The sequence below is a fragment of the Paenibacillus sp. FSL F4-0087 genome, from assembly GCF_038020215.1.
In the GTDB taxonomy this organism is placed as follows: domain Bacteria; phylum Bacillota; class Bacilli; order Paenibacillales; family Paenibacillaceae; genus Paenibacillus; species Paenibacillus taichungensis.
This window is the reverse complement of record NZ_JBBODJ010000001.1, coordinates 3,229,606-3,287,276: the sequence shown is the minus strand read 5'-3', so window position 1 is coordinate 3,287,276 and position 57,671 is coordinate 3,229,606. Positions and strand designations below refer to the sequence as shown.

The window sequence follows — 57,671 nt, the reverse complement described above, 5'->3', positions numbered from 1 at the left end:
GGTTGATTTTTACTTGACCCGTTTGTTTCTGCATTCCGCGCAGACACCTCCAAAGACCACATGAGCGTGATCAATCGCATACCCGGTCTCCTCCGCAACTTGCTTCATCCATTGGGGAGGAACTTCCGTCATGACTTCATCTACCTTGCCGCATACTTCACACATAATATGTTGATGTTCGTCCATGCGGGCATCATAACGACTGGCCGTTTCGCCCAACTTGAGCTCCCGAATCAATTCTTTATCTGTTAAATATCGGAGTGAATTATATACCGTACCATAAGCCAAATTATAACCTTGCTCCACCAGACGGTTCATCACTTCTGCTGCCGTTGGATGGTCTTCGGAATGACGGACTACATCGTAAACGGCTTGACGCTGTATCGTCAGATTTAGAGTTCTCACCAGCAATTCTCCTTTATTAACCCATTCAATAGTATATAAGATGACACAGCAATCTACTGATTGCTATGATTCCCTGAAACATCAAAATCAATTTTGATTTAGATTAAGTATAAATCTCATTGTATAATGAAGTCAATATCCGACTATTTTATTCATGAATAGTGATATCCAAACCATCTTCTACGTAGCCATCGCCCCTACTTGGGATAATATGGTTCGCTACTATACTGCTTTTCAGCTAAAATATAGTAATGTGCGCTAAAGGAGGGATGCTTGTTGCTAAGCACGTTTTTCGTCAATCTCTGTGTCATGATCACGTTCATGTATGTGTCCGGAATCATAGCCAAATTCTATCGTATCCGCGTTCCCTTTCCCTCGATGCGTGTTCAGATGATCGGTGGTCTGCTGTTCGGGATCTATGGAACGGTACTGATGAACTATTCCTTTCCTTTAAATGAAACTACCATTGTAGATTTACGTCATTTGGCTATTGTCACAGCCGCCGTATATTTAGGAGGACTGGCTTCGGTCATCTCGGGACTTGTCATTTCCATCCTGCGTATTATCATGTTTGGAATGTCATCCGCTGCCATCGATGCAGCATTCGTCATGACGATCATCGGACTGTCCGGTGTATATTTTGCCTATGCTCCCTGGTCGCGATTAACCAAAATTATTACCATGAACCTGCTGGGTATGACGCTGATCTTTGTGATCCTAATGCTGAATACAACCAGCATGAACTCACTATTGAAAGTATATCCTTTACAGATGACCATTTCTTTTGTCGGTGGAATCTTTATTTATTTCATCGCAGAATTCATTAATAAATCGAATGAGATGTTGTTTCTGCTCGAACGCAAAGCGACCACCGATCATCTTACCAACCTCAGTAATCGCAGACAATTTGAGAAATCACTTGAATTTGAACTAGAACGGGCACGTGAGTACAAACAAAAACTATCGCTGCTAGTCATCGACATCGACCGGTTCAAAAAAGTAAATGACACTTTCGGTCATACTTCAGGTGATGCGGTTCTAAAACAACTCGGACAATTGCTCATTGAGCATGCCCGCTCAGCAGATATCGTCTCTCGGAACGGAGGCGAGGAATTCGCTATACTATTGCTCGATTGTGGTCATCACCAAGCCATGGCCATTGCCGAGTCCATCAGACAATCGGTTGAGAAGTACCATTTCGCGCTGCCTGATGGCAATACGATCCGGCTGACTATCTCTATCGGGGTCGCTGTTTTTCCAGATCACTGTGACGACCGGGATGATAACGATTTCTTTGAACAGGCAGACCGTGCATTATATGAGGCCAAGAATACGGGCCGGAACCGGGTATGTGCCATTCCGTTGCGTTCCAGGTCGCTCTCCAGCGGCCAAAGCTCATTCTAATCTCATACTCAAAAAGGGATGTCCCCATAGCCTACAGGCTAGCCAGGACATCCCTTTCTTATCTCACATTTTGCATCCTTCGAATCAACTCGCTTATGGGTACAAGAACAACCTGTGGAGTTGAGTTTGCCTTAAGCTAAGATTTGTTCGATTTCTTCAACGATGGCAGCATCCAGCTTCACTCCGGAAGCGGCTGCGTTCTCTTTCACCTGTTCAGGACGGCTTGCTCCAACAAGCGCACTGGACACGTTATTCTGGCGCAGAATCCACGCCAGAGCCAATTGGCCGACTTTCAGGTCCAGTTTGTCTGCCACTTCAATTAACTGGCGAACCTTGCCGATCCGGTCAGCGTTAATCTTCCCTTCATCCCATCCCAGCTTCGCTGCCCGGCTGTTCTCGGGAATATCGGACACCGAAGTGTATTTCCCGGTCAACAATCCTTGTGCCAGCGGGGAGTAGACAACTTGTCCAATTCCTTTGCGCTCACCCAACGGGATGATTTCACTTTCGATGTAGCGGTCAAACATGTTGTACACCGGCTGGTTCACCACGATATGATCAAGCAACAGGCGATCAGCGGTACCCAACGCAGCTTCCATTTGTGCCGCGGTCCATTGACTAACACCTACGTAGAGCACCTTGCCTTGGCGCACCAGATCGTCAAGTGCTCGCAGTGTCTCTTCAATCGGTGTTTCGGTATGATAGCGATGGCAATAATATATGTCTACATAATCAACACCCAGCCGTTGCAAGCTGGCTTCGCATTGTTCCTTAATATGTTTACGGGATAACCCTTGGTCATTTGGACCGTCACCCATTTTACCAAATACCTTGGTTGCAAGGACATAGGAATCGCGGGAATACGCTTTCAACGTCTGCCCCAGCAGTTCTTCTGCTGCACCCCGCTCGTACACATTGGCTGTATCAAAAAAGTTGATGCCTTCATCGAATGCGGCTTCAATTGATTTCACCGCGTTTTCACGTTCCACATATCCTCCATATGTCAGCCAGCTTCCCAGGCTAATCTCGCTTACTTTCAGTCCGCTTCCACCTAATCTACGGTATTCCATTGAATGCACATCCTCCTCTAAACTGATTAATGATGAAGTTCCCTTTCTATTGTATCGTATTCGGCTCGGATTAAAAGGGCTTTGGAGCAGAATTTGGGAAATAGATAGGGGTGAATATGAAAAGCTCCGCTAAATAGCGGAGCCACGATACAAGTCACTATGTTACGGTTACTTCATATTATTTATGACTGGGCGCTAGTTTGTCTTAGTTAGCTGTTACGATAAATTGTTCCCATGCTCCGCCCACAGCGTTACGATTGGCATACAGCACGCCTCCGTTATTCAGATCCGCACTGACATATTTACCGTTCGCCACGGATTTGAAGGCAACCAGTCCTCCGCCCAATTCTTCTCGGGTAAACTTCTCCCATGTAGATGGGTATGTGGCCGAGGCGATCAAACGCCCGCCATTATTCAGATCGGCTTGCACATATTTAATATTGCTCATCGACAGCAAAGATACCGTACCATCCGAATTCTGGATGATTTTGAACCTTTCCCAATGTCCGGCAGTATCCCGATTGGCTACCAGCGCATCTGCACCGCCATTCTCTGCGCTGACAAAAGTGCCATTGGCGTTGGCTTTTAGATTGGACCATGTCTCTGTAAAGGAAGCCGTTCCCGTATGTTTCTTGACCACATTCTGGAACGAGGTATTAGAGGCAAAGTTCGCCGTAGTGAACTTGCTCCATTTTGAAGCAATTGTTGGCGCGCTGTCGGTATTCAGGTTCGGCGCCGGGTTGTTGTTATTATTGTAATAGCCCCAAGTTCCGCCCCCTTTGACCTTATAACTCCAGTTCGTCCATGAAGCATTCAGTGAATTCAGACCGGATAGCCACTTCTCGGTCAGATCATCCTGACCAAACGAGAACTCGCCCGCTAACACCGGAACGTTCCAATTCTTCTGATAGGACGCCATATCTTTCAGCCAGCGATCCATCTCCGAATTGGTCAAATCCCAGTTGTTATAATCCGTGAATTGATAATGGTGCGTCTGATACATCACATTCGTCCACCCATAAGTCGTTGGTGGAGAAGCTGCCCACCAGTCGAAGAATGCCGCGATGATGATCATGTGATCGGCATCCTTGGCACGGACGGCTTTGTACATCCGGTCATAGAAATCCATCTTTTGCTTGATTTGAGCAGCATTTTCACCCGTTCCCATGGTCACAAGAGGTTCATTGAGCAAGTCGTACGCAGCAACGGTTGGATTGCCTTTGTAACGTGTTGCCATCCGTTCCCAGATCTGAATAGTCCAGTTCTGGTATGTAGAATTGGTCCACAGTTGGTTGGAATTTTCCTGACCGCAGGAATGCCATGGACAAGCTGCTCCCGGTGCACCGTGCAGATCGAGAATGACATACAGGTTTCGTTTGCCCGCTTCATCAATCAGCCAATCCAGTTTGCGGAACGTAACCGAATCAGGCTTCATGACACCGCTGGTGTTCATAAAATCCTCCCAATAGATCGGCACACGCACAACGTTCATGCCCCAGTTCTTGATGTTATCCAGATCACCAGCCTGTATCCAGGTATCCTGATATCCATTGATCAGACTCTGTGCACCCGATTCCCCAAAACGATTCGTCAACGTGCGACGCAGCGTGTACTCATCTACCGCTCCAGAGGGCGTCATCCATTCTTCCTGCAGCAGCCAGCCACCCAAATTTGTTCCACGCAGATTTACCACATTGCCTGTTCCCGAATTATTGCGGACAACCGTCCCGTTAGCCTTCAGGAAATCCCCTGATCCAAAAGCCGCACTGGCCTTCGGTGAACCTACGGCCGAAGCCAGCAGGCCCAGCAGCAGACAGCTGCACAACAGCATGATAGTGCTCTTCTTCAACATGTTGACGCCTCCCTTAAATGGTCATATCTTGAGGTATGACTGAACCAGGATGCAGCACTCACGACGGGTAACGATAATGCTATATAAACAGCGGGTATACGGGGGGTACGATCCATGGATGTCCGCTATTTATCACAAGTGAAGGGGTGGTGAAATCGATTACATTTTATTGAATATTAAACCCTTTATCTCTCCACTATCCCCAATTATTGTTTCAAACGGTTATAACTTGTAATCGTTTTCAATTGGAATTATAATGAATTTGAATTAATTGTCAATCACTTATTTGGAGTTGTGAAGAATATGGATGTCAAAATCATTGATGTAGCTGCCATTGCAGGTGTGTCCCCGGCAACCGTATCGCGGGTCATTAATCAGCACAGCAAAGTAAGCACCAAGACCAAAGATAAGGTGATGCGCGCCATAGAGCAACTGGGGTATCACCCCAACGCAGCAGCCAAGAATCTTCGTTCACAGAGAACCATGACGATTGGCGTCATCGTTCCGGATATTAACAACTCCTATTATGCCGAAATTATTAAAGGCATTGAGAACATCGCCTACGCTCGCCATTACAAGGTCATTATATGTGATGCCCATAACCTGAAAGAGCGAGAAGTCGATTATCTTAATTTGCTACTCGATCGGACCATTGACGGTGTCATCATTATCACGCCCATGCTGGCGGATGAGGAATTATTCCAGCTTGCAGATAAGGGATATCGTATTGGCATCGTTGGTAAATACATCGAACATGATCAGATCCCGTGTATATATACGGACAACGTGAAATTTTCCCAGGAAGTTGTTCAGCATCTCGTTGAGGCGGGACATCGGAATATCGTTTTCCTAAACGGTTATCCTGAAGCGATCGACAGCTATGAACGGCTAGAAGGCTACTTGAAGGCCCTGCGCAATCATCAGATTCCGTTCCGTCCCGAACTGATCGAGAATGGGAACTTCAATGAGGAAGGTGGGTACGAGGCTATCAAAAGATTGTTTAACAAAGGCCTGTCCTTCTCCGCTGTATATGCAGCAAATGATGAGATGGCGCTAGGTGTATACAAAGCATGTACGGAATACGGAATACGCATTCCCGAGCAATTGGCTATCGTAGGTGTAGATAACAATCGAATCAGCAAATACATCCATCCTACGCTAAGTTCGGTGAACCAGCCCAAGTATACGATGGGGGCCATTCTTATGGAGAAGATGATTGATACGATGAATACGAATGAATTTCAGGATAAACGTGTATTTAAAGTCGACTCGGAGCTGCTTGTCCGAGCTTCATCTTCCTTCAAAATAACAACATAAAAGCGCACCTGTGACAGGTGCGCCTAGTTTAATATATTTTCTCATGTTCTTAATGCACAATGATGCTTAACGCATTCAACAAATCAGCCTGCTTCACCGGCTTGGTCAGGACCGCATCAAAGACTTCCGCTTCATGCGGATCGATATGCATACCATACGGAATCAGAACAATGACCGGTGAATCTGTAACCAGGCGCTTCAGCTTGTGTACAAAATCCACAGCACCGCCCTCCAGAAGTCCCATATCCACAACGGCCACGTCTGGCTTAAAGCCATCCTGTATCCAGTCGTACGCTTCTGTCGTAACCGAGGTCATATGCACATCCATCTCCCATCTGCGCATCAGGGACGAGGCCCCTTGCAGAATGTCAGGGTCCTTGGCAAGCAGCACCTTTTTGCCCTTCAGTCGATGCTGTATATTGGCAAGCTGAGGCAGTTCCCAATGTCTGCGGAGCGGTAGGCAGATCTCGAATTCTGTCTCCTTGTCTCCCATGCCATGCACCTGAATACGACCATTCATAAGGATGGCGAGGTTTTGGCTGACCGCCAGTCCGAGATTGGTTCCAACCAGCTTCTGTGTACTTATATTTCCGTCCAAATTGTTAATTGCTCTAAGCTTATTGTCCGAAGACAACATGCGTCCGGTGTATTTCACTTGGAGTTGAAGGATACCCTCATCCTCTGCATCTCCACCATCTACGGTTGCCGTAATCAATACCGAGCCTGTCCGTGTTGAATCTATAGCATACTGAATGACATGGGCCAATAGTTGCCCGATCTTGATTTCATCCCCAACAAAAACCTGGGACACATTCAAATCAAGGTTCAATCCCAGCTCAATGTTCTTGCTCAGCGCCAGTCCCGCATAGAGATAAACGGTATTCTCAATCGTCGCTACCAGATCAAATGGATCATCATGTACGACCGTTTTGCCTGCGTCATTGACGTTATTAAAACTCATCATGTTATTCAACAGGGAAAGCAGAATGTTACCGCTGGTTTCAATCATATTCACATATTCTGTCTGCTCGTCCGACATATCCGGTGTACGCATCAGGTCGGTTAATCCCAGAATGCCGTTCAGGGGATTACGAATCTCGTGGCTCATCAGCGACAGCATCTGCGTCTTGGTCATCGCCTCAGACTCCGCACGTTCCTTCTCTGCCTGCAATTGCTCTTGTAATTGCTCCGAATCATTCAGCTTCTGTTCCTGAACTTGAAGCGTATCTTCCAGATCCACCACATACCCGAGAAAAACGGCCATGGCTTGCAGTGTTTTCATATCCGTTTCACTGATCACATAATCAGGATTATCCATCAGACAGATCGTACCGAACGTTTCCCCGGACCTCCGCATGATGGGAATCCCCACAAAGAAACGATTGCCCAGTCCGCTTGTTACGTCCATTGATTTCGTAAGAGGATGTTCACATGTATCCGTGATGATCAGACTGCTGCCCTTATCTCTTAATACCAGGCTGCAATATGAAGCTTCAAATGGAAGTTCACTACCTTTGGCGATCAACTCTTCCTCACGGTTAAAAGCCTCGATAATAACATTGGTCACGCCATTATTCGTGGCAACGAAGATGGTATTCACCTTTAAGATTCCGCTTAATACGTCAACAATATGGGACGCGGCTTCCTGTATATTTTCATAGAAGCCCCTTGTAATGCTTACCGTTCCCATGACTCACCCCTCTTGTCTTAGCTGCATTTCAAATCCGTATTCCACAGTATGATTCAATCGATTAACGAGGGTTCAAATATTCCGAAACAGCTGTCACAAACTATTCATATATGAAGTTTTCTATCCTTTTTTTTCAAGCATCGTCAACTGAACTTGCACAGTAAATAGAAATTATACGCTTACCCTCCAGCTTTGAAAACCTTTATCATTCAGGGCTATAAATCATGACCGTCAATCAGCCTCTCCCATGTGATCATTATCACACCTAAATAACAATATATAGTTTATAAATGGATAAAGAAACTCTACATGTAGTGTTCAATGAATGGACATTATCCCATACATTTCAATTTTATTATTTAGGAGGAACTGATATGAACATGCTTGAGTATGCCTCTCCACCGGCATCCGATCTGCTATCTGACCTGGGAAGACGAATTATTGGTGCTGAAGATGCCGATACGCTGAGGGAGAATGCCAATCTGAACGGAGACTCATTCAGCGGCAAGATGAGCAGGCTCGGTTCGGAGACCGCGAAGTGGCATGCTCTGCGACATGTGCTGCCTAAGGAGCTCGCTCTAGCTGTGGAGAACGGCGATCTGTATGTACACGATCTGGATCAGTATGCTCTTGGAACGACTAATTGTATCTTTATTCCGTTTGACCGGCTGCTGGCCTCCGGATTCAATACCGGCAACGGTTCGGTTCGTACACCACAGACAATCATGTCTGCCATGGCATTGGTAGCCATTATTTTTCAATCCCAACAGAACAGCCAGTACGGCGGGGTATCCGCCAATAAAATCGATTGGGATCTCGCACCTTATGTGAAGCGTTCGTTCCGTAAGCATTACCGGAAGGGACAACGGCTGTTTGGGGAAATCACCTCAATTGAGGATGAGCAACTGCATCTGGATAGCGATGAAGCAAAGGAGAATTGTCCTCGAGCCTTTGCCTTTGCCTGTGAAGAAACGGAACTGGAGACCGAACAGGCCGCCGAATCCCTGATCCATAATCTGAACACCATGAGCAGTCGTGCTGGGGGACAGATTCCGTTCACTTCGCTGAACTACGGACTGTGCACTTCAGCCGAAGGTCGACTCGTGTCTCGGTCTTTGCTGGAAGCGACCATTCGGGGACTGGGTAACGGAGAAACTCCCGTGTTCCCACAACATATTTTCCAGTGCAAGCATGGAATTAACCAATCTGAAGGAGAGCCGAATTATGATTTGTTCCGGCTTGCTGTGACCTGCTCCTCACGGCGCATGTATCCGAACTTTGTCAATGTGGATGCTTCCTTCAACCTGCCCTATTATCAACCGGAAGATCCCGATACGATCATTGCGACGATGGGATGCCGGACACGCACACTGGCTGATCGCTTCGGACGCAATCGTCAGAGCGGCAAAGGGAACCTGTCTTTTAATACCATCAATCTGGTCAAGCTCGGCATTCGATACGGGATCTGCCAGGGAGCAAGAGCCATTGCTGACCGGGCTGGCTTCTATACTGCGCTGGAATCGGTCATGCACAATGCTACGGACGGTCTGCTACACAGGTATCGAATTCAGATGAACCAACCTGCCAAAGCATCGGACTTCATGATGCGGGAAGGAGTATGGGAAGGCGGTGAACAATTGGCTCCGAATGAACCGGTGGCCGATCTGTTGAAACATGGTACGTTATCCCTTGGTTTTATCGGACTTGCCGAATGTATGACCGCTCTATATGGCCGTCACCATGGACAAGACATCCATGTACATCGAGAAGCCTTGAATATCATTCGTACGATGAGAGAATTCTGTGACCGGATGAGTGAGCAGCATAACCTGAATATCACCTTGTTCGCTACGCCCGCTGAGGGCCTATCCGGCAAATTCACCAAGATCGATCGGGAGCGATACGGCAACATCGCAGGGGTCAACGACAGGGAATACTACACCAATTCATTTCACATTCCGGTCTATCATTCGCTTCCTGCCTATCGCAAGATTGAACTGGAAGCTCCCTTCCACTCCCTATGTAATGCCGGAGCGATCTCATATGTCGAACTCGACGGGAATGTAAGGGCCAATACCGCCGCTTTCCAACGAATCGTTCAATACGCGCTGGCCCAGGATATCGGGTATTTCTCCATTAATCACCCGATTGACCGTTGTCCGTCCTGTGGCTATGAGGGCGTTATTGGAGATGTATGTCCCGGATGTGAGGCTCATGAAAACCATGTGCATTTCCAGCGACTGCGCCGGGTTACGGGTTATCTGACCGGTGACTATAAAGTGCGCTTCAATGGCGCGAAGCAGGCCGAAGTGAGAGACCGGGTGAATCATCGGTGAATCTGTATGGTTACATCCCGGAATCAGTGAATGAGGGGCCAGGCCTGCGTGCCGTGTTGTTCATTAGCGGATGCCGCCACGCTTGTCCGGGCTGTTTCAGCCCCGGCTCATGGAGCTTCCGTGCAGGCGAACCATTTACGGAGAAGCGTCAGCAGCAGATTTTGCATGAAGTGACCTCACACCCCTTGCTGGAAGGGGTAACGTTATGCGGAGGTGATCCTTTTTTCTCTGCCACAGAATGCGCCTCCTGGGTTCGGCAGCTTCGGGCTACTCGACCTGATCTGACTGTATGGGCATACACGGGGTTTGTGTATGAGGAACTGATTACAGACCCGTCGCGGGCGGAGTTATCCCGGCTATGCGACGTCATTATCGATGGGCCTTATATTGCAGCTGAGCGTGATGTGTCTCTTCCTTTTCGCGGCAGTCGTAATCAGCGCATCGTTAATGTGGGTGCAACAATGGCAGACCAGACAATCGTTACCATGCAGTTAGATGCATGGTAACGTTTTTTTTATTTAGGGGAACCAAGCACAGCGTGGGCGATGATTTGCTTCATTTTAAGGAGCCAAATCTACCAATAAATCAAGGTTTAATAGAACATTATTTTATTTCCGATCGGATTAATGATATATGTTGCAAGCCCGTTGGTTATCGTCTATGATTGGTAGCAGAAGAGCAAGTATACGACGATTACATCATGATACAATCTATCATCTATGCTTGGTCGCCAATTTCATAGCCGGAGATGTGTACGCACATTTCCGCACACGGAAACAGGTGCCGACCGCGCTACATGCGTGGTCAGGCTTAAAAGGGAAGCACGGTGTAAGTCCGTCGCGGTCCCGCCACTGTATACGGGGAGTCTATGCATATAATCCACTGGTATAACCACCGGGAAGGAATGCATATGGCCATGATCCGCAAGCCAGGAGACCTGCCTGTTTCGACAGCATCGCATGACCTACGGAAGATAGGGAGGTGTTGGAGCAGCCGCTACAACTACTTATAGCAGGTGTTCTTTCCCATTCTATCTTTGTGCACAGTCGTCATTCATGATGCCTGTTTCTCGGGGTATGGAATCGGAAGGAATGCCTTTTTTTGATGCTTTCAAAAGAAGCACACCACAATAGCTTCAACTTGATGGGTTCACTTATTATAAATGAGGAGGAATTTTACATGTCGCAATCACAGCAACAACAGCCACAAGTACTGACAAGCAACCTCGGTTACCCCCGCATCGGTGCGGGACGCGAATGGAAAAAAGCACTGGAGTCCTTCTGGGCTGGCCGAATCGATGAATCTACGCTTCATCAGGAGCTAACCACGCTTCGGTTGCAGGATCTGAAGAAACAGCAGGCACAGCAGCTCGATCTGATTCCTGTGGGCGACTTCTCCTACTATGATCATATTCTTGACGTATCCGCGATGTTTGGCGTCGTTCCTGAGCGCTTTAACCATTCAGGCGGACCCGTATCCGTATCTACTTACTTCGCCATGGCCCGGGGTAATGATCAGGCAACAGCCTGTGAGATGACCAAGTGGCTGAACACGAACTATCACTACATCGTACCTGAGATTCATAATGATACTGCATTTGCATTGCTTGAAAATAAACCCCTTGCCGCCTATCGCGAAGCGAAGCAGGAGCTTGGGCTGGAAGGTAAACCAGTCGTTGTCGGTCCGTACTCGTATGTACGATTCGCCAAAGGCTATGACGCGGAACGCTTCGCAGAAATCGTCACTCGCCTCGTTCCCGTATACGCCCAGCTTCTGTCTGAGCTTCAAGCAGAAGGCGTACAGTGGGTACAGATCGACGAGCCTGCTCTGACGCTGGCCGTCTCTTCCGAAGATGAAGCTTTGCTGCAACAGGTGTATGCTGCCTTGGCAAAAGCTGCACCGGAGTTGAAGCTGCTGCTTCAAACGTATTTCGAATCGGTGGAAGCTTATCCGGTCGTGACAGCTCTGCCTGTTGCCGGAATCGGCCTGGACCTGGTCCACGGCTATGAAGGCAACCTCGCCAGCCTGCGGGAGCATGGCTTCCCGCAGGATAAATGGTTGGGCGCCGGTGTCATCGACGGGCGCAACATCTGGCGCGCCGATCTCGCAGAAACGGCGAAGCTGCTGGAGCAGGTAGCTGAATTCGCAGCCGAAGGCAAGCTGATCATTCAGCCTTCCTGCAGCCTGTTGCATGTACCGGTTACTGCCGCTCAAGAGAGCGCGCTTGATCCGGTACTGCGCAATGCCCTGGCCTTTGCCGACGAGAAGCTGGAGGAAATAGCGACGCTCGGCACGTTGTTGTCCGGCGGTGCAAAGCAGGCGGACCAAGCAGCGGCTTTGGCTGAAGCCAGCCGCCGCGCCCAGGCAAGCACCGAAGCGGTGCGCCTGCTGAGCGAGTCCGAATCACGGACACGCCTGAGTGGCGCGCCTGCAGGGGTGCACGCTGATGAGCAGCTGCTTCGTAACGCGTCATTCCAAGAGCGACGCGAATTGCAGCAGCAAAAATGGTCGCTCCCACTGCTGCCAACAACAACCATTGGCAGCTTCCCGCAAACGGCGGATGTGCGCAAAGCACGTGCACTCTTCCGTAAAGGGGAGTGGAATGCGGAGCAATATGATGCCTATGTTCGTGAACAGATCCAGGAGTGGATTACCATCCAGGAGGAAATTGGTCTGGATGTGCTGGTACACGGTGAGTTCGAACGTACCGATATGGTCGAGTTTTTCGGTGAGAAGCTGACCGGATTTGCCTTCACCAAAAATGGCTGGGTACAATCCTACGGCTCACGCTGCGTGAAGCCACCTGTAATCTATGGAGATGTGCTGTTCAATGAACCGATGACGGTAAAAGAAACAGCCTATGCCCAGACACTGACCAGCAAACCGGTAAAAGGCATGCTCACAGGTCCGGTAACGATCCTGAACTGGTCCTTTGTCCGCTCGGATATACCACGCAGTGAAGTATCCTACCAGATTGCTCGCGCCATTCGGGACGAGGTTGAAGCGCTAGAGCAAGCAGGCATTGAGATGATTCAGGTCGATGAGCCAGCTCTGCGTGAAGGACTTCCTCTCAAACGAAGCAAGTGGGATGAGTACCTGCAATGGGCCGTGGAATCCTTCCGTTTGGCTACTGCAACCGTAAAACCAACAACGCAGGTGCATACCCATATGTGCTACTGCGAGTTCGATGATATTATTGAAGCCATCAGCGACCTGGATGCAGATGTGATCTCGATCGAAACATCCCGCAGCCATGGGGAACTGGTAGGCAGCTTCGAGCAGAATACGTATGACAAAGGCATCGGACTCGGTGTATACGATATCCACAGTCCGCGTGTTCCAGGCAAGGACGAGATGTTGAATATGATTGAGCGTGCACTTCAGGTGCTGCCAGCAGATCTGTTCTGGGTGAACCCTGACTGCGGACTGAAAACACGTGGTAAAGCCGAAGTTGTAGATGCATTGAGCATCATGGTGGACGCTGCTCGTACAGCAAGAGAACGAGTAACCGCTGATTCCTCAATCTAAACGAAGCTTGTGAATGCAAATAAAAGCCTCCGAAATCCTTCGGAGGCTTTTATCATTTACCATCATTCTATTTGTTTATCTTGAAAGGTCTTTTTATCCGACTTAATGAATCTCGAAATGACTGACACGTACTCCTGCGGACAACACAAGGTATACATCCTGTTGACCTGATACGCCTTTCAGGTCTGCCTTAACCGTGGACCACTGCTGTGCCTCACCATGTGCCAGTTCCACGCGTCCTGCCAGTGTACCGTCAGGTGCGCTCAATCGAACTTCCAATACCGCATCTGCCTGTTCTGATGATACACGTGCTTCAAGCGCTGCTGCATTGCTGCCCAGATCTGCATCTTTGAAGGCAATCCAGCCTTGTTCACCAATCACACGGACAGAAGTTCCGCCTTCCTTGCTCTCATCCAGATCTACACCGAAGTATGCATCGTAATTCTCGGCGCGCGTAGCCACACCCAGATTACGTGCAGGAATGGTCTCCCCTTGTACTGTCAGGTCAGCAACAAGCTGAACATCGGCAGAAGATTTGCCCACCATAATGGAGTAGGTGCCGCTTTCGACCACATAACGATCACGGGTTACATCCCAGATCGCCAGTTCCTGAACTGGCAGTGTGAAGCTGACTTTTACTGTAGCTCCAGCTTCAATATGAAGACGACGGAAACCTTTTAACGTTTTGAGTGGACGTTTCACACGGGACTGTCCGGCACGCACATACAACTGTACAACCTCATCACTGGCGATCGTACCTGTATTTGTCACGTCCACATGCACAGTAATGATCTCTTCGACTCCAGCTTGGGCCGGGTTCAGCTCCAAATTACTGTATTTAAACGATGCATACGTTAATCCATGTCCGAATGGATACAGTACATCACCTTCAAAATACTGATACGTACGTCCGGATTGAATGATATCGTAGTCTCTGATATCAGTTAGCTGATCTGCGGATTGTACCCATGTCATATTCAGGCGGCCTGCTGGTGCATAACCGCCATATAATACGTCAGCTATAGCGTTCCCCAACTCTTGTCCTGCATGGGATGTATACAATACAGCCGGAATGTTCTCCTGCACCCAGTTGGACGTGAACGGGTAACTTCCCACGATAACTACAACGGTATTTGGATTCGCTGCATACACGGCTTCAACCAGACGCTGCTGGGATTCAGCCAGGTCCAGACTTGGGCGGTCGATCTCTTCTTTACCATTTACAAGCGGATTGTTGCCGACAAATACAATCGCCGTCTCCGCTTCCTTCGCGGCCGCAACCGCTTCTTCCAATCCATTCACCACAATATCCTTTTTGAACGTTTCCGTAGCACCGAAAGATTTTAACTCTTCGGATACCGCAAACACATCGTTTCCACCATTGGGTGCCGTTACTGTTTTACCGTTCCAAGTCGTCAGCCCCACGCTTCCGTCTTGTTGTGGCAACAGATGGAATACTTCCTTCACAAACCAGCCATATACTTCATCCGCTGATGCCGTAACCGTTTCTTCATCCGTCGTCAGGTATTTCCCATTACTGTTTGCCTTCAGCGTGTAACTGCCAAAGCCCCAGTCACTTAGTGTAAATGTCTCCGCATTTCCCGAAGCAATGATGGATGATTTCTCATCCTCAGCCAATCCGACAGCCTTACCGCTTGCCACTGAAGTCAATGTAATGCGGTCATTGCCATCCTTGAATGCAACCTTGTCGCCGCCTACTTTGCCACTGATCGCTTCAAGCGGGGATACGCTATATGGCATGGTGCCTGCATACCAGTCACGATAGACTGTTCCGCCCAGTTGGCCAATCACAGCCACTTTGCCGGATTTTGTTTTATCCAGCGGCAGCGTGCCTTTATCATTTTTAAGCAGTACCACTTGTTCTCTTGCTGCTCTCAGTGACAGGGCCTTCGCTTTCTCCGTCATCATTGCTTCTTCACCAATCGAAGCATATGGATTGCCCTCAGCCGGATCGAATTCACCCAGACGGAAACGCACACGGAACGTATTGAACAACGCCAGATCGATGTCTTCCATTGTGAGTGTGCCTTGCTCCAGCCCTTCACGCAGTGCCTTTTTCGAAAGATCCGCATCATCGGTAATGCTGTCAATTCCGGCTTTGACGGACTCTACTGTTCCTGGTGTGTGGGAATCATAGTATTTATGATCGTTCTTGATCCCCATAACATCCCCTGCATCACTCACGATGAAGCCATCCATGCCCCATTCGCCCTTCACAATCTCGTTTACAAACGGATGCAGCAATGCTGGTGTACCATTAATTGAGTTGTACGCGGTCATCATTGACTGTGCGCCGCCCTCTTTAAACGGTTTCTCGAATGCCTTCAGATAATATTCACGCATGTTGCGTGGATCAATGCTCGATGAACCACTGCCACGGTCCACTTCATTATTGTTAGCAAGGAAATGCTTCAACGTGGCAACTGCCTTGTAATACTTCGGATGGTCGCCCTGAATTCCCTTAACCAAGGCCGTTGTCAGCTCAGCAGTCAGTTCCGGGTCTTCACCATAAGCCTCTTCGTTCCGACCCCAACGTGGATCACGCTCCATATCAACCGTAGGTGCCCACAGAGTCAGACCGTTTACTGCTGGATTGCGTTTGTAAAATACACGTGCCTCGTCTCCGATCACGGAGCCGATCTCTTTCATCAGATCCGCATCCCATGTGCATGCTAGCCCTACCGGCTGCGGGAAGGAAGTCGCTTCGCCAAGCCAGGCCAGACCATGAGCTGCCTCTGTACCGTGTTTATATGCTGCGATACCCAAGCGTTCCACTGCGGGTTGATATTGCAGCATCGATTCGATTTTCTCATCTTCCGACAGACGGGACACGAGGTCCTTTACACGTGTATCCAGTTCGAGCGTTGTATCCTGGAAAGGATATTTCGTTTGGTTGGTCATTAATATGGAATCTCCTTTGGTAATTCATTGATTTATTTAGAATGATAGCGGATACATAACCGATAAATTAATACGATGTAATTCTTGATGTATCCGACCTCAAAATTCGAAGATTTAACCTTTTAGAATAAGCACTTTATGAGTCATCGTTAACTCTTATTTTCGTTTACTAAAACGGTTTCGGTAAATCTATCATATAGCATGTTTAGTAAAAAAGACAGGGGGGCTTCACAGGAAAATGTGAACTTTCCTCAGGAAAGTATGCGGGCAATCGTTTTATTCTGGCACAGTATGGTAATCATGGATAGGAGTATAGATATGACGTACTTATTGAGCTAGGCGTAGTCCTCAATGAAGAAGAATATTGAAGGAGGAAAATCGAGTGAGTGACCATCAACAATCCCCGTCAGGTTTGCCCTCCATCCCGGAATCGCTGTGGAGAGCAACAAACCCATTCAATGAATATCCGAAACTGACAGAAGATACAACCGCCGATGTAGCCATTATTGGTGCAGGAATTGCAGGCATTACAACAGCCTATTTGCTGGCCCAGAAGGGCATGCGCGTGGTCGTGCTTGAAGCCGGAAAAGTACTGGATGGCACAACAGGCCATACAACGGCCAAGGTATCGGCACAGCATGGCGTGATATTTGATGAATTGCTTCATCATTTTGGAGAAGAACAGGCCCGCATGTATTATGAAGGCAATGCAACGGCTGCCAAGTGGATGCGCGACCTAGTAAAAGAAAAACAGATTGATTGCCAGTGGGCTGAGGAAGATGCCTATGTCTACATTCAATCCGAGGAAAATCTCAAGAAGCTGGAGATTGAGCTGACAGCCTATGGCAAGCTGAATATTCCTGGTCAATGGGTTGATCCCCTTCCCATCCCAGTTCCGTCCAGGGCAGGGATTAAGATGCCGGGACAAGCTCGCTTTGACCCGCTCAGTTATTTGCATTACTTACTGGAATCCGCAGTCAAGCAAGGTGTACGCATCTACGAACATACAACGGTAACCGATGTAGAGGAAGATGCCTCGCTACATGTGCGTACATATGAGAATGGTCCATCCGTAACAGCCGAACATGTCGTTGTTGCCTCCCATTTTCCGGTCTATGACCCCGGATTTTATTTTTCACGGCTGCACGCTGAACGTTCCTATGCTGTCGTTGTAGAACCTCAGAAACCTTTCGCCGGTGGTATGTATATCTCTGACGATGAACCCTATCGATCCCTGCGTACTGTCATTCATAAAGGGAAGGAACACATCCTCTTTGGCGGGGAAAATCACAAAACCGGACAGGGCATCTGCACTGTCGGTCATTATGAAAATTTGGAGCGCTATGCAGCAGAAACATTTGGCATTCGCAACATCCCTTTCCGCTGGTCAGCCCAGGATCTGATCTCCATCGATAAGGTCCCTTACATTGGGCCAATTACAGGACGACATGAACGTGTCTATGTGGCTACCGGCTTTGCCAAATGGGGCATGACCACAGGAACGATGGCTGGTCATATCCTTACGGACCGGATTACCGGACGCGACAACGCTTACGCTGCTGTATTCGATCCTGCAAGATTCAAGGTAGACCCTGGTGTGAAAAACTTCCTTGTAGAGAATGTCAATGTAGCCGCGGAGCTGATCTCTGGCAAAGTCGGCATTATTCACAAGAACACGGGAGAACTCGGCAACGATGAAGGGGCCGTTGTTCGCCATGATGGTAAACGTGCTGGCGCCTACAAGGACCCGACGGGGAAACTCTTTCTGGTGGATACCACCTGCACCCATTTGGGTTGTGAAGTGGAATGGAATGCTGGGGAACGTTCCTGGGATTGCCCATGCCACGGCTCACGCTTCGATTACGCAGGCAAAGTCATTGAAGGCCCTGCTGTTAAAGACCTTAAGATGCTGGAAGCACAAGAATAAACTAAGCTGATACCCCCATCGTTGTATACCTTCATCCCATAGACCCGGATCGGAATCCGTCTTCAGACGGAAGTAACCGATTCGGGTTTTGCGTATGCTGATCTATAGATTAATTAGCGAGAAAACGAAGTTAGTCCAACTCAGCGGGACATCGTGATACGGAACTATTTTAAAATCACTATCTTGCATTAAACAGTACCGGGTGCTATGATGAATTCACGACTACTGAACAATACACACTAGTGATTGGATAGAGCAACAAGGAGGAACCCAAGTGAATGTTAATATTCAATTCAAAAAAGGGGTGCTGGAACTATGCGTCCTCGTGCTGATCAACCGCCAGGATCGTTACGGCTACGAACTGGCTCAGGCTGTATCCCAGCATATTGAAGTGGCGGAAGGTGCGCTGTATCCCCTTTTGCGGAGATTGGTCAATGACGGCTATTGTACGACTTACCTGCAGGAATCCAGTGAAGGCCCACCACGTAAGTACTACAAACTGTCTGATACCGGCCGTGACTATATGAAGACTCTCACGAATGAATGGAATAGTTTTGTGCGCAATGTCGCAAATCTTATAGAGGAAGGTACCCCAAATGAATAGACAACAATTCATGCAGGCAATGGAGATTCATCTAAGACCGATGGACCCGCTGGAACGGGCCGAATTGCTCGCTGATTATGAACAGCATTTTGAGATGGGATTAAGAGAAGGAAGACTAGAAGAAGAGATTGCACGGGAACTGGGGCATCCGATCGAGATTGCCAAAGAAGCGTTAGGTGACCGATATGATGCACACACGCCAGGATCTGATCCGTTTTATGCGCCAACATTCGAAGAAATGCGTTCACAGCAAAAGAAGGGGAATCGGGCTGCACGCAACTTCTTCACGGCCATCGGACTTTTTTTCTTGAACATCATACTCGCGATTCCGCTAGGACTGACTCTGTGGTCGGTATGGCTCACCATTGCCAGTTTGTCGCTGCTGGTAGTAGCCCCGGTCGCTGCTGCTGTGGATTTCTTATATCTCGGCCATTTTGAGTATTCTGAATTGTTCGTTTCGATTGGAGTATTCGGCGTAGGCATTCTATTCGCCATTGCAACAAAATCGGTGTTTAAAGCCTTTAAGTCAATCACTCTTCAGTATATAAGATGGAATCAAAAGACGATGAAAGGGGATGTCTAGTCATGAGCACCAAAAAATGGATTGCTTTAGCCATACTATGTATCGGTATCGGTTTGCTCGGAACCTCCATTTACGGAGTTCAGTTCGGAGACAAGAGAGAACCCTACTCCAAACGTTGGGAATTCAAAAATGATGAGCTGCACAATATCATGATGAATGCCAACTTAAGCGCAGATATTGAATTCATTGTCAGTCCGGATTCCAATGGCTACATTGAAGTCGACGGAAAGTGGGACCCGGCCGTAATTGAAGGTTTTAAACAGGCTTCGATCAAGGGTGGAACCTTTACGTTAAATCAGGAAGAGCGTTTGCGTTTGCAATTTTTCACCCTTTATTGGAATAATCAGCAGCAAACGATCACAGTAGCGTTACCTGAAGGACATCAGCTGGATGAAGTTAACATCGTCTCTTCTTCCAGTGACCTGGATCTGAAGGGTCTGCATGCCAATACCTTGGACCTTAACACTACGTCTGGAAGCATTCACCTTCAGGACATTACCGCACCAACCATTCAACTCGATCTAACTTCAGGAGACATTAAAGCTGCAGCAATTGCAGGAGATATGGAAGTCAAACAAACTTCCGGAAGTTTCACGCTGAATGGCATTGATGGCGATGTGACCCGAAGTGTACAGTCGGGAGATACCAAAATTACGCAATTGAACGGTGCAGCAAATGTTAAGTTCACTTCCGGTAGTGTGAAAATTGAGCAAGAAGTTTCCGGTCCAATTGATGTATCGGGACAGTCAGGAGATATCTCCATACAGGCAGCGCCTGATTTTGACGGCATTTACGATGCACAGGCCACATCCGGTGATGTGAATATACCTGATTCACCCATGGTAAGCCGCGAAGTCATCAAAGCTCGCACTACCTCAGGTAGCATCAAAATCAAACAATCATCATAAATCATGATGAAGCAAATATTCGAACTGTGGGTAATATAGTATAATTAAATGCTAGTCCAATTATAAGGAGGAGTTACCCACATGGAACTTAAAAATAAAACGGCTGTCATCACTGGCGCCGGTAAAGGTATTGGCCGTGCCATTGCTGAAGCACTTGCCAAGGAAGGTGTGCATCTCGGACTGATCGCTCGGACGGCCTCCGATCTGGAGGCTCTCCAGCAATCGCTGAGCCAGGAATATGGTGTAAAAGTAACCAGTGCCATTGCGGATATTTCCGATCGTACTCAGGCTGAAGCAGCCGTAGCTGCGATTGAGATGGAGCTTGGCGCAGTCGACATTCTGATCAACAATGCAGGCATTGCAAGCTTCGGCACACTGTTGGACATGGACCCGGAAGAGTGGGAACGTATCCTGCATGTTAATGTCATGGGTACATATTATGTAACTCGTGCTGTACTGCCAAGTATGATTAAGGAAAGCAGCGGCAGCATTATCAACATCGCCTCCACCGCAGGCGAGCGTGGATTTGCTACAGGCTCAGCTTACTGTGCTTCCAAATTCGCATTGCTCGGCATGACCGAATCCCTGATGCAGGAAGTTCGCAAATCCAATATTCGGGTTACTGCGTTAACACCAAGTACAGTGAACACGGAGCTGGCAACGAATGCCGGACTCAAAATTGGAGACGAAGACCGCATGATGCAAGCGGAAGACGTAGCTGAACTGGCTTTGGCGACGCTCAAACTGTCGGACCGTGTATTTGTTAAAGCCGCAGGCATCTGGACAACTAACCCACAGTAAGCAGGAGTAGCCAGACCATTTATAAAGAACAATGAATGACGAAGCAACCATTTCTAATGATGCACTCCGTCGCCATCCGGCCGCCCGAGAAACCTCTGGGCGGCCTTTTATATATTCAGTAGCCGCCAAAGTGTCCGAATACGATTCATCACGCTGATTCTCTATCCTTATGATTAATGCAGCGTTACTTCTCTCCTTCTCCATTCCAAGATCCTCTGCTTATGCGTTCCACAAATGATCCAAATCCAACTCCTTGGACACGGCGATCAGTACTACCGCGGGCTCCTCCCCAATATTGGTTACTTCGTGGGGAACGATGGCATTCCAGCTGAATGAATCCCCCGCTTCCAGAATCTCTACATCCTCACACTGCTCTGCGCGAATTCGGCCTTGCAGAACCAGATGGCTTTCTTCTCCGGCGTGCTTATTAACTCCAGTCGATGCACCTGCTGGCAGCTCCACAATGGACATACGCATGGCGCCCTTGGCTGTTAGATGTTGTACTTTGATCTGCCCACTTCCGGCAGTCGTCTCCTTGCGCTCATCCTTGCGCACCACGTTCATCCGCTGTTCCGGTGACAGCAGCAAGTATGGCAGTGGCACTTCCAGATAATCCGCGATACTTTCGAGCGTCGCGATGGACGGTGATGTCTTATTATTTTCCACGTTGCTGATAAATCCCTTGGATAGCCCCGTACCTTCGCACATTTGCATGATCGTGATCTGTTTTTGTTTGCGGATCGTACGAATGGCTAGACCAATATCCATGCTGCAATCCTCCCCCTTTGATCTGTATATCCGATCTGTATATTCATTACTCCATCTTATTCTGCGTTTGGTTCATAAAAAACAATCCGGTTGCCAAACGGATCAATCACTGTCATTTCCCTGAGATTCCACGGCGTGTCGGTAATGCCAGGTCTGGAATGCTTGTACTTTTTCCGATTGAGCGCCTCACATAATGCATCAAGCGCATCCGTTTCTATTCGTAAAGCCGCTCCAGGCGTACAATCGCCATGATGTCCGGATAGATGCAATTGAATGGAATCCAAAGATACCTGCATATATAACGGCAAATCTGGCTCAAACCGATGTTCCCAATCCAATCGAAAACCCAGATATTCCAGGTAGAACTCTTTCGCCTTGTCTTCATCAAATATCCTCAGAATAGGTACGATTCCGTTGAGCATTATTATCACGTCCTTGGGAGTAATATATGGATTACTTTGCCGATCCGCCTGCTACATCGTTATAGATCATTATAGATTTCTTATACGGAACATATTTTCATAATACAAAAAAAATATTGACCCTACAATGGAATCATGATAAATTTTGTTCATCAATAAGAATATTAATTTCATATTAGTGAACTTTATTTTGATTACTTATTTCTTATCAGGTGGTGGTTGCATTGAATTATTCATTGACTTACGAGGTTCGGCTTCCTTCCAATTACAATACAGAACAACAATATCCCGTTATCTTTGCCCTGCATGGCATGGGTTCGGATGAACAGGATATGCTTCGCTTAATGGAGCCTCTTCAGTCCGATTTTATTATCGTCGCCGTACGTGGGCCTATTGTTCAGGGGAGCGGCTACGCCTATTTTCAAATTAAAAGCATTGGCAATCCCGTCCGTGAATTGTTCGACGCCTCTGTTCAGGGACTGCAACAGCTAATGGTTGACCTGTCCGCCAAATATACCATTGACCCCGCACGGCGTTATATCGCTGGGTTCAGTCAGGGAGCCATTATGGCGATGACGCTCTCGCTGATTATGGGAGATGCAATTAAGGGAATTGTAGCTATGAGTGGTTACATTCCGCAATTTGTGAAAGACGAATACAAGATAAAGCCCAACTCGGAGTTATCTGTATTTATATCGCATGGCGATCAGGATCATCTCTTCCCGCTTCAACTTGGTGAAGATAACGCCAGCTTCTTCCGTGAACAGACCAATAACGTTACGTACGTTCCATATCACGGTGGACATCAAGCCACCCCCGACTTATATCAACAATTTCAACAATGGCTTCGGACGGATGCCAAGCTGACTGCCGAAGACCCGAAAGGACTGAATTCATAATGATGCCATCCCTGTTTATTGCTCACGGTGCGCCATCACTTGCACTGGAGGAAAATGCATACACTGAATTTCTGCAAAAACTTGGACAGGAACTGCCGAAACCCAAAGCGATCGTATTGTTCTCTGCTCACTGGGAATCTACAACTCAGTTGGTTTCTTCAGTAGCCAATTACGAAACCATCTATGATTTCGGCGGCTTCCAGCCCGAGCTGTATCAGATCAAATATCCTGCTCAAGGACATGAAGAGACAACAGCGGAAATCCAGCGCCTGTTCGCGAATGCTGGGATTCCTTTAGAAAGTGACTCCGTTCGCGGTCTGGACCACGGTGCATGGGTCGTCCTTCGTCTGCTCTATCCGAATGCGGACATTCCGGTCGTTGCTTTATCCGTGAATCGATATCTGTCCAATGAACAGCAATATCAGGTAGGACAAGCGCTGGCTACATTGCGTGAGCAGGACGTTCTAGTGATTGGCAGTGGAGGAACGGTACACAACCTGCGTCAGTTAAACTGGGAAAGCGCAGGCGTTGACCCTTGGGCCATGGCGTTTGACAACTGGCTGCAAGACAAACTGGTGAGTTGGGATACAGAGTCCCTCTTCGCCTATGACAAACTGGCGCCATCAGCCCAAGCAGCCGTGCCAACGCCAGAGCATTTTGTACCATTGCTGCTCGCCATGGGTGCGGGAGATCAGAACAAGCAGGCATCACTCCTGTTCAAAGCCTATCAGTATGGCAACCTGAGCCTGTCTTGCTGGAAATTTGATTGATTCATTGATATAACACCTTATATAAAAATAACCAGACACTCGTGCGAACTCGCACGGGTGTTTTTAGTGATATGACCTTTTTTGCATAATGCTGGGATTTGTAAAGCAAGCTATAATAACATTTAGTGGAAATGACCAAGCTGTAATTAAGGAATACTCTTTCTACACCTATCACATCTTTCTGGGAGGAACATTCGAAGTGGCTGAACAACCAAAGTCTGAGAGCTTAATGTCTCTCGTCAAAAAAGGGAACACATCCTCGGCTGTAGCTATGGCAGGAAATGCTGTACTTGCACTGTGCAAAGGAGGAGCCTTTCTATTCAGTGGCAGTGGCGCCATGTTCGCCTCGGCGATGCACTCTCTAGCCGATGCCATCAACCAAGGGTTTGTCTTTGTCGGAAGTGTGTTGTCCGAGAAAAAACCTACACGCCGCTTTCCGACCGGATTCGGGCGGGTCATCAACATTTTCTGTATGATTGCCGTTATCGTTGTTACCATTATGGCGTATGAAACGATCCATGAAGGGATTCACTTGTTACTGCATCCGGCTGCTCATTCAGGCGGTATCTGGATTAACATCGGCGTGCTGGTGCTTAACATTGTGATTGATGGAGCCATTTTAATTAAAGCGATGAAAGAAATTCTACACGAAGCACGTGCGCCCAAAGCGTCAGGCCTCGCCCTGTTCCCTGCTGCGATCAAAAATGTAGGACGCGCCGCACCGCCAACACGCCTTGTATTTTACGAAGATATTGTAGCGGTACTCGGTGCGACACTCGCACTGGTCTCTGTCGTCGTCATTGCACTGACCAATTTTGCATTGCTCGATGGAATCGTGACGACCATTATTGGATGCCTGATGATCGCTGTCGCTTTCCGTGTCGGTTATGACAATATGATCGGACTGATTGGTGTAGCTGCTCCACAGGATGTTGAGGATAAAGTATCCCAGACCATTCTGGCAGACTCTCATGTTGCAGATATCCAGATGATGCGCATTATTCAGGAAGGTCGTTATTATCACGTAGAAGGTCTGATTGAACTGACCAAAGGATTGAGTCTTGCCGATGCCGATGATATCAAGTTCCGTATCCAAGAGAAGTTAATGACAGATCCGGACATCGCTGATGCGGCCATTTCGATTATCGAAGATGATGGCGTGAACAGCTGGGGCAAGAAGCATTCTGATGTATTGAAATAACGGATTGTCCTGTTTTAATAATAGAAAAGGGCCCACTCTTCGCGGAGTGGGCTTCTTCACATAGCAAACAACGCGGCATAGCTAATATAACTCCATGGCTGCTAAAGTTGAGCTAAACTTGTTGGTTAGCATTCGCTGAGTGACCGGCATGGGGTTTACTTCTGCCACCTTGCTTCATGCCCATCTTTATCAATTTATCCAGCCATTTCAGACGGAACGTTTCAGTGGAGCCTTTGATTGGACTAATCTCGATTGCATGTATTTAACCTAGACTTTAGTCTAGGTTCAGTTTAACTCCAAAGACCGAGGATACCCTTTTGCGGTTCATGGTATGCTGTGAATAACGAGAAAACATACTCCATGACCGTTCGGGAATTGATCTTGTATTGAAAAGGAGAGATATTATGGCTAAACGCACCATCCTTGCGCCTGTGCTTATTTTGCTCGGCGTATACCTGATTTTGAACCAGGGAGGTTCACTCGGTCCGGGTACGATCTTCGCCACGTTCTGGCCCACCCTATTTGTGATTCCACTGGGGCTATTCTTCCACTGGCTGTACTTCTCCATGATTGGACGAGGGATCGGATTGCTGGTGCCCGGGGGCATCTTGCTTACGGCAGGTATTGTCAGCCAGATCGCCATGCTCTTTGGTAACTGGAGCACGATGTGGCCTGGCTTCATTCTTGCGGTAGCGGTAGGTTTGTTTGAATTGTATTGGTTCGGTGGCCGTAACAAATGGTTGCTGATTCCAATCAACATTCTGACGGTTATCTCACTGTTATTCTTCTCCGTCATGTCGATTGGCACGATGCTGAACAGTCTGTCCTTTGTCCAGCCGTTCGTGGCCATTGTGCTGATTATGGGCGGGGCATGGATCATTGTGGGTCGCAAAAAGCGCATGTAAATCTTATGTCGTTTACACTTGACCACTGCGGTGACAGAACAACTTCGGATCGCTGTTATCCCCAGATTTTTTTGAATCCCATCTAGAATGGGAAAATCCGGGGATAAAGGCGAGCGCTTCGCTTCCTTCGTTTGTTCTGTCCCCTCCGTTAACGTGTAAACAAAGATAAGAAAACCTACCTGAGCTATTTGCTCTGAGGTAGGGTAAAGAAAAAGCCAAACATCCCCTGGTCCATTAAAGGATCAGGGGATGTTTGGCTTAGAGGCATGTATGGTGATATATATTCGCCATATGAAATACTCCGCATGGCTATACCTTCTTATTAGCTATGCATTTTAAATTCGAGGAACAAATCGTTATATTGCGTATACTTTGAGCTTGCAAGTTAGCCTCTCAATAGATTCCCTGATTGTATATATTAATTGCCGCAATGACCGCAGCGTTATACTTTTCAGGCGTTCCTTTTTCATGTTTAAGCGCAAATTCCGCTCTTAACTTATAATCGGGAACTTTATTCTTATCGTTGATCCGCTCGATGATTTCAGATGCAGCCACTTTCACTGCTTTGGCATTATCCATGAACATGTTCAACTGATTCGGTGAAAAACCTTCTGACCGCACCCTCGTATCGTCAGAGGAATACTGGATCAAGGACTCCATGGTACTTTTTAGAGAATCGTACATCTTCTTGAATTTCTTCATATCGATATCTAGCACATTGCTTGCGTTGATGCCCTGCTCATCCATCTCTGCCGTTAACGCATTAGCATCGCTTATAAATTGCAACGCGCTATATCGGAGTAGCTGATCGTTCTCCTTCAATTGTTCCATCGTTTCCTTTAGATGCTGTTCTGACATCTTACTCAATGCCAGAATGAAAACCTCCGTTGCTTTCTCATACTCATCATAGGATGAGAGAATCTGATTATGTAGTTGCTTGCCTTTTTCGAACTGGTCATCCACATACATTTTCAAATCATAATAGTCATGCGCTTCCTTGACGTACCCAATCAGCTTATTCATGGATGGTTCCAAATTAAGAGCGGCTGTATCCAACGGGTCAAATGCCGGTTCTTGACGAGCAAGTTCAAAGGCTTTCTTAATGTATGTCTCATCCCTGTCCACAAATGACCTTACCCAATAGTTATGTTTTTTGTTGAATTTAATATTAGGCTTGCTACTAAATGTTTTTAAATAATGCTCCATTACATCGTTCAGCCGCCCAGTTATAATATTATTAAGCATGATATAGGCGTTATATTTGTTCATTTTAAGTTCTTCTGCCTCAGCTTCACTAAGCTTGTCTTTATGATCTTCAGATACAGATTGTTCTGTCTGTACATCCCCCGATGTACTAATTCCCTCGTTAGGACTTACCTTGTCCGCATTCGGCTTGCCAATCTCATGTTTGGTACAACCACTTAATACCATAACGATACTCAGAACAATTGTTATGCTGCGCCAACTTTTCATTTCCTTATCCTCCAAAATTTTGTATAAGCATCCCTATTTCATCGGCAAATCCATAAAATAAATTAATCCTTTATTAGATTTCTTTTTTTATTTTGTAAACATTTAACTTTAATTGATAAACTCCGATAAATATATAGATATTAGCTAAGGAGGATTTAATTAAATGACAGAGGAATGGACTATTGAGAGCTTCGACATGGACAAAAACAGGACATTAATTCTTACTCCCGAGTATCTGTATGTGAAAATTCCCAAAGAAGATGCACTAAGATTTGTTACAGAAGGTAAGCAAGGGAACTGGGAGTGGACTGACAACGTCAACTCCAAAGATGTTGTTCACTTAAGCTCGATCCATCGTGTAAAAGCCAACAAAAAAGATTCGATGGTAGACATGGATTTGGATAATAATTCACTCAAAAAGTACAACTTCTATTTTTTCATCGACGAACCAGAGATCAAGCAGCAATTTCTCGAAAAATTGCATTCTTACCTAAACGAAAGCCATACATACGAAGAAAAACAGGTTTCTCCGCTGAAATCCGCCTTCAAACCTTTACTTACACTGTTTATAACAGCGGCTGTTGCTTTTATTCTTGCTTATCTTGCCTCTGACCCTTTGGAACCAGGCAAAAGCTACAAAGTAAGGTTGAAGGTTAAGGTACTTTTCGACTTCCTTACCGATATTGGCCCTGTTCCCATTATCATAACGGCTAGCTTGATTGCACTCATCACAGTCATGGTCATGTTTGCACGTATCAAAAACCCACCGCTTCTCGTATCCTTGCAAAGAAAATAATTAATAAGTACAACATTTTAGTAAGGTTCTTGCTATATAAATTGAACACCTATATACACGAGAACATAAAGGACAAGAATCCTTTATGTAGTAGCAAAGGTACATTCAACACAACATCAGCAAGGAAAAATCAAAAAAAAGCAGCAACCCTCGCCCGATTTGTACTGGGAGATGGTTACTGCTTTTTTTGTTAGCTTAGCAATATAACAGCATATTCAGATACGAAACGCCTTCTTATTTGCTATGCATTTTAAATTCAAGGAACAAATCGTTATAATGCGAGAGCATTTTTTTGCCCAGATTATTGTATACTTCCAGCTTACCCGTCAGCGTCTCATCTGGATAGAATCGCTCATCCTCCGAAATATCCTCTGGCAGCAGCTTCAATGCCTCGGCGTTCGGTGTAGAGTACCCGACATATTCAGCATTACGAGCCGCATGATCCGGGTCCAGCATGAAGTTAATAAACTGATGAGCGCCTTCAATATTACTCGCAGTCTTCGGAATGACCATGTTATCGAACCAAAGGTTCGAGCCTTCCTCCGGAACCACGTAATCCAGCTTGTCGTTCTCATCCATAATTTCTGACGCATCACCGGACCATACGAGTCCAACCGCCGCTTCCTCGTTTGCCAGCAGCATTTTGATCTCGTCTCCGACAATCGCTCTGACGTTAGGCGTCAGGGTGGACAGTTTCTTCAAAGCTTCCTGCAGATGATCTTCGTTCGTATCGTTCAACGAATACCCGAGGCTGTTCAGCCCCATACCGATGACTTCACGGGCACCGTCGAGCAGCAAGATTTGATTTTTCAAACGTGGGTCCCACAGGTCGTTCCAGCTCTCAAATGTTAACCCATCAACCAGTTCAGGATTGTATACAATACCTACCGTACCCCAGAAGTAAGGGATGGAGTACTTGTTGTCCTCATCAAAGGATAGGTCCATGAACCGAGAGTCGATGTTGCTCAGATTGGGCAGCTTGCTGTGATCCAGCGGAATGAGCAGGTTTTCCTCTTTCATTTTGCTAATCGCATACTCGGAAGGAATCGCCACATCAAACGTCGTTCCGCCCTGCTCAATCTTGGTTAACATCGCTTCGTTCGAATCAAACGTCTGGTAGATCACCTTGATGCCGGTCTCTTGCTCAAATTCCTTCAGCAAATCGGGGTCGATATAATCGCCCCAGTTGTAAATCGTCAACGTGTTGCCGCCGGAATATCCCTGACTCTTGTTCAGATACGAAGCGAGAATCATCAAGGCAAAGGCAGCCACAAATACAATTGCAAATGTCCGTACCAGTTGCTTCATGGACGCAGCCCCCTTCCGGCAGGCGTACGCGCGGCACGGCGGTTAATGAAGTAATACCCAACCACCAGCAGCACCGTCAGCAGGAACAGCAGCGTGGACAGCGCATTGATGGACAATGACACACCCTGCCTTGCTCTTGAATAAATCTCCACAGAGAGTGTGGAGTATCCGTTCCCTGTAACAAAGAACGTTACTGCGAAGTCATCAAGCGAGTACGTCAAGGCCATGAAGAACCCGGCAAATATACCCGGTTTGACGTATGGCAGCACCACACGGGTCAGAATCTGCCACGATCCAGCACCCAGGTCGCGTGCCGCATCCATCAGCGTTGGACTCATCTCCTGAAGCTTTGGCAGCACCATAATCACGACAATCGGCACGCTGAATGCGATATGTGACAACAATACCGAAGTGAATCCAAGCTTGATGCCAATCATGGTGAACAGAATCAGAAAGGATGCACCAATGATGACATCCGGACTAACGATCAGCACATTATTGAGTGACAGCAACGTATTCTTGGTCCGTTTGCGCCGCACATGATAGATCGCCAGTGCTCCTGCCACACCGAGCATCGTAGAGATCGCCGAGGACAGGAGCGCAATAATAAACGTATTCAGTACAATGATCAGCAGCCGAGTATCGGCAAATACTTCCCTGTACCATTCCAATGTAAATCCTTCGAAGCCGCGCATATGCCCGCCACTGTTGAAGGAATAGAAGATCAGATACGCGATCGGTGCGTACAGTATGGCGAATACAACGGCCAGATAGACGTTAGACAGCTTTCCGTTTCTTCCCATTACGCACCTCCTTTTTGCCTGATCCGGTCAGGAACATAATGATCGCCATCGCAATAATCAAAAAGACGGCAATCGTCGAACCCATCCCCCAGTCCTGGGTGACGAGAAAATGCTGCTCAATCGCTGTTCCCAGCGTAATTACCCGGTTTCCCGCAATAAGGCGGGTAATCATAAACAAGGATAGCGCCGGAATAAATACGGCCTGGCAGCCGGATTTCACACCGCTGAGCGTCAGTGGGAAGATAACCCGGCGGAACGTCAGCCATGATGATGCCCCGAGATCCCGTGCTGCATAGATCAGCGATGGATTCATCTCTTCCAACGCGTTGAAGATCGGCAGGATCATAAACGGAATGAAGATGTACACAGAGACAAAGATAAAACTGAAATCGGTGAACAAAATCTGTTGCGTGCCAATGCCCACCACTTCAAGTAGGGAATTGGTCAAGCCATACGTTCCGAAGAGGCCGATAAAGGCGTACGCTTTTAACAACAGATTGATCCAGCTTGGCAAAATAATAAGCAGCAGCCACAGCTGCTTGTGCTTTGTACGAGTTAGTAAATACGCCGTCGGATACGAGACCAACAGCGAGAACACCGTGATCAGAAATGCATACCAGAACGAGCTCAGGGTCATCTGCATGTACACAGGTGTAAAGAAGCGAGCGTAGTTACCCAGCGTGAAATTGCCCTCCACATCGAAGAACGAGTAATACACCACCAGCAGAACCGGAGCAACTACAAACAACACCATCCATAATACATATGGAATCAGATACGCATTGCGTGTACTCGCCTTAGTCTGCATGAACGGCCTCTTGATAGGCTTCCAGACGTTTATCGAACTCTTCTTCCGTCTCGTTAAAGCGCATGACGTGGATGGCTTCCGGGTCAAAATACAGTCCAATACGAGCACCTACAACGGCTTTCTTCGTGGAATGCACCAGCCACTCATTACCAGCATCATCGTATGTGGATATCTCGTAGTGCACCCCACGGAACAGCTGGGAGTCCACGTTGACCTGCATCTTGCCCTGTTCCTCGGTTGTAATCTCCATATCCTCTGGACGGATCACAATCTCCACAGGCTCGTCCCGCTGCAAACCCTGATCGACACACTCGTACTCTGCGCCAGCGAATTCCACCACAAAGTCCTGCTTCATTTTGCCGGATACAATGTTCGATTCACCAATAAAGTCCGCCACAAAACGGTTAATCGGCTCATCATAGATATCATTCGGCGTGCCGGTTTGTTGAATGACGCCACCGTTCAGGACAAAAATTTCATCCGACATCGCCAGGGCTTCTTCCTGATCATGCGTGACAAAAATAAACGTAATGCCCAATCGCTGTTGCAGCTCACGCAGTTCATACTGCATTTCGGTCCGCAGCTTCAGATCGAGCGCCGAAAGCGGCTCGTCCAGCAGCAAAATCTCGGGCTCATTCACAATCGCCCGCGCAATGGCGACACGTTGCCGCTGTCCGCCAGACATCTCTCCAATTTCACGGTTTTCATAACCGGAGAGATTGACGAACTTGAGTGCTTCCAGCACTTTGCCGCGAATTTCAGCGGTTTTCATTTTTTTGATCCGCAAACCAAAAGCTACGTTCTCAAATACATTCAAATGTGGAAATAACGCGTAATCCTGAAATACGGTATTCACCTGCCGCTGGTGAGCCGGCACTTGGTTAATCAGTGCACCGTTAAAATAAATACTGCCCTGTGTCGGCTCCGCAAAGCCGGCGATCAGGCGCAATATCGTTGTTTTCCCGCAGCCTGACGGGCCGAGTAGCGTATAAAATTTACCCCGCTCAATCTCGAAGCTGACTTCCTTCAATACGGCTTCATCCTGATCGTATTGCTGGGTCACCCGGTCGAACCGGATAATCGGTTGTTGTTCTGACATGCTTCATTTCGCCCCCTTTAAACTTGAGGTATACCTTGAGCCTGTACACTTCTTTTCATGCATGCTTCATTACAAATCCCATCTATTATATATGATTCAGCTATATCCGCAATGGTTTTGATGTAAACGCCATGTGTTATTTCTTCTTATTCTCACAAATACAGCATACATTACGGGTATATGTCGATATCTACGCATCCAAGTAGAGCGATTTCATGAGGATTTCGGAATCAAGTCATGTGAAAGGAGTCCTGTTCGTGGATATTCGCCGTAACCTGCCTTTGCTGATGATCATTTGTTTTCTGAGTCAGATGGGCGGTTTCATGATCCTGCCCCTGTTCCCTTTATTTATTGAGGAATTCGGCCTGTCCGGCTGGATGATGGGGGTTATTTTTGCACTCTTTTATGTCGGCAAAGTGATTGGCGGGGTGCCCGCTGCGGCACTCTATCGAAAAATTGGGGGCAAGCGGGCACTTATTGCCATGCTGCTGCTGCTCGCTGTTTGTATGGGCGGTTTCGCTGTATCTTCTGCGGCGCTCGTATTCGGTCTGCTGCGGCTGCTGCAAGGGCTCGCTTCTACCGGGCTTACAGTCGTCGTGCGTTCCATCATCGGGGATGAGGGGAATGTCGACAACCGGGGGCTGTACAACGGTTACATCAGCAGCAGTGAAGGCGGGGGCATGGTGCTGGGTCCGGTCATCAGCGGCTGGCTCTCGTTGCATTGGCCTTTATCGGTGCCTTTTTTACTCGTTACCGTGTGCTGCCTGATGGCTGTGGTTGCAGCAATGGGGATGAAGACAGCCGCAAAGCCCAATCCTCTATCTGAAAATGTGGCGGACGCCTACGACTTAAGGGAGTCTCCAACTGATTCCAAACCAACGCAAACGCCTGCCGATTATACAGTTTCTCCAGTAAACACTACTCCTAGCCCAATCACTCCTGAACCATCCACCGGACTTACCCGGAGGCAGCAACTGATTGGCTACGGTACGGTTCATTTCCTGGAGATGAGCGCTTATGCCGTGTTTCTGACTTATTTTGCATTGTATGCGGCTCATATCATGCACTGGGACCCGTTTGCGATCAGTCTTGCCTTTACCGTCGTTGGTATCTCTACACTCGCGGCTGCTCCGGTAGCCGGTTATCTGTCTGATCGGATGGGTGATCGTCTGCTGCTCTGCATGTTCGGCATGCTGATGATTGGTATCGAAGTGGTCGTTTTTCTGAGCACATCTTCATATGTGCTGGTTTACGTGGGCATGCTGATCGGCGGTGTAGGCGGTGCATGTTACATGGATTCGTTCTTTGCTCATATCGGGGATCATATCACGGACGAGGGTAGAAGCTCCGTCATAGGCAAAATTGTCTCTGTGGCAGAGATCGGTTCCATCGTGTCCCCTCTGGTGGCTGCTCTGCTTGTGGAGCGTGGATCGCTGTATACCGTGTTTGTGTTCAATTTGCTTCTGATTGCTGCTGCCATTGCCGTTCAGGCTGTGATGCGCAGCCGTTACAGATCGAAACGAGTGTAGACGCACAAAACTGCCCACATCAGTGGGCAGCCTCCAATCATTTTTTACCCAATAGCGCTGCGATATGTAGTGCATTTTCTTCGATTTTACTTTTTAAATAAAGGTCTGTGTTCTCAGGCAATTCCGTTGGCTTGTAAAACTTCGCTTCAAGAACTTCCACCCCATCGGGCTTCAGCTCGCCTTCAAACTCCGTGCAAATATAACCAATAACCACATTATAATATTCATGTCCATTTCTTAATTTCGTATATAACTCTTTTCCCGAAAAGACGCCGTACAACTCAAGTTTCTTGATCTCTATTCCAATTTCTTCTTTGACCTCTCGCCTCGCAGACTCTTCCACCGATTCGCCCAACTCCATAAATCCACCCGGTACTCCCCAGGTATGATCCACATGTCGAACCAACAACATTTCACCTAATTTATTCAATATCAGAATACTCGGTCTCACCAGAATAACTGGTGCATTGCCAACCATTTCTCGAAGCGATTCAATGTAACCCATGGGTAGGCCTCCTATATTAAGTCATGATCCTTATTATAGAAGTTCAATTAATTTCCATATAGAGAAATAATATTCAGTTATAATTCCTATTTTAGAATCCGTGCTTTGATGAAAAAAACAGCAAAAAACAACCCGTTCACACATCAGTGTGCAAACGGGCATTTCATTGGTTGGTTCTCAGCATGAGGCTGCTGATCCCCCTCGGTGTGTTGTTTTTCCCTGTCCATCCGTTCAGCTTCCAATTTCTCTGTATCTAGTTTGTAGGAATGATCTCCATAGAAAAAGTTGGGCTTCACAATCTCATTACGGTATGAACTGTGAAAAATATGCGTCGTTGCCGGCGACACAGGCGGAATCAGCCAGACCCAATCACCTGTCAGTTCGCGCCCGGCTTTCTCTTCCCGCTGCTCAAACAAGGCAAATTGCGCTGCCGCTGTGTGGTGATCCACAATGCTAACGCCTGCTTTCTTGAATGAATGCAGCACAGCTACATTCAGCTCTACCAAAGCTCGATCCTTCCAAAGTGTCGTTTCACTCGACGTATTCAGGCCAAGTGCTGCCGCTACCGCTGGTAGTTTATTATAACGAAACGTATCCGCCAGATTGCGTGCGCCAATCTCAGTCCCCATATACCAGCCGTTGAATGGTGCTGCCGGATAGGATATGCCGCCAATCTCCAGCCGCATATCGGCAATCATCGGTACACCGTACCAGCGCATGTCCAGCTCAGCAATCTCGGGACGCTCCGGGTGTTCGATCCTCACTTCCACGATGTCTTCCTCAGGTACAGGATACCACTCTGGAGCTTGTCCCTGAGCCTGGATAATCAATGGCAGCACATCATAAGGCGTACCTTCCCCCTGCCAGCCAAGCGACATTGCTGTCTTCGTTAGCTCAACGGATGCAGGATCACCTACAATGCCTTCCGTTGTCTCATATCCGGCATAACGGATCAACTGGTGATTCCAAATCCGCACGGGGGCTCCATTTGGTCCATCAGGTGGAAGGATGGTAATCATGGGAATAATCTTCCCATTGTTGGAGGCCGCTCTGATGTGCGTCATCACAGCATCCGCTGCCGTTCCAACCGTATCTGCATGACGGGCATCAACGATGCGCAGTTTATCCCAGAATAGCCGCCCGATGCAGCGATTGCTGTTCCTCCATGCCATTTTACAGCCATGCTCCAATTCATCCGCAGTATGCACATATGTGCCTGTGTGCTCGATCTCGTTCAAAACTGCAACAAGCCGGGCCTGCGCGTCTTCACGCGAATGGCCCAGCTCTTCATAACATCTATATATAAACCGTTCAGCTTCATCCCGCAGTTCTTCCAGGTCTGTCCGCATTATTCACTCCACCAATCTATACATCTTGAATGCCATCATTATACGGCAAGCACACCGGATTTGTAAGCGAACGGGCACTTTGTTCACGGACTCTACATATCGTTGTTCAGGATGCAGGGTAACTTAGCTTATTTGCCCAGAAATGCGTTTAACATCCAGACCTCTTTATCCAAGGCAGCGGTGAATCCAATCAGCATATCTTCAGTCGCATTATCCTTAGCTTCGCCTGCTACTTGAATACCCTGGTTAATAACACCCACCATCGCTTGCAGATCAGCAACTACGGTTTCTACCATTTTTTCAGCCGACAACTGTCCCTGTGCTTCCTCAACAGGTGACAACCGCAGTTGTTCAGCCATCGTTGCGACCGGACGTCCACCAATTGCCAACAGACGTTCTGCGGCTTCGTCCATATTCGCCGTTGCCAAGTTATACAACTCTTCGAATTTGGCATGCAGTGTGAAGAAATGAGGACCTTTCACATACCAGTGGAAGTGGTGCAATTTGGTGTACAGTACAGACCAACCTGCGATCTGGCGGTTCAGGACCTCTTGAAGTTCAGTGGCGTGGTTTGCAAAAGTATTGTTTCTAGTTTGGATTGTGCTCATGGAATTTATCCCCTCTCGAATACGATATAGTTTTGATTATGATCACGTAATTTAACTTACTTCCGTTTTTTTTAATTTAGACTTAATCTAAATCTTGTTTTAATTATAACACTGCCCTTATCCTTTGTGAAGGCTTTAGCCTACTCTTTCGAATGAAGATTCCATGAAGCTACACTTCATGTTTGGCTTGGGTAGGAAGACCCTTTTAAACACCTTTACACACAGTATCTATACCTCGATTTTCACCGATGTACAATGACAATCCTCACGTCGTATATAACAAAAAACAGCCCTAATCCTCATGGAGGATCAGGACTGCAGCACCAATGCACATAGCTCATGCTTTATTGTTGAATCAACTCGGATGTAAGGATACAGCTTACCTCTTCATAACTACGAGCAACATGATGAGGCTGATGCTCTGATTCTGGCAAAGCATCACGATGGTTGAACCAAATCACTTTCCATCCGGCATCCACCGCACCAACAACATCATTGCGCCAGGAATCGCCGATGTAATAACTGGAACCTGAATCCGATTCTGTCTGCCTGCTTACATGCTCAAATAATCTAGGATCGGGCTTGGCGTAACCAAGGGTACCCGATATGAAAATGCGTTCCTCGGGAATAAGACTGAGTACATCCAGCGCTTCGAGCTTCCGCTGCTGATGTTTTCCTTCTCCGTTGGTAATTAATCCCACCATATGCCCTTCTGCAAGAAGTCTTCGGATAAGTTCATATGCTCCATCAAAGGGCTGGATCTGAAACTGTCTACTCAAATACTGTGCTTGCAGTTCTTCAGCCTGCCCCGGTTGTAGGGGATACCCAAATTCCGCCATGGTCAGTTCAAATCTGCGATGACGCATCCGTTCAACCGCCTCCGGTTCGGGTACAGCAGACAAGTCTTCTTGGGCAGATAGCCAGTCGCTATAAAAACGGAAGCGATGGTATGCCTCCCCATACGGGAAATCATCTGGCAGACCAAGAACTTGCTGTAATGCACCACGAAGCGGCTGCAAGTGATCATACAAGGTATCGTCTACATCGAAAAAGATGGCTTTAGCTGCATTTATTTTATCTATCATCGTTGTTAATCCTCCTGCTATTGGCTCAAAACATACTCTTCCAACTATATATGTATTCCGCTTCTCCGTCCAAACAAGGATTCATACTCCAACATGATTTACCACGTATATGTTAAAATAAGGATGAATAATCTCAGAGGTGATGCTTATGTTCAATCCGAAATTCTTCTTCTATTAGTTGTGTCTAAGGCCATGGCTCTCGAAGCCAAAATTTAACCCGGCACAACGGGGATGAAGATGTTTACACTGGAAGAGATTCGATCCTGGGAAAAGGAACAATCGCTTAGTCTGAAAAACAGCAAGAAGTTCATTGATCCCAGAAAAGAGAAGCTCAAAGATTTCCGCAAAGGAATCCAGAGCGTTCATTTCAACAAAGAAAGTAAAATGGATCGAAAACATGATTATCGTCTGTATAGAACCAGAATGAAACGGTTGATGTACAGCGAGCAATACGATCTCCTTCACAATTATAAACGAACGAGTGGTTGGCTTACTTGGTAAGCTAGAGTTAGAAGAGGCAGCCCTAAAGACTCTCCTTATTGTTATTTTGTATCAGCAGTAGGGCCAGTCTATAAAGTGCTGCTTCTTTTCATTGAACAATACGCCGGTTTACATACAAATCATGATTCAATAATGTGAGGAGGATTCCTTCATGTGGAAAGACTATTTCAGGGGAGTTTCAGAAGAGTACACTTTCAGTTCTCCAGCTTCCAGAGACGAAATTGCAAAGGTTGAGAGCTTGTTCCATGTCACTCTGCCCCGTGAACTAAAGGAAATATTGTTGGAAACCAATGGGGTAAGAGCCATTTATGATTTAGGACTAATCTGGCCAGTAGATCGAATCAAGAATGAAAACAAACACTATCGGGACGACCACTTCCAAGAATATTATATGCCATTTGATAACTTGGTCTTTTTCGGTGAAAGTGGAATTGGCGATTTATTCGCGTTTCCAGTGACGGGGGATGGAATCTGTAAAGAAGACGTCTTTGTATGGAATCATGAAAATGACAGCCGAAAATGGGTTGCGCCATCGGTATCCAAATATATGGAATGGTCGCTAAAAGGAATGATCAAAATCTAGCTCAATGTTCCTCTTGCCAAGCTCAGCGCTTAGAATTTTGATTTTGAATCCTTGGTTATAGAACAATACCCCGTCACACCACTCATCGTGGGCGAAACGGGGTATTGGACTTTTCTTTTTATACATCACGAATTATGTGTATTCCAATTAAAGTATCAACGGTACAACCTTACCTGCATTCACATCAATCAGGCCGTGATCCGTAATTTTCAGAGCCGGACTTACCGCAAGAGAATGGGTACTGATGGACATGATTGGGTTATAGTGCACGTAACCAAGAGACAACATCGCTGCACGCAGTTCTTTCACTTGGTGTGACACTACCGCCAGCGGTTCCTCCGTCAAAATGCCACCCACTGGAAGTTCGAGATGAGACAACACTTTGCCGTCTTCCACCACACAGAACCCACCCTGACTCGAAATTACCGTGTTAGCTGCCAATATCATATCTTCACGATTGCGCCCTACGACCAAAAGGTTGTGGTTATCATGTGAATATGTTGTCGCAATGGCACCACGCTTAATCGTGTCTCCACCAATCAATCCATGTGCTCGGTTGCCGTTCACTCCATAACGTTCAAAGGTCGCAATCTGTCCATATTCGCTCTCTTCCCAGAGCAATTCACCATTCGCAGCCTGAACCTGTGCAATATGTTCTTCCACAAAGGTTGAACCATCCTTCACCATCATAACCCGGCAGTTTTTTAAACCATTTTCAGATAACTGCGCGTCTGAGTCAGATGCTTCACTTTGCCCATTCACCTTTGGATCAGACAAACGGATTGCGAAATCCTCGGCTCCCAGCAGATCCAATTGTACGCTCTTGTAAAAGTGAGGTGGGAACTGTCCACTAATTCGGTCCTGCTTGTACGGTTCGTAGTCGTCATAAGCTTTACGGCCATTTTTGTATACCTGCTCTACTGCAAGTGTATCTAAGTTGGACAGCAGCACATAGTCCGCCACTTTGCCTGGGGCAATGCTACCGCGATCAGTCATTTTCATCCGGGATGCAGGGGTTGAGGTTGCAGCGTAAATCGCATCTTCGGGGCGCATACCCATCCGAATAGCTTTACGTACGATATGATCCAGATGTCCCCGTTCGACCAGCGAATCCGGCATAACATCGTCCGTTACGAAGCAGAAATGCTGAGCGACATCATGCTGGATCAGGTATTCCATGACTTCTGACGTCATCGATTTTTCCTGAATTTCAATAAACATACCGGCCGCAATTCGCGCCTGCAAGCCCTCAATGCTCTGATGTGTATGATCCGAATCGATGCCCGCATAGATCAGTCGGTGCAGATCCAGCCCAAGCAATTTCGGTGTATGACCTTCGATTACAAGATCTGGATAGTTTTTGCGAATATGCTGAAGAATCTGATTGGTCTTGCATTCCGGATCACGGATGACGTCCACATAGTTCATGATCTCACCGAGACAGATGATCTCTCCAGTAGCGAGCAGCACATCCATGTCTTCGATTTCGATTGAACCACCTGTTGTTTCCATCGGTGTCGCCGGAACGGAGCTTGGGATAGCGTAGAACATGTCCACCGTTGTCTCACGACTTGCCGACATCATCTCCTGTACACCTTCCAGCCCAAACACATTCGCCATCTCATGCGGTTCCGCCACAATGGACGTTACTCCGCAGCGGATCAGGCCATGGGAAAAGGTTGCTGGTGTCACCATTGTACTCTCAATGTGCAGATGAATATCAATAAGGCCCGGGATCATGTAACGTCCACGTGCATCAATCACTTCATCGGCTTCAATCATCTCCGGTCCGCCTGGACCAACATACATAAATCTACCGTCCAATACAGCCACGTTGTTCATTTCGAATCGTTTATAATAACTGTTATACACATGTACATTCTTAATTAGTTGATCTGCACGCATGGGGCATAATCTCCTTCTTCATGAGCATCTTACAGCGATCCAGAGCAGCAGCTACAACTAGCTATATTGCTCTGGATTCAGCTGATAAATGCCTCTTTTGCTGCTTCTGCTTCCTGCTGCTATTCCACAAGGACAAGTTTATCCTGCGGGAAAATCAGATTAACCCGTTGTCCGCTGAGATAAGGTGTCTCCATCTCCTGATTGGCTGTGAAGTCGCCAAGTTCTGTCTCAATGACGTACTGATAACTGCGTCCAAGGTACGTGCTTACTTTGATAATCCCTGGCAAAGCATTCGCCATGTCACCAGAGGTATCTCCACTAACCATCAGATCATCCGGGCGAATCGCACCTTTGCGTGCACCGGGACGTGCTGTTCCGGGATGCGCTGTTGCCGTGAACAAACGACCACCCGCTTTCAGCGTGATCACCTCTCCTGCATCACTGCGCTCTGCGAATTCAATAAAATTGTGGAAGCCGATAAATTGGGCTACAAATTCCGTGGCCGGGTATTTAAAAATGGTTTCCGGACGGTCGAGCTGCTCGACAACGCCTTTGTTCATAATCGCTACCTGATCCGAGATGGAGAAGCACTCCTCCTGATCATGAGAGACATAAAGTGTCGTAATGCCCAGTTCCTGCTGAATCCGGCGGATCTCCACCCGCATATTCAGCCGCAGGTTGGCATCCAGGTTACTAAGCGGTTCATCGAACAACAGCAAATCCGGTTCAATGACGAGTGCGCGGGCAATCGCCACACGTTGACGCTGTCCACCGGAAAGTTCCTGCGGGAAGCGTTTCTCGAAGCCGTTCAGGTTCACCACTTCAAGGATGCGCATTACGCGTGAAGAAATATCCTTATCTTTTACCTTGCGCATCCGCAGGCCGAAGGCCACGTTGTCATAGACAGACAGATGCGGGAACAGCGCATAACTCTGAAATACAAATCCGAAATTCCGCTTGTTTACCGGAACCTTCGTGTAATCCTTGCCGCCGAACATAAACTTGCCCTGTGTTGCTTCCAGGAATCCGGCGATGAGGCGCAGCGTAGTTGTTTTGCCGCAACCGCTCGGTCCGAGCAGGGAGAGCAGCTTACCTTTTTCCAGCTCCAATTGAAAATCCTTCAGGATCGTCTGGTTATCGTAAGCCACCGATACGCGATCCAATGTCAGCAATGCCATAGCGTTCTGCGCCTCCAATTAACGTTTAGTAAAGTATGAGAATCCGCCCATGATCCGTTCGATCACGAACATTAAAAGTCCAGTTAATACCATCAAAAGCACGGAAATGGCTGCAATGGTTGGGTCAAAATAATTTTCTACATAGGTCAGCATCTGAATTGGCAATGTGCTTACCCCTGGTCCGGTCATAAACACGGAAATGTCCACGTTGTTGAACGACTCCAGAAAGGCAATCAGCACCGCCGCGAGAATCCCTGAGCGAATGTTAGGCAGCACGATCTGGAAGAACGTTCTAACCCGTCCTGCGCCGAGACTCAGGGCTGCTTCTTCTACCGCAAAGTCAAAGCTCGACAGACTCGATGCGATAACGCGAATGATAAATGGAAGCATAATAATCGTGTGACCGATTAGCAGACCCAGATACATCGGCAAATGATAGATCACGATCAGGTATTTCATCAATGTAAAACCAAGCACGATTCCCGGAATGAGTACCGGAGACAGGAACAATGCATTCAGCACCGACTTGCCTTTGAAATCATAACGACTAAGTGCGTACGCAGCCGGAACCCCGAGCAACAGCGCCAACAAGTTTCCCAGTAGGGAAATGATGATGGACGTCTGGAACGTGCGGAGGAAACCGCCTGTGTTGAAAATATTCTCGTACCAGCGGAGGGAGAAGCCCTCCGGCGGAAATTTGAGTACCGTCCCCGGTTCAAACGAAGTCACCGAGATGATCAGAAGCGGGCCCAGCAGAAAGATAAAGACCAGCAGACTGAACAGGCCCAGCCCGATATGTTTCTCCCGCATATGTCTACCCCTTCGGATTTAAAGTTTTGGCCATTTTGTTCATGACACCGACCACGACAAACGTAATGACAATCATAATCGCAGCAACGACCGAGGCCAGATACCAGTCGTTCAGGGTCATGGCGTTCTGATAGAGGAACGTCGCAATTACGCGCTGTTTGCCTCCCAATAGTGCAGGCGTCGTATAAGCCGTCAGGCTACCGACAAAAACAAGTACGGCTCCGATAACAAGCCCTGGCACAGCCAGCGGGAACACCACCCGGCGGAATGCCGTGAAGCGGGATGCACCCAGGCTCTGCGCTGCCTTGAGCAGATCACCATCGATGTTCTCAAGCACACCGACCAGGGAAATGATCATGAGCGGCAGGAACAGATGGGTCAAACCAATCATCATGGCTGCCGGCGTATACAGAATATCCAGTGGCTTGTCCACGATACCAAGTCCAACAAGGGCGTTGTTGATCAGCCCTTTACGTCCGAGAATAATCATCCAGCTAAACGAGCGCACAACCGGGCTCGTAAGAAGTGGGAAGATTGCCAGCGCGAGCAGAATGCCTTTGCGACGCGGCGCTTTCTGTGAAATATAATAAGCTGTCGGGAATCCGAGCACCACGCAGACGATGGTGGTGACCACGCTGACCTGCAGCGTCGTAAGCAATATTTTCAAAAAGTAAGGGTCTCTGAAAAAATGCATGTATCCTTCAAACGTGAAGGAGTTTTCCTGAAAAAACGTCGATCCGATCGTCAGGACAATCGGAATGATCATAAATGCCGCCAAAAACACAAATCCCGGCAGCAATAGCCAGTATACTGATTTCTTCATCGCGGTACTCCTGACATAAGAATTAGAGATTTATACTCGGATACTCCGATTGCAGTACCGTCCTTCGATCCCTGTTATCCCCCGATTTTTCTTATTCCTTATCAATGGAGAAAATCGGGGGATAAAGGGGAACGCTTCGCTTCTCCAGATCGGTTCTGCACTCTCCGCAATCGTATAAATATCTTATTGGGTCGAGCAATTAAGAATTTAATGCGTTAATAAATAACTCAAGGAATGCTTCGGCATCTACCGTTTCGCATACCAATGTGTTGGGTTGTTCGCCCAAACGATTTTGGAAGTCACATACCATCTGACCATCACACAGGCGGCTAGCCGTCTCTACATCGACGTAATACGATTTGCGTCCAACCAGTTCCGGGGCAAGAGCGACGCCAACGGCCAGTGGATCATGCAGGGCACAGGCGCGTATGCCGTTCATTTCTTCATACCGCTTGATGTAAATCTCTGTGCTCTGTGCCACGTATTCGCGCAATACCGGATCACTCAATCGTCCGATGGCTTCTTCATTCAGTAGCGTTTGGCGGGTAACATCCAAGCCCACCTGCGTTAGCTTATCGAAACCAGCATGCAATACAATGCGTGCGGCTTCGGGATCAGCGTACGTGTTGTACTCCGCAGTAGGTGTAATGTTGCCATGCCCACGAACGACACCACCCATGAAGATGACTTCCTTCAATAATGTAGGTAGTTCAGGACACTTCATTAACGCCAGAGCCAGATTCGTTAACGGCGCGGTCATGATCAGTGTTAGTTCGCCTGGGTACAACTTCGCTTGTTCAACGATAAAGTCGGGGGCAAAACCTTCATCCGCCTGCTTGGACACGGCCGGATCGGGCAGCGCACCACCCAATCCGTCTTGTCCATGTACCCGGTGCTCATAGTGAGATTTGCGTGTGAGTGGCCCAGCCGCTCCGGCAATGACCGGAATGGAGGGTGCTCCCACCAGCTCGAGAATTTTGCATGTATTATCCGTTGCCTGCTGAAGTGATACGTTCCCGCAGACGGTGGTAATCCCGAGAATGTCCAGCTTCCGACTCTTGACGGCCAGTAAGATCGCCAGCGCGTCATCAATACCGGTATCCACATCCAGAATGATGCGATTTCCTGTTTCACTCATACATGCCCAACTCCTCTGCCGTTAAAATAATGCTTGCTGCAAATTTTTGTTTGTCGCGCTCAATCTATACCTGTCTCTAAACCTTATCGTTCTAACGCTAATTATGCTTATTGTGCAATCTCGCGGTTCCAACGATCTGTCCATGCTTTAGCCTGTTGATTCACAAATTCCATATCCAGCTTGTTCAGCTTGCCAACGACGTCCGCACCATACGTTACACCTTCAGCTTCTTCGGCATTCAATTCAACTTTTGTATTTACCGGGGAATCCACTTTAGCTTTGGCGGATTTGGTTTGTACATCCTGACTGAGCTGCCAGTTGATGAATTCTTCGGCGAGTTCTTTGTTCTTGCTGCCTTTCACGACATTGATCGTATTCATGACGGCATACGCACCTTCGCTAGGCGTAACAAACTTCGCATTTGGCACTGCCGCTTTCAAATCTTTGAAGTACATTTCCATAATCGGTCCGCCAGCAATCTCTTCCTGGGAGAACATGTTCACGAATTCGGAGGTTTGCGTGTAAAATTTAACAACGTTACTGCTTAATTTTTTCAGTTCCGCAAAAGCTGCATCTTCATTAAATGTTTCGTTTCCGGCTACACGTGAAGCTGCATCCAATACCATTGGGCCTGCTGTTGCCGTAATGTTCGGAATGGTCAGGTTACCCGCAAACGCTGGATCCCACAGATCAGCCCATGAAGTGACTTCTTTGTTAACGAGGTCTGGGTTATAAGCGATACCGAGCTGTCCAACCGTGTAGGCCGGGCCATAATCTTCACCAAGTGGTGCTTTGGCAATATCATAAATGTCATTTACATTTGGAATTTTGGAACGGTCGATTTTCTCAAACAGACCTTCATCGATACCTTGTTGTGCATAGTAATCGGACAAATAGATCACATCAACATTGGATGTACCTTGGCGGATTTTGTTCAAACGCTCAGCGTTGTTACCCACTTCAAGCACGATGTCTACATTATGTTCTTTTTCAAATGGACCAAATACTTCTTCATTGAAGAAATCTTCCGAGAACCCCCAAGTGGAGATGACCAGTTTGTTTGGCGCCGTGCCTCCGCTGCCTGATCCACCTGTTGCGTTGTCTGTACTGCTGCCGCATCCTGCAAGTAATACCGATGTCATTGCCACTGCCGCCAAACCGCTAATCCATTTCTTCATCATGATCCTGATTCCCCCTAATATGTGTGTTTTAACAACCCAAACCATTAAGTTGAACTAGCTTGATATTCTCAACTAAAAATTTCACACAATAACGTAGAGGACAGAAGAAACCTGAAGTAGCGGAGCTAAAAGCTTTCTGAAAGAAAGCTGCATCGAAAGCATACGCTTCGCCTTTATTCCCGGATTTCACCTTTTCTAAATACAATCAAAGAAATCTGGGAATAACAGCGATCGGAAGGTTGTTCTGTCATCGGAGTGCCAGTGTAAATCTTTGTTAGTTGGGCTTATATAGTTCAACTTAAAAAAACAAAAAGAAAAGCATTCTTGTATAAACAAGAACACTTTTCTTCGTAAACAAAGGAAAGCGACACCCGCTGCCGGTACATCATCGGTTTCTGCTTCAGAATCAATCCGAAGTCAGACGCCATCATATGAAATTGTTCGGAATCCGAATGATGAATTAGAATTGTGTGCAACGCATGCATCGAACCTGTCGATCCATCCTATGCTTGTTCCAATATCACATTCGTAATGGCCCACTGCGTGGACGCATCGTAATCCCGTAATACAGCTTCGATTGGCAAACCCATGTGCTGCTCCAACTTCTCCCTGAATTTCTTCTTATACAAGACAGACATGCGGAAGTCCACTTCCAGCTTCAAGCCGGGGGCCTCCCCTTCCAGGGCGTCAGAGCGCGGTGAACGTCGGTGCTTCGCGTAGAAGGTCACAATGTTCTGATCAATGGTCACTCTCAGGAGAGTGGTGCCAAAGCCGAACAGTTCCTTCGAAATTTCGTTATAATACTGGCACATCTTCTTCTTGCTCTCATTGCTGTCCAGCAGTTCCATGAACTCACCCACATCATTTACTACCGTACGTTCGACGTGTTAACACGATTGATTATACATATATCTACGATTTTAGGCAACCCAAAAGATATAGTTAACATGTAAATAACACATAAAAGCGAACGATAGGCATAAAACTAGCGAAAACAATTCGTAAATGTTCACCGTGAGCGTGCTTGGAGATAACTGCACCCCTTTTCTCTATTATTGTTGCTTAATAACCCATTTTTGATACTCATTCTCTTGACGATACTCATCCATTACCAGCTTAGCCCCATCCTCGGATATGCCAAGTACTTTCCCGTTATGAGAACTTGTAATGCGCATCGTCCCATCCGCATTCTTTGAAATGTTCCAGCGTTGATTCGCATAACCAAGATACGAATAGAGCTGAATACGATTCTGTCCTACATCCCAATCAAGAGACATTCCACTCAAGGTTCGAATGGAGTAAGAGCCGGAATCATCGCCTGTCGGTACAAGTACCCATTTGAAGCCTTTACTCGCACTCTCTGCCTCGTCGGCAACTCTTATCACTTCTCCTACTTCAGATGGAACAGCCTGCAACGCAACGGGACGTCCTGCGTTATGAATCATCACCTGCTCCAATTCTGCGTTCTTCCTATGGATTGCATTCACATTCTGGAATGACACATTCCCACCGAACACATGAAGTCCAAAATGTCCTTCGACAAACGTTCCATCCTGAAGATCCAGAATTCGCTCACCATCTACATCAACCTGAATTCGAGGACCGTTCGCCTGAATCCGGATGTGATACGTATGATCTTTACGAACGAATCTCGGGATTTGAGCAAGTACCTGTCGATTTTCGCTTTTTCCATTCTCTTTATAAAATAATCGGATGGACTTCAGGTTTGGGTCCATATTCAAATAGTAGCCGCTTCGTCCATCCTCACTTGCACGGAATACAATAGACCCTGCTCCACCCAGTGCTCCCAGCGTCAGATCAGCATCATATTGAAAATCCCCTGCCGTTTCCTGTGCGATATATTGTGTATCTCCACTATAGTTGCCCTGTATGCCTTGTTTGGAAATAAGCCATTGGGCAGATGATTTATCCGACTTCCAGCCGGACAAGTTGGTATGGAATATGCCACTGGATACCGTTATCGGTATGTGGGCAGAAGCTTTGCCGTCTGCCGTTGATACCGTTACTAGTGCTTCGCCTCCACCCACAGCTCGAACCGTCGCTTTCGTTTTATCAGAATGAATGATTTGCACCACTTTAGGATTGCTTACCTTCCATTTCAACGCTGGAGTGACGCCTTTTCCGGGTCTGCCTTCCACCGTGGCGTACAGCGTTTGTGTCTGCCCAACATTCGCCGTTCTTCTTTGTATATCTGCAATAACCTGAGACTTGGAGGAAGTGCTCTTTCTCCAGATGTTATCTAAGGCGTACACCTTCATGGAGCTCACCTTCACTTCCCCACCAAGGCTATAAAAAGCCATTGCCCTTCCCGCCGGATCTGGAAAAATGACATCCGAGAAGACCACCTTGCCATCATTGCCAAAGACCTCTATAGAGGATTCATCGACCAATATACGTAACTTCACCTTTCGATTTTCAGGTTGTAACGTGGCCTCGTTTACCTTGGTGAATAAGTCGGAGAAGCTTACGTCTCCCGAAGCGGTGCGATCCACGAACATGTTCTGCGTATTTACTCTGTATCCTACAGTGGTCTTCTGCCCTTCTCTTTGACGCAGTTGAAAACCAAACTCGGTTACAGAGCTGTTAGCTGGGATTTCCACTTCAGCTTCAATCTCATACGCACCCGCCGTTAGGCCATCAAGCGGATTTTTTGTTTTTGGTCCCACCACCATTTGCTGTGCACTATACAGGTTATGCCGCAGTGTCTGGAGTTCAGTGATTGGTGTTTGCACCAAACGTATTCCTTCATCCGTGGTTCGAAGAGAGACTTCTCTCGGTATGGTCAGTTGTCCCTTCCATGAGGAAGTTGGGAATTCAAACGGATAATCCCAGTTCGTCATCCATGCAAGCATGACTTTCCGCTGATCTGGCATATTCGCAAAGGACATCGATGCATAGAACTCCTTACCGAAGTCCGTTCTCAACACTTGACCAGCCCGATGATCGTTCAGGAATTTCCCATCAGCTGTTAGCTGGCCTACAAAATATTCCGCATCTGACCCTTGGGTCTTCGGATTGGCCCCTGTACTGATCATTAGCACCCACTTACGTTGATCCGTTCCATCTACAGGCAGTTGAATCAGATCGGGACACTCCCACACACCACCTCGAACATAATCGCCATATCCGAAGTTATCGGTTAAGGTCCAATCGAGCAGATTGGTTGAAGTAAAGAACCGGATGTGATCCCCGCCGGACACCACCATCACCCAACGGTTGTGATCTTCATCCCGGACGACCTTCGGATCACGGAAATCCCAGCTTCCCGGATCATCACCATTCTTGCCCGGATTCTCAATGACAATCGGACGATCTTTGGCGTATTGCCAATTCCGGCCTTGATCAGTACTATAGGCGAGGCCGATACGCTGATTGCCACCAGGTTTATCTGGATGATAGGAAGTGTAGTACGCAATCAGACCTTTTCCGCCCGAATCCGTGAACAGACCGGAGGCATTATTCAGATCAGCAATTGCTGATCCCGACCATACATGGCCCTGATCATTCCAAGGTAACGCAATAGGTAAACGCTTCCAATTTACCAGATCAGAACTGACTGCATGAGCCCAGGTGCCTCCATCCTGATGAAACAGATGATATTCTCCTTCGTAATAGACCAGCCCGTTTGGATCACTTGCCGATCCTCGAATCGGAGAATAATGGTACTGGGGACGATAGTTCTCTTTATAGTACACCGACTCTTCCGTTACATAGATATCCTGAAAATAAGCGATGCCTTCCTGAACGACAAGTCCAGCATTTCCATTAGCGTAGCTTTTATCTGTCACCTCAACAGCCGCAGGCGTGTACCCATCTACATAGACCTGAATCAAGCTGCCAGAGGCTATAACTTCGATGTGATGCCTCGCTCCCGGTTGGCTTGGAAACTTGCGATTCGAGCTGACGAGCACGGTACCGTCCGCTTTTCGAAGTTGTACCCGAACTTCTTCCCCTTCCCGAATCAGGGCTGCTTCATATCCATTCGTTCCATCTGCATTTGCCCTGAATAGCAGCGCTGCTGAGGTACTCGCATTGGCAAGCGATATATTTCCTTCATATACAAAATCAGATGTCGCTTTCTCGTAGATGACTCTTCCTTTCCCCTGCGCGTTTGCTTTCCCTTTATATCCTTTCAAATCCGGCTGCCATTCACCTACGCTGCTAATCGTTTTGCCAATATTACCATTCATGGTACTAACCTGCACATTCTGGAACAAAGCCGACCCATCCCACACATGAAGCCCAAGATTCCCTGATGAGTAGGTACTGTCTTTCACATCAATCACCGGGTCATACCGATTATCCCAATATACCTGAAGACTCTCTCCGTCCGCTTTCACTTTCAGATGATAGATACCTCCAGATTGAAGGTTTGCTTTATGTTCTACATTTAACGTTCCCGGCTTTCCACTGGCATCTTTTAGACGTATCACACCAGCCTGGGGAACCACTTGCAGCATATATGAAGACCAGCCTGTATCATTGGATCGAAAAATAAGACTCGTATCTGCTTTCATATCCTGAATCATCAAATCAGCTTCATAGATAAAATTATCGGCTCGTGTGGCCGATATGGCCATCACATTCTCCCCGGCGTCCGAAGTCAGACGAAGTCCTTCATCCGTATCTTCCAGATTACCTCTACCTTGCAATGTCCAGTCTGACAAATTCGTTATTGCCTTAGACACTTTGGTTAACATTTGAACCGTCTCCCCCTGTTTTGCTGATTCCTTGGAGGTCTGCTCTATCCTTTGCGAGGCATTTGTCTCCTTAACAGATGCTGTGGAATAGGCTCCAGCAGAAGAAGATCCAAGGACACATGATAATAGAACATAACCAATGGAACGGAAGATGATTTTCATGAGCATTCTCTCTTTTCATATTAGTAGATGAACAAAAATCCCACAAAGGACGGCGCAGTCTCTTAGATAAGTGAACCTGCATCCGCCCCTTCTGGGACGTCCATACATATCAAACGCTATAAAGCATATGTTTCATGCTGCAATGCTTCTAAACCTAATGCGAGGGCGCCGCATAGTCCTGCGTGCTGGCCCAATCCAGGCTGAACAATATATTGGTCGATATGTTGCGTTATTGCGGCTGCATTCACATAACCATTCAGATTCCGTACAACCTGATCCCGAATCATGGGAAACAGATGACTTTGCTGCATCACCCCTCCGCCCAAGATGACCTTTTGAGGGGAGTGAAGCAGAATGGCCGTTGTGATGGACTCCGCAATGTAAAAAGATTCGATCTCCCAGGCCAAGTGGTCTGTCGGGAGTTCGCTTCCAGGGCTCTGCCAGCGGGCTTGAATGGCTGGGCCCGCAGCCATTCCCTCCAGGCAATCGCCATGATACGGACATAATCCGGCAAAATGATCTTCCGGGTGGCGTCTCGTCCGGATGTGTCCACCCTCTGGGTGCAGCAATCCATGCACACGTTTGCCTCCCGCCACAAGTCCAATCCCAACACCTGTGCCGATCGTATAATACACACAATTGTCCAGTCCCTTCGCTGCTCCCCACGTGACTTCTCCAAGGGCCGCTGCATTCACATCCGTATCCCATCCGAAGGGAACCGGCAATTCGCGCTTCAATGATCCAATAACATTACAGTTTTCCCACCCTGGCTTGGGCGTTGTTGTAATGTAACCATAGGTGGGGCTATCGGGTTGCAGATCAATCGGACCAAAGGAGCCGATCCCGATCGCCGCCACTCCTTTGTCCCTGAAATAGTCGATGACCTTCGCCAGTGTGGTCTCGGGATGTTCCGTTGGAAAGCTGCACCAATCTTCAATTTCCCCTCGCTCGTTACCTACACCACATACAAACTTCGTTCCACCGGCTTCTATTGCTCCTATACGCATCTTACTGTCCCCCTCGCGATTATTCCGACTGACCTTCAACTCGGATGGGAGATAGCTCGTAGATATGAAGCGAAGAAAATACTACATCCTTATTTTCGGACTGAACAGAGATTCCCTCGGAACCCGCATCCGGATAGATCAGATCCGTAATAACCGCTTGACCGTCATTGGCAAATACCTCTACGGATGAGTAATCCACATAAATACGCAGATGTTGGTTGCCGTCCACTGCTTTTAATTCCGCTGCATGGCGGCCCAGGAAATGTTCATGGAAATCGCTAATACCCGATCGACTGCGATCAACATATACCTCATTCTGGCTAGCGTCCACACCGATGAGCGTTTCATTGTCTGAACCACTTCGTAATGCAAATTGAACAGATTGATCAGAAGCCCATTCCGCATCAATCTCATAGTTTACAAGGCGCAAGGTGTTCAACTGCTCACTCACTTGTCTGATGGAAGCATTCTGTAAGGATAGTACTGGTGTGCGGGCGTGCTCGAGCTCGCGTGCAGGACGCTGAACCAGCAGGACTTCCCCGTCCCTTTTCTCCAATGTCAGCTCTCTCGCAATGGTCATGGCGCCGCGGTAACCTTCGGTTGGTGTCTGATTGGCATACATCCAGTTGCTCATCCAGCCCATAAACAGGCGTCTGCCGTCTTCTGCCGGAATGTCGGACCAACTAACCCCTGCGTAGTTATCCCGACCATGATCAAACCAGCGAACGGTATGGGAAGCTTCATCAGGAACAAATGTAATCCCATTAAAATCTCCGGTGAAGTATTGCGTTCTGGAGCCTTCCTTGAAGGCCGGATCTGCACCAATGCTGACGAGCATCACCCATTTCTCCTGGCTCGCATCCCCATCCACGGATAGAGGGAACAGATCAGGGCACTCCCAGACGCCATCATGCGAACCGATCCCGGCGCCGAATTCACTGCCCAATGTCCACTCCTTCAGATCGGGAGAATGGTACAGACATACCGTCTGACCACAAGCGATAATCATGATCCATTCTTTGGTCTGCTCATGCCAGAACACTTTGGGATCACGGAAATCCACGAACGACTCATGCTCCAGTACCGGATTGCCCTCGTATTTCACCCATGTTCTACCACTATCCTTGCTATATGCGAGACTCTGCCGCTGAATCGGATGATCGTTTGGCACCTCCTGATGATGGGTAAAAATAGCCACCAGTCCTGGCTCATCGTCAAAGAATCCGGACGTATTGTTCCAGTCCACCACGGCACTGCCGGAGAATATCATGCCATGTTCATCCGGCGCCAAAGCCACAGGAAGCTCTTCCCAGGTCACCAGATCCTTCGTCACCGCGTGTCCCCAATGCATCGGCCCCCATGTTGTGCCAAACGGATGATGCTGATAGAACAAGTGATACTCACCTTTGAAAAATACCATGCCATTGGGGTCATTCATCCACTTCTCCTTGGGTGAGAAGTGATAGACGCCCCGGTAATCGGTTGTTGAAATGGTAGACATATTGGTTTACTCCTTTGATTCAAACCGTTGAAGAGGTAACTTTGCTTCACTCACGCAACTTAATGCTATGTGCGACAAAGCCCCTCATCCAGTTTGTTTTATTGGGTGTTGCGGTCATATCCCGCTTGTTTAATCTGCAGCCACTCTTGCAAGCCAAGACGATCCAACTCTTTCAGATAAGCATCCCACTCCTGATCGATCTTTCCATTCTGATACCATTCCGTGCGCATACGCAGCACGTAGGCGAACAGATCAGTCTCAATGGTGGAAAGGCGGTCGAGTTCATCGATTGAGAAGAACACGCTTGGATAGACGTTTTCTGCTTTCATGTGTGGAACCATATATTTATCGAGCAGTTCCATACGCCACGCAGCATCTTCCGGTTTGGTTGTGTATTTGTCATAGTAACTGTCGAGAATAGCCAGCGGTCCTGCAATACTCGTTTTCTGTCTGAGCTCAACAGGTGCAGCGCCTTCCAGCGGAAGATGCTTCAGCATGCCTTTAGCTTCATCCAATTCAAAAATATTCTGTTGTGTCTCATCACCGTAAGTTCCCCAGTTGTTCTGCACGGACTGGAGCGGATCGTACAATTGGTCCACCCACTTCGCTGTGGATTCCAGATTTTTATTGCTGCTCGTAACAACCATGCGTCCCCGGTCTAGACCGATACCGTTTGTACGTGCGACATTAATTTCTCCATTCGGTCCGGCGACAGGAGGCAGAACATCATAGGTATCATTCATACCTGTAATGTTGGCCTTATCCCAAGTGAAGTACATGCCATACTTGTTGTCTTTGCCCTTGGCCAGATACGTATTCCAATCCTGCTGATATGCTTCCACATCCACAAGACCTTCCTGGACCAGTTCGTGAATGTATTTGACCGCTTCTTTGTAACCTTCATCAGCTGCAGTGAAGACCACTTTTCCATCGTTGGTCACCACCGTGTGGTCCCAGTTCTCCCCGAGTCCAAATGCTGCAAATAGAAATGTCAGATCTTCTCCGCCCGGCTTGTTAATGAAGGACAACGGAATTTCGTCAGCCTTGCCATTGCCGTTCGGGTCCTGAGTTTTGAACGCAATCAGCACTTGTTTCAGTTCTTCGGTTGTCGTTGGCATCTTCAGTCCGAGCTTGTTCAGCCACTCCACGTTGATCCAAGGTAAGTCATCCACCGCCTGTATGCGCTGCTTGCCACTTCCGAGCTCCTCAATCCAGGGAAAGGAATAAATATGTCCGTCTGGAGCCGTAATCATGCTCTTGTATTCAGGAGCTTCCTCCAGCACCTTTTGTAGGTTCGGCATGTATTGCTCAATCATGTCCTCCAGTGGAATGATGGCCCCATCCTTCGCCAGTTTCAGGAGATCATAATCCCCATAACCTGCGTCAAAGATGGCATCAGGCAAATCACCGCTGGCTACCGCCAGGTTTCTTTTCTCTGCAAATACGTCACTCGTATAGTTCTTCCAGTTGATATGCACATTGGTTTTCTCTTCGAGTCGCTTGTTAATCAGCTTCTCGTTCGGATCAGCAGGGGCCAGCGGAGAACTCTGTGTTATAAAATTCAATGTCACTTTGCCATCAGGTGACTGGGCTTCACTTGCCGCACCGCCTCCTCCCCCACCACACGCCGAGAGCAGGAGCATGGCTGACAACATGGAGATGGATGCCGTTGTAGCGGCTTTTCTGGACTTGTTCACTTTTTTCATAATAATGACCTCCGTGGATTGTGTTGGGTCGAACGTGCTTTATTTCAGGCTGTTCACTATTTGAGTGAACCTACCATGACACCTTTTTCGAAATATTTCTGAAAGAATGGATACATGATGATGAGTGGTAGACTCGAAATGACAATGGCTGAATATTTGATCATTTCCGAGAGCCGTTTCAGTTCCGCCATCGCAAGCTGATCACTGATCATGCCCGGCGCAGCCTGATTCTGAATCAGAATGGAGCGCAGTACGAGCTGTAAAGGATGGAGGTTTGGATTATCCAGATAGATCATGGCGTCAAAATAGGAATTCCACTGCCCCACAAACGCGTACAACGCGAGGACAAAAATGATAGGTTTCGACAACGGAATAACGATCTGGAAGAAAATCTTCATCTCGGAGGCACCATCCACATTGGCGGCTTCTTTCAGTTCTCGCGGTACCCCTTTGAAGAAGGTTCTGGAGAGAATGATGTTCCAGACGTTGACTGCGCCAGGGATGATAATGGCCCATACCGTGTCCAGCATGCCGAGATTACGAACAAGCAGATAGGTCGGGATCAATCCGCCACCGAAGAACATCGTGATGATAAATATAATCATGAAAAATCCTCGCCCAGCCAGCCTTTCATCAGACAAGGCATACCCTGCAAATATCGAGACGGTCACCGTCACGAGTGCAAAAGAAACCGAGTACAGCACCGCATTGGCAAACCCTCGAATCATGGCCGGATTGGACAAAATCATCTGATACCCGTCCAGACTCCAGTCGGACACATTGAAGGACAACCCGCGATTCAGCAGCACCGTTGGGTCCATGAATGAGGCAACGACGATATAAATCAGGGGGACAACCACAACCAGTACGGCACAGGTAAGAAAAATCGCGTTCAGTGCGAGGATCAGACGATCCAGTCCCGTATGTTTGACAACCATGGATAACACTCCTTTCCTAATAGAGGCCTTCGCCTTCATTCAATTTCTTCACGATCAGATTCACAGTCACCAGCAAAATGACATTGATGACCGAGTTGAACAATCCCACTGCCGCAGAATAAGCGTAATCTCCGGACTGCAAGCCCACCTTGTAGACATACGTGGCAATGATTTCGGAGGCAGGCAGGTTCATGGACGTCTGCATCAGGTAGGCCTTCTCAAATCCAATCGACATGATCCCGCCAGCGGCAAGAATAAATACGATGGCCATAATCGGTCGAATCGTCGGAAGGTCGATGTGGCGAATACGTTGAATGAGATTCGCTCCATCCAGATTGGCTGCATTGTGAAGTTCCGGATCGACATTGGCCAAAGCAGCGACATAGATGATGGAAGCCCAGCCCGCTCCGGTCCAGATATCCGACAAAATGTATATCCAGCGGAAATATTCCGGCTCGGACATGAACATGATTGGCTGACCGGTAATCCAGGTGGCGAACTGGTTAATCGGCCCTGTTGGGGATAAAAAGATGAACAGCATACCCACAACGACAACCACCGAGATAAAGTTGGGTGCATACAGAAACAATTGGATGTTTTTCTTTACTCCCGCTTTACGTACCTGATTGAGCATGAGAGCAAGCAAGATCGGGACCGGAAAGCTGAATATCAATCCAAAAAAGCTGAGTTTAAGCGTATTCATAAAAATGACGTCAAAATTGGGCGAAGCCAAAAACTTCTCAAAATGCTTCAAGCCTACCCACTCACTGCCCATGATGCCTTTGATCGGACTAAAATCCTTAAATGCAATAATGGCTCCGTACATCGGGATGTATTTGAAGATAAGGGTCAGGATCAGAGCTGGTGCGAGTAACAAGTACAAAAAATAATTCTTTTTGAACTGCTGCATCCTGCCGGTTGATGTCCTCTCTTTCAACGCCCTTTCTGTACCCTTTTTGGTATCCACTGTGTTATCCAACACATGACCTCCGTTCATTCCTGAAGTTGACAATTGTTTGTAGTAAGGGCTTTCAATATTTACAATTGCTCATTTAATAATTTACAATTTAGCAGGTAATCTAGGCATTAGTCAATACATTATGTAAAAAATAATTGTGCATTTGATCTCATTTTGTATGTTTTTCGAGTTCGAAATGTACATTAAATTGTATATACAACGTTTATTTATTCCTCTTCAACCTGTCACCCCTCTTATCATCAGCAGGATACTTCGAACTAATTATCATTTGCAACGAAACTACTGAATACAAATAATAGCGCATTATCTGAATTAAAAATGTAAACTAAATTGTGCATATGTAAAATCGCGATTGCTATTTGTTCCGATCTATTATACATTTGACTAAGATAATACTATCGACGACCATATGATCATTAGAGGTGAAGCACTAGATGGCAAAAGAAAAAGTCACGATACAGGACATCGCGGATGCTTTGGGCATCTCCCGGAATACAGCTTCCAAAGCCTTGAATGATAGCGGAAATATCCCGGATGAGACACGTAATCGTGTAATTAAAAAAGCAATTGAACTTAAATATAAACAGTTTGCCTATATGGAAAATGAGCATGTTCTAACCAAGGCTCCAAGCAATATCGCCTTGTTAACGGAAAATCTGCCCAATACATCTCACTTTGGTTCGATGTTAATCAGTGGTCTGGAGAAAAGAATCAGCGCAGAGGGCTACAATCTCTCCATTCATATCGTGCGTGAGGTTGATCAGGATTCACTTACACTTCCCAACAATTTTGATATTTCCAACGTGGACGGTATCATTTGCATTGAATTGTTCGATCTCAAATATACTCAGCTTATTACCGAT

General features: G+C 47.4%; 49 protein-coding genes and 1 riboswitch (2 of these 50 only partly in view). Of the genes, 19 read left to right on the top strand and 30 right to left on the bottom strand.

Going from position 1 to position 57,671, the window contains the following annotated elements; genetic code table 11:
- Window positions 1-34, bottom strand: partial view of a winged helix-turn-helix transcriptional regulator gene (locus tag MHB84_RS15245; RefSeq protein WP_076287496.1) — the start only. The gene continues 773 nt to the left of window position 1, outside the view; only the first 34 of its 807 coding nucleotides appear in the window; its start codon is at window positions 32-34; the stop codon falls past the left edge of the window.
- Entirely contained in the window at window positions 10-405 is a 396-nt protein-coding gene (locus MHB84_RS15240; protein ID WP_076287495.1) for a Fur family transcriptional regulator, read from the bottom strand. Before MHB84_RS15240 ends, MHB84_RS15245 begins: the two co-directional genes overlap by 25 nt.
- A gap of 276 nt (window positions 406-681) precedes the next feature.
- On the opposite strand from MHB84_RS15240, the gene MHB84_RS15235 reads away from it, so the two are divergent.
- Window positions 682-1,809: a GGDEF domain-containing protein gene (locus MHB84_RS15235; protein WP_076287494.1), complete on the top strand. Its 1,128-nt coding sequence runs from the start codon at window positions 682-684 to the stop codon at window positions 1,807-1,809.
- A gap of 131 nt (window positions 1,810-1,940) precedes the next feature.
- Here the strand turns inward: MHB84_RS15235 and MHB84_RS15230 are convergent, their stop codons facing one another.
- Both MHB84_RS15230 and MHB84_RS15225 read right to left on the bottom strand, forming a co-directional pair.
- Window positions 1,941-2,879, bottom strand: a complete 939-nt coding sequence (locus tag MHB84_RS15230; RefSeq protein WP_063567219.1) for an aldo/keto reductase family protein — start codon at window positions 2,877-2,879, stop codon at window positions 1,941-1,943.
- 205 nt (window positions 2,880-3,084) lie between these two features.
- Window positions 3,085-4,731: a cellulase family glycosylhydrolase gene (locus MHB84_RS15225; RefSeq protein ID WP_143764504.1), complete on the bottom strand. Its 1,647-nt coding sequence runs from the start codon at window positions 4,729-4,731 to the stop codon at window positions 3,085-3,087.
- Window positions 4,732-5,034: 303 nt separating this feature from the next.
- Here MHB84_RS15225 and MHB84_RS15220 point away from each other — a divergent pair, with 303 nt between their 5' ends.
- A complete protein-coding gene (locus MHB84_RS15220; protein ID WP_076287493.1) occupies window positions 5,035-6,048 on the top strand; it encodes a LacI family DNA-binding transcriptional regulator in 1,014 nt (337 codons plus the stop codon).
- A gap of 49 nt (window positions 6,049-6,097) precedes the next feature.
- On the opposite strand, the gene MHB84_RS15215 is transcribed toward MHB84_RS15220, so the two are convergent.
- A complete protein-coding gene (locus MHB84_RS15215) occupies window positions 6,098-7,738 on the bottom strand; it encodes a hybrid sensor histidine kinase/response regulator (RefSeq protein ID WP_076287492.1) in 1,641 nt (546 codons plus the stop codon).
- A gap of 374 nt (window positions 7,739-8,112) precedes the next feature.
- Between MHB84_RS15215 and MHB84_RS15210 the strand changes: the two genes are divergently transcribed.
- The 3 genes from MHB84_RS15210 to metE all read left to right on the top strand — a co-directional run bounded on the left by MHB84_RS15210 (window position 8,113) and on the right by metE (window position 13,602).
- Window positions 8,113-10,074 (top strand): anaerobic ribonucleoside triphosphate reductase, encoded by a 1,962-nt coding sequence (locus MHB84_RS15210; protein ID WP_076287491.1) that lies wholly within the window; start codon window positions 8,113-8,115, stop codon window positions 10,072-10,074.
- Window positions 10,071-10,580: an anaerobic ribonucleoside-triphosphate reductase activating protein gene (gene nrdG, locus MHB84_RS15205; RefSeq protein ID WP_076287490.1), complete on the top strand. Its 510-nt coding sequence runs from the start codon at window positions 10,071-10,073 to the stop codon at window positions 10,578-10,580. Before MHB84_RS15210 ends, nrdG begins: the two co-directional genes overlap by 4 nt.
- A 255-nt stretch (window positions 10,581-10,835) precedes the next feature.
- Window positions 10,836-11,033, top strand: a riboswitch (cobalamin riboswitch).
- 220 nt (window positions 11,034-11,253) lie between these two features.
- Entirely contained in the window at window positions 11,254-13,602 is a 2,349-nt protein-coding gene (gene metE, locus MHB84_RS15200) for a 5-methyltetrahydropteroyltriglutamate--homocysteine S-methyltransferase (RefSeq protein ID WP_076287489.1), read from the top strand.
- A 102-nt stretch (window positions 13,603-13,704) separates the two neighbouring features.
- Here metE and MHB84_RS15195 read toward each other — a convergent pair whose 3' ends face one another.
- The gene (locus MHB84_RS15195) at window positions 13,705-16,524 is read right to left on the bottom strand and encodes a glycoside hydrolase family 3 C-terminal domain-containing protein (protein WP_076287488.1); all 2,820 of its coding nucleotides are present in this window, start codon (window positions 16,522-16,524) and stop codon (window positions 13,705-13,707) included.
- Window positions 16,525-16,906: 382 nt separating this feature from the next.
- On the opposite strand from MHB84_RS15195, the gene MHB84_RS15190 reads away from it, so the two are divergent.
- The 5 genes from MHB84_RS15190 to MHB84_RS15170 all read left to right on the top strand — a co-directional run bounded on the left by MHB84_RS15190 (window position 16,907) and on the right by MHB84_RS15170 (window position 21,347).
- Window positions 16,907-18,451 carry an FAD-dependent oxidoreductase gene (locus tag MHB84_RS15190; protein WP_076287487.1) on the top strand — a complete coding sequence of 515 codons (1,545 nt, stop codon included), beginning with the start codon at window positions 16,907-16,909 and terminating at the stop codon, window positions 18,449-18,451.
- Between the two features lie 274 nt (window positions 18,452-18,725).
- The gene (locus MHB84_RS15185) at window positions 18,726-19,055 is read left to right on the top strand and encodes a PadR family transcriptional regulator (RefSeq protein WP_076287486.1); all 330 of its coding nucleotides are present in this window, start codon (window positions 18,726-18,728) and stop codon (window positions 19,053-19,055) included.
- A complete protein-coding gene (locus MHB84_RS15180) occupies window positions 19,048-19,638 on the top strand; it encodes an HAAS signaling domain-containing protein (protein WP_076287485.1) in 591 nt (196 codons plus the stop codon). Before MHB84_RS15185 ends, MHB84_RS15180 begins: the two co-directional genes overlap by 8 nt.
- A gap of 2 nt (window positions 19,639-19,640) precedes the next feature.
- Window positions 19,641-20,546, top strand: a complete 906-nt coding sequence (locus MHB84_RS15175; protein WP_076287484.1) for a DUF4097 family beta strand repeat-containing protein — start codon at window positions 19,641-19,643, stop codon at window positions 20,544-20,546.
- Window positions 20,547-20,627: 81 nt separating this feature from the next.
- Window positions 20,628-21,347: a 3-ketoacyl-ACP reductase gene (locus MHB84_RS15170; protein WP_064641804.1), complete on the top strand. Its 720-nt coding sequence runs from the start codon at window positions 20,628-20,630 to the stop codon at window positions 21,345-21,347.
- A gap of 219 nt (window positions 21,348-21,566) precedes the next feature.
- Here the strand turns inward: MHB84_RS15170 and MHB84_RS15165 are convergent, their stop codons facing one another.
- Together MHB84_RS15165 and MHB84_RS15160 are read right to left on the bottom strand one after the other, a co-directional pair.
- The gene (locus MHB84_RS15165; RefSeq protein WP_064641803.1) at window positions 21,567-22,115 is read right to left on the bottom strand and encodes a helix-turn-helix domain-containing protein; all 549 of its coding nucleotides are present in this window, start codon (window positions 22,113-22,115) and stop codon (window positions 21,567-21,569) included.
- A gap of 56 nt (window positions 22,116-22,171) precedes the next feature.
- Window positions 22,172-22,537: a glyoxalase superfamily protein gene (locus tag MHB84_RS15160; protein ID WP_179087120.1), complete on the bottom strand. Its 366-nt coding sequence runs from the start codon at window positions 22,535-22,537 to the stop codon at window positions 22,172-22,174.
- A gap of 224 nt (window positions 22,538-22,761) precedes the next feature.
- Here MHB84_RS15160 and MHB84_RS15155 point away from each other — a divergent pair, with 224 nt between their 5' ends.
- The 4 genes from MHB84_RS15155 (at window position 22,762) to MHB84_RS15140 (ending at window position 26,312) form a co-directional block, all read left to right on the top strand.
- Complete coding sequence (locus tag MHB84_RS15155) at window positions 22,762-23,436, top strand: alpha/beta hydrolase (protein ID WP_076287483.1); 675 nt, start codon at window positions 22,762-22,764, stop codon at window positions 23,434-23,436.
- Window positions 23,436-24,206, top strand: a complete 771-nt coding sequence (locus MHB84_RS15150) for a DODA-type extradiol aromatic ring-opening family dioxygenase (RefSeq protein ID WP_076287482.1) — start codon at window positions 23,436-23,438, stop codon at window positions 24,204-24,206. Before MHB84_RS15155 ends, MHB84_RS15150 begins: the two co-directional genes overlap by 1 nt.
- Before the next feature lie 199 nt (window positions 24,207-24,405).
- The gene (locus MHB84_RS15145) at window positions 24,406-25,407 is read left to right on the top strand and encodes a cation diffusion facilitator family transporter (RefSeq protein WP_143764501.1); all 1,002 of its coding nucleotides are present in this window, start codon (window positions 24,406-24,408) and stop codon (window positions 25,405-25,407) included.
- A gap of 404 nt (window positions 25,408-25,811) precedes the next feature.
- The gene (locus tag MHB84_RS15140; RefSeq protein WP_076287481.1) at window positions 25,812-26,312 is read left to right on the top strand and encodes a hypothetical protein; all 501 of its coding nucleotides are present in this window, start codon (window positions 25,812-25,814) and stop codon (window positions 26,310-26,312) included.
- Window positions 26,313-26,705: 393 nt separating this feature from the next.
- Here MHB84_RS15140 and MHB84_RS15135 read toward each other — a convergent pair whose 3' ends face one another.
- Window positions 26,706-27,785, bottom strand: coding sequence for a YiiG family protein (locus tag MHB84_RS15135; protein WP_076287480.1), 1,080 nt, complete (start codon window positions 27,783-27,785; stop codon window positions 26,706-26,708).
- 163 nt (window positions 27,786-27,948) lie between these two features.
- Here MHB84_RS15135 and MHB84_RS15130 point away from each other — a divergent pair, with 163 nt between their 5' ends.
- Window positions 27,949-28,581, top strand: coding sequence for a hypothetical protein (locus MHB84_RS15130; RefSeq protein ID WP_076287479.1), 633 nt, complete (start codon window positions 27,949-27,951; stop codon window positions 28,579-28,581).
- A 234-nt stretch (window positions 28,582-28,815) separates the two neighbouring features.
- Here MHB84_RS15130 and MHB84_RS15125 read toward each other — a convergent pair whose 3' ends face one another.
- The 4 genes from MHB84_RS15125 to MHB84_RS15110 are packed head-to-tail and all read right to left on the bottom strand — an operon-like array spanning window position 28,816 to window position 32,599.
- A complete protein-coding gene (locus MHB84_RS15125; protein WP_076287478.1) occupies window positions 28,816-29,889 on the bottom strand; it encodes an ABC transporter substrate-binding protein in 1,074 nt (357 codons plus the stop codon).
- Complete coding sequence (locus MHB84_RS15120; RefSeq protein WP_064641797.1) at window positions 29,886-30,692, bottom strand: ABC transporter permease; 807 nt, start codon at window positions 30,690-30,692, stop codon at window positions 29,886-29,888. Before MHB84_RS15120 ends, MHB84_RS15125 begins: the two co-directional genes overlap by 4 nt.
- Window positions 30,667-31,500, bottom strand: a complete 834-nt coding sequence (locus MHB84_RS15115) for an ABC transporter permease (RefSeq protein WP_024632841.1) — start codon at window positions 31,498-31,500, stop codon at window positions 30,667-30,669. Before MHB84_RS15115 ends, MHB84_RS15120 begins: the two co-directional genes overlap by 26 nt.
- The gene (locus MHB84_RS15110; RefSeq protein ID WP_076287477.1) at window positions 31,490-32,599 is read right to left on the bottom strand and encodes an ABC transporter ATP-binding protein; all 1,110 of its coding nucleotides are present in this window, start codon (window positions 32,597-32,599) and stop codon (window positions 31,490-31,492) included. Before MHB84_RS15110 ends, MHB84_RS15115 begins: the two co-directional genes overlap by 11 nt.
- A gap of 257 nt (window positions 32,600-32,856) precedes the next feature.
- Between MHB84_RS15110 and MHB84_RS15105 the strand changes: the two genes are divergently transcribed.
- Entirely contained in the window at window positions 32,857-34,128 is a 1,272-nt protein-coding gene (locus MHB84_RS15105) for an MFS transporter (RefSeq protein ID WP_179087119.1), read from the top strand.
- A gap of 37 nt (window positions 34,129-34,165) precedes the next feature.
- Here the strand turns inward: MHB84_RS15105 and MHB84_RS15100 are convergent, their stop codons facing one another.
- From MHB84_RS15100 to MHB84_RS15085, 4 genes are all read right to left on the bottom strand, one after another.
- Window positions 34,166-34,633 carry an NUDIX hydrolase gene (locus tag MHB84_RS15100; protein ID WP_076287476.1) on the bottom strand — a complete coding sequence of 156 codons (468 nt, stop codon included), beginning with the start codon at window positions 34,631-34,633 and terminating at the stop codon, window positions 34,166-34,168.
- A 143-nt stretch (window positions 34,634-34,776) separates the two neighbouring features.
- Window positions 34,777-35,982 (bottom strand): nitric oxide synthase oxygenase, encoded by a 1,206-nt coding sequence (locus MHB84_RS15095; RefSeq protein WP_076287475.1) that lies wholly within the window; start codon window positions 35,980-35,982, stop codon window positions 34,777-34,779.
- A gap of 128 nt (window positions 35,983-36,110) precedes the next feature.
- A complete protein-coding gene (locus MHB84_RS15090; RefSeq protein WP_076287474.1) occupies window positions 36,111-36,590 on the bottom strand; it encodes a Dps family protein in 480 nt (159 codons plus the stop codon).
- A 344-nt stretch (window positions 36,591-36,934) separates the two neighbouring features.
- Window positions 36,935-37,675 (bottom strand): HAD family hydrolase, encoded by a 741-nt coding sequence (locus MHB84_RS15085; RefSeq protein WP_076287473.1) that lies wholly within the window; start codon window positions 37,673-37,675, stop codon window positions 36,935-36,937.
- 231 nt (window positions 37,676-37,906) lie between these two features.
- On the opposite strand from MHB84_RS15085, the gene MHB84_RS15080 reads away from it, so the two are divergent.
- Window positions 37,907-38,176 carry a hypothetical protein gene (locus MHB84_RS15080; RefSeq protein WP_175381480.1) on the top strand — a complete coding sequence of 90 codons (270 nt, stop codon included), beginning with the start codon at window positions 37,907-37,909 and terminating at the stop codon, window positions 38,174-38,176.
- A gap of 151 nt (window positions 38,177-38,327) precedes the next feature.
- Complete coding sequence (locus MHB84_RS15075; RefSeq protein WP_076287472.1) at window positions 38,328-38,759, top strand: SMI1/KNR4 family protein; 432 nt, start codon at window positions 38,328-38,330, stop codon at window positions 38,757-38,759.
- 147 nt (window positions 38,760-38,906) lie between these two features.
- Here MHB84_RS15075 and MHB84_RS15070 read toward each other — a convergent pair whose 3' ends face one another.
- The 13 genes from MHB84_RS15070 to MHB84_RS15010 all read right to left on the bottom strand — a co-directional run bounded on the left by MHB84_RS15070 (window position 38,907) and on the right by MHB84_RS15010 (window position 56,739).
- Window positions 38,907-40,664 (bottom strand): adenine deaminase, encoded by a 1,758-nt coding sequence (locus tag MHB84_RS15070; RefSeq protein WP_076287471.1) that lies wholly within the window; start codon window positions 40,662-40,664, stop codon window positions 38,907-38,909.
- Window positions 40,665-40,783: 119 nt separating this feature from the next.
- Entirely contained in the window at window positions 40,784-41,842 is a 1,059-nt protein-coding gene (locus tag MHB84_RS15065; RefSeq protein WP_063567191.1) for an ABC transporter ATP-binding protein, read from the bottom strand.
- Between the two features lie 18 nt (window positions 41,843-41,860).
- Window positions 41,861-42,652, bottom strand: coding sequence for an ABC transporter permease (locus MHB84_RS15060; protein ID WP_024632851.1), 792 nt, complete (start codon window positions 42,650-42,652; stop codon window positions 41,861-41,863).
- Between the two features lie 4 nt (window positions 42,653-42,656).
- A complete protein-coding gene (locus tag MHB84_RS15055; protein WP_063567190.1) occupies window positions 42,657-43,475 on the bottom strand; it encodes an ABC transporter permease in 819 nt (272 codons plus the stop codon).
- Window positions 43,476-43,674: 199 nt separating this feature from the next.
- The gene (locus tag MHB84_RS15050; RefSeq protein ID WP_076287470.1) at window positions 43,675-44,613 is read right to left on the bottom strand and encodes a nucleoside hydrolase; all 939 of its coding nucleotides are present in this window, start codon (window positions 44,611-44,613) and stop codon (window positions 43,675-43,677) included.
- 107 nt (window positions 44,614-44,720) lie between these two features.
- The gene (locus MHB84_RS15045; RefSeq protein ID WP_076287717.1) at window positions 44,721-45,791 is read right to left on the bottom strand and encodes an ABC transporter substrate-binding protein; all 1,071 of its coding nucleotides are present in this window, start codon (window positions 45,789-45,791) and stop codon (window positions 44,721-44,723) included.
- 506 nt (window positions 45,792-46,297) lie between these two features.
- Window positions 46,298-46,642: a Na-translocating system protein MpsC family protein gene (locus MHB84_RS15040; RefSeq protein WP_024632855.1), complete on the bottom strand. Its 345-nt coding sequence runs from the start codon at window positions 46,640-46,642 to the stop codon at window positions 46,298-46,300.
- A 204-nt stretch (window positions 46,643-46,846) separates the two neighbouring features.
- Window positions 46,847-50,677: a GH32 C-terminal domain-containing protein gene (locus MHB84_RS15035; RefSeq protein WP_076287469.1), complete on the bottom strand. Its 3,831-nt coding sequence runs from the start codon at window positions 50,675-50,677 to the stop codon at window positions 46,847-46,849.
- 116 nt (window positions 50,678-50,793) lie between these two features.
- Window positions 50,794-51,684, bottom strand: a complete 891-nt coding sequence (locus MHB84_RS15030; RefSeq protein ID WP_076287468.1) for an ROK family protein — start codon at window positions 51,682-51,684, stop codon at window positions 50,794-50,796.
- A gap of 19 nt (window positions 51,685-51,703) precedes the next feature.
- Window positions 51,704-53,185, bottom strand: a complete 1,482-nt coding sequence (locus MHB84_RS15025; protein ID WP_076287467.1) for a glycoside hydrolase family 32 protein — start codon at window positions 53,183-53,185, stop codon at window positions 51,704-51,706.
- Window positions 53,186-53,283: 98 nt separating this feature from the next.
- Window positions 53,284-54,891, bottom strand: coding sequence for an ABC transporter substrate-binding protein (locus MHB84_RS15020; RefSeq protein ID WP_076287466.1), 1,608 nt, complete (start codon window positions 54,889-54,891; stop codon window positions 53,284-53,286).
- Between the two features lie 56 nt (window positions 54,892-54,947).
- Window positions 54,948-55,829 (bottom strand): carbohydrate ABC transporter permease, encoded by an 882-nt coding sequence (locus MHB84_RS15015; protein ID WP_024632860.1) that lies wholly within the window; start codon window positions 55,827-55,829, stop codon window positions 54,948-54,950.
- A gap of 16 nt (window positions 55,830-55,845) precedes the next feature.
- Window positions 55,846-56,739 carry an ABC transporter permease gene (locus MHB84_RS15010; RefSeq protein ID WP_256716728.1) on the bottom strand — a complete coding sequence of 298 codons (894 nt, stop codon included), beginning with the start codon at window positions 56,737-56,739 and terminating at the stop codon, window positions 55,846-55,848.
- 503 nt (window positions 56,740-57,242) lie between these two features.
- Between MHB84_RS15010 and MHB84_RS15005 the strand changes: the two genes are divergently transcribed.
- Window positions 57,243-57,671 carry the beginning of a LacI family DNA-binding transcriptional regulator gene (locus MHB84_RS15005; protein ID WP_076287465.1) on the top strand. Its footprint extends 633 nt past the window's final position, so only the first 429 of its 1,062 coding nucleotides appear in the window; the start codon lies at window positions 57,243-57,245; the stop codon falls past the right edge of the window.

Bases quoted from the DNA above. Each gene is read 5' to 3' on its own strand.
- MHB84_RS15230 (WP_063567219.1), bottom strand. From the start codon at position 2,879: ATGGAATACCGTAGATTAGGTGGAAGCGGACTGAAAGTAAGCGAGATT.
- MHB84_RS15225 (WP_143764504.1), bottom strand. From the start codon at position 4,731: ATGTTGAAGAAGAGCACTATCATGCTGTTGTGCAGCTGTCTGCTGCTG.
- MHB84_RS15220 (WP_076287493.1), top strand. From the start codon at position 5,035: ATGGATGTCAAAATCATTGATGTAGCTGCCATTGCAGGTGTGTCCCCG.
- MHB84_RS15215 (WP_076287492.1), bottom strand. From the start codon at position 7,738: ATGGGAACGGTAAGCATTACAAGGGGCTTCTATGAAAATATACAGGAA.
- MHB84_RS15210 (WP_076287491.1), top strand. From the start codon at position 8,113: ATGAACATGCTTGAGTATGCCTCTCCACCGGCATCCGATCTGCTATCT.
- metE (WP_076287489.1), top strand. From the start codon at position 11,254: ATGTCGCAATCACAGCAACAACAGCCACAAGTACTGACAAGCAACCTC.
- MHB84_RS15195 (WP_076287488.1), bottom strand. From the start codon at position 16,524: ATGACCAACCAAACGAAATATCCTTTCCAGGATACAACGCTCGAACTG.
- MHB84_RS15180 (WP_076287485.1), top strand. From the start codon at position 19,048: ATGAATAGACAACAATTCATGCAGGCAATGGAGATTCATCTAAGACCG.
- MHB84_RS15175 (WP_076287484.1), top strand. From the start codon at position 19,641: ATGAGCACCAAAAAATGGATTGCTTTAGCCATACTATGTATCGGTATC.
- MHB84_RS15170 (WP_064641804.1), top strand. From the start codon at position 20,628: ATGGAACTTAAAAATAAAACGGCTGTCATCACTGGCGCCGGTAAAGGT.
- MHB84_RS15165 (WP_064641803.1), bottom strand. From the start codon at position 22,115: ATGGATATTGGTCTAGCCATTCGTACGATCCGCAAACAAAAACAGATC.
- MHB84_RS15160 (WP_179087120.1), bottom strand. From the start codon at position 22,537: ATGCTCAACGGAATCGTACCTATTCTGAGGATATTTGATGAAGACAAG.
- MHB84_RS15150 (WP_076287482.1), top strand. From the start codon at position 23,436: ATGATGCCATCCCTGTTTATTGCTCACGGTGCGCCATCACTTGCACTG.
- MHB84_RS15140 (WP_076287481.1), top strand. From the start codon at position 25,812: ATGGCTAAACGCACCATCCTTGCGCCTGTGCTTATTTTGCTCGGCGTA.
- MHB84_RS15135 (WP_076287480.1), bottom strand. From the start codon at position 27,785: ATGAAAAGTTGGCGCAGCATAACAATTGTTCTGAGTATCGTTATGGTA.
- MHB84_RS15130 (WP_076287479.1), top strand. From the start codon at position 27,949: ATGACAGAGGAATGGACTATTGAGAGCTTCGACATGGACAAAAACAGG.
- MHB84_RS15125 (WP_076287478.1), bottom strand. From the start codon at position 29,889: ATGAAGCAACTGGTACGGACATTTGCAATTGTATTTGTGGCTGCCTTT.
- MHB84_RS15120 (WP_064641797.1), bottom strand. From the start codon at position 30,692: ATGGGAAGAAACGGAAAGCTGTCTAACGTCTATCTGGCCGTTGTATTC.
- MHB84_RS15115 (WP_024632841.1), bottom strand. From the start codon at position 31,500: ATGCAGACTAAGGCGAGTACACGCAATGCGTATCTGATTCCATATGTA.
- MHB84_RS15110 (WP_076287477.1), bottom strand. From the start codon at position 32,599: ATGTCAGAACAACAACCGATTATCCGGTTCGACCGGGTGACCCAGCAA.
- MHB84_RS15100 (WP_076287476.1), bottom strand. From the start codon at position 34,633: ATGGGTTACATTGAATCGCTTCGAGAAATGGTTGGCAATGCACCAGTT.
- MHB84_RS15095 (WP_076287475.1), bottom strand. From the start codon at position 35,982: ATGCGGACAGACCTGGAAGAACTGCGGGATGAAGCTGAACGGTTTATA.
- MHB84_RS15090 (WP_076287474.1), bottom strand. From the start codon at position 36,590: ATGAGCACAATCCAAACTAGAAACAATACTTTTGCAAACCACGCCACT.
- MHB84_RS15085 (WP_076287473.1), bottom strand. From the start codon at position 37,675: ATGATAGATAAAATAAATGCAGCTAAAGCCATCTTTTTCGATGTAGAC.
- MHB84_RS15080 (WP_175381480.1), top strand. From the start codon at position 37,907: ATGAAGATGTTTACACTGGAAGAGATTCGATCCTGGGAAAAGGAACAA.
- MHB84_RS15075 (WP_076287472.1), top strand. From the start codon at position 38,328: ATGTGGAAAGACTATTTCAGGGGAGTTTCAGAAGAGTACACTTTCAGT.
- MHB84_RS15070 (WP_076287471.1), bottom strand. From the start codon at position 40,664: ATGCGTGCAGATCAACTAATTAAGAATGTACATGTGTATAACAGTTAT.
- MHB84_RS15065 (WP_063567191.1), bottom strand. From the start codon at position 41,842: ATGGCATTGCTGACATTGGATCGCGTATCGGTGGCTTACGATAACCAG.
- MHB84_RS15060 (WP_024632851.1), bottom strand. From the start codon at position 42,652: ATGCGGGAGAAACATATCGGGCTGGGCCTGTTCAGTCTGCTGGTCTTT.
- MHB84_RS15055 (WP_063567190.1), bottom strand. From the start codon at position 43,475: ATGAAGAAATCAGTATACTGGCTATTGCTGCCGGGATTTGTGTTTTTG.
- MHB84_RS15050 (WP_076287470.1), bottom strand. From the start codon at position 44,613: ATGAGTGAAACAGGAAATCGCATCATTCTGGATGTGGATACCGGTATT.
- MHB84_RS15045 (WP_076287717.1), bottom strand. From the start codon at position 45,791: ATGAAGAAATGGATTAGCGGTTTGGCGGCAGTGGCAATGACATCGGTA.
- MHB84_RS15040 (WP_024632855.1), bottom strand. From the start codon at position 46,642: ATGGAACTGCTGGACAGCAATGAGAGCAAGAAGAAGATGTGCCAGTAT.
- MHB84_RS15035 (WP_076287469.1), bottom strand. From the start codon at position 50,677: ATGAAAATCATCTTCCGTTCCATTGGTTATGTTCTATTATCATGTGTC.
- MHB84_RS15030 (WP_076287468.1), bottom strand. From the start codon at position 51,684: ATGCGTATAGGAGCAATAGAAGCCGGTGGAACGAAGTTTGTATGTGGT.
- MHB84_RS15025 (WP_076287467.1), bottom strand. From the start codon at position 53,185: ATGTCTACCATTTCAACAACCGATTACCGGGGCGTCTATCACTTCTCA.
- MHB84_RS15020 (WP_076287466.1), bottom strand. From the start codon at position 54,891: ATGAAAAAAGTGAACAAGTCCAGAAAAGCCGCTACAACGGCATCCATC.
- MHB84_RS15015 (WP_024632860.1), bottom strand. From the start codon at position 55,829: ATGGTTGTCAAACATACGGGACTGGATCGTCTGATCCTCGCACTGAAC.
- MHB84_RS15010 (WP_256716728.1), bottom strand. From the start codon at position 56,739: ATGCAGCAGTTCAAAAAGAATTATTTTTTGTACTTGTTACTCGCACCA.